The 57,671-nt window shown below is 41.5% G+C and carries 43 protein-coding genes and 4 pseudogenes (1 of these 47 running past the window's edge); 22 read left to right on the forward strand and 25 right to left on the reverse strand.

What is annotated here, in order from left to right; translation table 11 throughout:
• On the forward strand, positions 1-430 hold a 430-nt coding region (locus V7K85_RS27375; protein WP_442940627.1), incomplete at its 5' end, for a WD40 repeat domain-containing protein.
• A 249-nt stretch (positions 431-679) separates the two neighbouring features.
• On the opposite strand, the gene V7K85_RS27380 is transcribed toward V7K85_RS27375, so the two are convergent.
• Positions 680-1,483 carry an Rpn family recombination-promoting nuclease/putative transposase gene (locus V7K85_RS27380; RefSeq protein ID WP_334818429.1) on the reverse strand — a complete coding sequence of 268 codons (804 nt, stop codon included), beginning with the start codon at positions 1,481-1,483 and terminating at the stop codon, positions 680-682.
• Positions 1,484-1,569: 86 nt separating this feature from the next.
• On the opposite strand from V7K85_RS27380, the gene V7K85_RS27385 reads away from it, so the two are divergent.
• The gene (locus V7K85_RS27385) at positions 1,570-1,794 is read left to right on the forward strand and encodes a hypothetical protein (protein WP_334818431.1); all 225 of its coding nucleotides are present in this window, start codon (positions 1,570-1,572) and stop codon (positions 1,792-1,794) included.
• Positions 1,795-1,868: 74 nt separating this feature from the next.
• On the opposite strand, the gene V7K85_RS27390 is transcribed toward V7K85_RS27385, so the two are convergent.
• Complete coding sequence (locus V7K85_RS27390) at positions 1,869-2,741, reverse strand: S-methyl-5'-thioadenosine phosphorylase (protein ID WP_334818433.1); 873 nt, start codon at positions 2,739-2,741, stop codon at positions 1,869-1,871.
• Between the two features lie 429 nt (positions 2,742-3,170).
• On the opposite strand from V7K85_RS27390, the gene V7K85_RS27395 reads away from it, so the two are divergent.
• Together V7K85_RS27395 and V7K85_RS27400 are read left to right on the forward strand one after the other, a co-directional pair.
• Positions 3,171-5,426: a beta strand repeat-containing protein gene (locus V7K85_RS27395; protein ID WP_334818435.1), complete on the forward strand. Its 2,256-nt coding sequence runs from the start codon at positions 3,171-3,173 to the stop codon at positions 5,424-5,426.
• A gap of 345 nt (positions 5,427-5,771) precedes the next feature.
• The gene (locus V7K85_RS27400; RefSeq protein WP_334818437.1) at positions 5,772-6,896 is read left to right on the forward strand and encodes a metallophosphoesterase family protein; all 1,125 of its coding nucleotides are present in this window, start codon (positions 5,772-5,774) and stop codon (positions 6,894-6,896) included.
• A gap of 361 nt (positions 6,897-7,257) precedes the next feature.
• Here V7K85_RS27400 and V7K85_RS27405 read toward each other — a convergent pair whose 3' ends face one another.
• Positions 7,258-7,689, reverse strand: a complete 432-nt coding sequence (locus V7K85_RS27405; RefSeq protein ID WP_334818439.1) for a nucleoside deaminase — start codon at positions 7,687-7,689, stop codon at positions 7,258-7,260.
• 14 nt (positions 7,690-7,703) lie between these two features.
• Between V7K85_RS27405 and V7K85_RS27410 the strand changes: the two genes are divergently transcribed.
• Entirely contained in the window at positions 7,704-8,627 is a 924-nt protein-coding gene (locus V7K85_RS27410; RefSeq protein WP_334818441.1) for a nucleoside hydrolase, read from the forward strand.
• A gap of 236 nt (positions 8,628-8,863) precedes the next feature.
• Here the strand turns inward: V7K85_RS27410 and V7K85_RS27415 are convergent.
• From V7K85_RS27415 to V7K85_RS27435, 5 genes and pseudogenes are all read right to left on the reverse strand, one after another.
• A pseudogene (locus V7K85_RS27415) lies at positions 8,864-9,598 on the reverse strand (PepSY-associated TM helix domain-containing protein).
• Positions 9,599-9,673: 75 nt separating this feature from the next.
• Positions 9,674-9,850 carry a hypothetical protein gene (locus V7K85_RS27420; RefSeq protein WP_334818443.1) on the reverse strand — a complete coding sequence of 59 codons (177 nt, stop codon included), beginning with the start codon at positions 9,848-9,850 and terminating at the stop codon, positions 9,674-9,676.
• 781 nt (positions 9,851-10,631) lie between these two features.
• A pseudogene (locus V7K85_RS27425) lies at positions 10,632-11,069 on the reverse strand (Clp protease N-terminal domain-containing protein); the annotation flags it as partial.
• A 767-nt stretch (positions 11,070-11,836) separates the two neighbouring features.
• Entirely contained in the window at positions 11,837-12,049 is a 213-nt protein-coding gene (locus tag V7K85_RS27430) for a hypothetical protein (RefSeq protein ID WP_334818445.1), read from the reverse strand.
• A gap of 329 nt (positions 12,050-12,378) precedes the next feature.
• Positions 12,379-12,927 carry an NUDIX hydrolase gene (locus V7K85_RS27435; RefSeq protein WP_334818447.1) on the reverse strand — a complete coding sequence of 183 codons (549 nt, stop codon included), beginning with the start codon at positions 12,925-12,927 and terminating at the stop codon, positions 12,379-12,381.
• Positions 12,928-13,066: 139 nt separating this feature from the next.
• Here V7K85_RS27435 and V7K85_RS27440 point away from each other — a divergent pair, with 139 nt between their 5' ends.
• The 3 genes from V7K85_RS27440 to V7K85_RS27450 all read left to right on the forward strand — a co-directional run bounded on the left by V7K85_RS27440 (position 13,067) and on the right by V7K85_RS27450 (position 15,776).
• Positions 13,067-14,119, forward strand: coding sequence for a dipeptide epimerase (locus tag V7K85_RS27440; protein ID WP_334818449.1), 1,053 nt, complete (start codon positions 13,067-13,069; stop codon positions 14,117-14,119).
• Positions 14,103-15,149: a DUF1611 domain-containing protein gene (locus V7K85_RS27445; RefSeq protein ID WP_334818451.1), complete on the forward strand. Its 1,047-nt coding sequence runs from the start codon at positions 14,103-14,105 to the stop codon at positions 15,147-15,149. Before V7K85_RS27440 ends, V7K85_RS27445 begins: the two co-directional genes overlap by 17 nt.
• Positions 15,150-15,371: 222 nt before the next feature.
• On the forward strand, positions 15,372-15,776 hold the full coding sequence (locus V7K85_RS27450; RefSeq protein WP_334818453.1) for a DUF4112 domain-containing protein: 405 nt from the start codon (positions 15,372-15,374) through the stop codon (positions 15,774-15,776).
• 239 nt (positions 15,777-16,015) lie between these two features.
• On the opposite strand, the gene V7K85_RS27455 is transcribed toward V7K85_RS27450, so the two are convergent.
• Positions 16,016-16,501 (reverse strand): DUF4174 domain-containing protein, encoded by a 486-nt coding sequence (locus tag V7K85_RS27455; protein ID WP_334818455.1) that lies wholly within the window; start codon positions 16,499-16,501, stop codon positions 16,016-16,018.
• Positions 16,502-16,922: 421 nt separating this feature from the next.
• Here V7K85_RS27455 and psb34 point away from each other — a divergent pair, with 421 nt between their 5' ends.
• Positions 16,923-17,093 (forward strand): photosystem II assembly protein Psb34, encoded by a 171-nt coding sequence (gene psb34, locus V7K85_RS27460; protein WP_334689110.1) that lies wholly within the window; start codon positions 16,923-16,925, stop codon positions 17,091-17,093.
• 319 nt (positions 17,094-17,412) lie between these two features.
• Here the strand turns inward: psb34 and V7K85_RS27465 are convergent, their stop codons facing one another.
• From V7K85_RS27465 to V7K85_RS27480, 4 genes are all read right to left on the reverse strand, one after another.
• Entirely contained in the window at positions 17,413-17,799 is a 387-nt protein-coding gene (locus V7K85_RS27465) for a hypothetical protein (RefSeq protein WP_334818457.1), read from the reverse strand.
• 77 nt (positions 17,800-17,876) lie between these two features.
• Entirely contained in the window at positions 17,877-18,830 is a 954-nt protein-coding gene (locus tag V7K85_RS27470; protein ID WP_334818459.1) for a hypothetical protein, read from the reverse strand.
• 57 nt (positions 18,831-18,887) lie between these two features.
• Positions 18,888-21,578, reverse strand: coding sequence for a S1 family peptidase (locus V7K85_RS27475; RefSeq protein ID WP_334818461.1), 2,691 nt, complete (start codon positions 21,576-21,578; stop codon positions 18,888-18,890).
• A 4-nt stretch (positions 21,579-21,582) separates the two neighbouring features.
• On the reverse strand, positions 21,583-21,939 hold the full coding sequence (locus tag V7K85_RS27480; RefSeq protein ID WP_334818463.1) for a CU044_2847 family protein: 357 nt from the start codon (positions 21,937-21,939) through the stop codon (positions 21,583-21,585).
• 264 nt (positions 21,940-22,203) lie between these two features.
• Here V7K85_RS27480 and V7K85_RS27485 point away from each other — a divergent pair, with 264 nt between their 5' ends.
• Both V7K85_RS27485 and V7K85_RS27490 read left to right on the forward strand, forming a co-directional pair.
• Entirely contained in the window at positions 22,204-22,929 is a 726-nt protein-coding gene (locus V7K85_RS27485) for a Uma2 family endonuclease (protein WP_334818465.1), read from the forward strand.
• A 420-nt stretch (positions 22,930-23,349) separates the two neighbouring features.
• Positions 23,350-24,132 (forward strand): COP23 domain-containing protein, encoded by a 783-nt coding sequence (locus V7K85_RS27490; protein ID WP_334818467.1) that lies wholly within the window; start codon positions 23,350-23,352, stop codon positions 24,130-24,132.
• A 101-nt stretch (positions 24,133-24,233) separates the two neighbouring features.
• Here the strand turns inward: V7K85_RS27490 and V7K85_RS27495 are convergent, their stop codons facing one another.
• The 4 genes from V7K85_RS27495 to V7K85_RS27510 are packed head-to-tail and all read right to left on the reverse strand — an operon-like array spanning position 24,234 to position 29,062.
• On the reverse strand, positions 24,234-27,578 hold the full coding sequence (locus V7K85_RS27495) for a pentapeptide repeat-containing protein (protein WP_334818469.1): 3,345 nt from the start codon (positions 27,576-27,578) through the stop codon (positions 24,234-24,236).
• The gene (locus tag V7K85_RS27500; RefSeq protein WP_334818471.1) at positions 27,575-28,159 is read right to left on the reverse strand and encodes a hypothetical protein; all 585 of its coding nucleotides are present in this window, start codon (positions 28,157-28,159) and stop codon (positions 27,575-27,577) included. Before V7K85_RS27500 ends, V7K85_RS27495 begins: the two co-directional genes overlap by 4 nt.
• Positions 28,160-28,206: 47 nt before the next feature.
• Positions 28,207-28,587, reverse strand: coding sequence for a hypothetical protein (locus V7K85_RS27505; protein ID WP_334818473.1), 381 nt, complete (start codon positions 28,585-28,587; stop codon positions 28,207-28,209).
• Positions 28,588-28,600: 13 nt separating this feature from the next.
• Positions 28,601-29,062 carry an esterase/lipase family protein gene (locus V7K85_RS27510; protein WP_334818475.1) on the reverse strand — a complete coding sequence of 154 codons (462 nt, stop codon included), beginning with the start codon at positions 29,060-29,062 and terminating at the stop codon, positions 28,601-28,603.
• Positions 29,063-29,598: 536 nt separating this feature from the next.
• On the opposite strand from V7K85_RS27510, the gene V7K85_RS27515 reads away from it, so the two are divergent.
• The 4 genes from V7K85_RS27515 (at position 29,599) to V7K85_RS27530 (ending at position 40,094) form a co-directional block, all read left to right on the forward strand.
• Positions 29,599-29,745 carry a hypothetical protein gene (locus V7K85_RS27515; protein ID WP_334818476.1) on the forward strand — a complete coding sequence of 49 codons (147 nt, stop codon included), beginning with the start codon at positions 29,599-29,601 and terminating at the stop codon, positions 29,743-29,745.
• 80 nt (positions 29,746-29,825) lie between these two features.
• Positions 29,826-35,279 (forward strand): phytase, encoded by a 5,454-nt coding sequence (locus V7K85_RS27520; protein WP_334818478.1) that lies wholly within the window; start codon positions 29,826-29,828, stop codon positions 35,277-35,279.
• 157 nt (positions 35,280-35,436) lie between these two features.
• Positions 35,437-35,781, forward strand: a complete 345-nt coding sequence (locus tag V7K85_RS27525; protein WP_334818479.1) for a hypothetical protein — start codon at positions 35,437-35,439, stop codon at positions 35,779-35,781.
• A gap of 1,211 nt (positions 35,782-36,992) precedes the next feature.
• The gene (locus tag V7K85_RS27530; protein ID WP_334818723.1) at positions 36,993-40,094 is read left to right on the forward strand and encodes an esterase-like activity of phytase family protein; all 3,102 of its coding nucleotides are present in this window, start codon (positions 36,993-36,995) and stop codon (positions 40,092-40,094) included.
• Between the two features lie 274 nt (positions 40,095-40,368).
• Here the strand turns inward: V7K85_RS27530 and V7K85_RS27535 are convergent, their stop codons facing one another.
• From V7K85_RS27535 to V7K85_RS27550, 4 genes are all read right to left on the reverse strand, one after another.
• Positions 40,369-40,758 (reverse strand): DUF1634 domain-containing protein, encoded by a 390-nt coding sequence (locus V7K85_RS27535; RefSeq protein WP_334818481.1) that lies wholly within the window; start codon positions 40,756-40,758, stop codon positions 40,369-40,371.
• A 1-nt stretch (position 40,759) separates the two neighbouring features.
• A complete protein-coding gene (locus V7K85_RS27540) occupies positions 40,760-41,596 on the reverse strand; it encodes a sulfite exporter TauE/SafE family protein (RefSeq protein ID WP_334818483.1) in 837 nt (278 codons plus the stop codon).
• Between the two features lie 40 nt (positions 41,597-41,636).
• Positions 41,637-42,017, reverse strand: a complete 381-nt coding sequence (locus tag V7K85_RS27545; protein ID WP_334818485.1) for a sulfite exporter TauE/SafE family protein — start codon at positions 42,015-42,017, stop codon at positions 41,637-41,639.
• 266 nt (positions 42,018-42,283) lie between these two features.
• Complete coding sequence (locus tag V7K85_RS27550) at positions 42,284-43,294, reverse strand: YeiH family protein (RefSeq protein WP_334818487.1); 1,011 nt, start codon at positions 43,292-43,294, stop codon at positions 42,284-42,286.
• 432 nt (positions 43,295-43,726) lie between these two features.
• Between V7K85_RS27550 and V7K85_RS27555 the strand changes: the two genes are divergently transcribed.
• Both V7K85_RS27555 and V7K85_RS27560 read left to right on the forward strand, forming a co-directional pair.
• On the forward strand, positions 43,727-43,879 hold the full coding sequence (locus V7K85_RS27555) for a hypothetical protein (RefSeq protein WP_334818489.1): 153 nt from the start codon (positions 43,727-43,729) through the stop codon (positions 43,877-43,879).
• Positions 43,880-43,894: 15 nt separating this feature from the next.
• Positions 43,895-44,389: pseudogene (locus tag V7K85_RS27560) on the forward strand (alternative oxidase); the annotation flags it as partial.
• Positions 44,390-44,513: 124 nt separating this feature from the next.
• On the opposite strand, the pseudogene V7K85_RS27565 reads toward V7K85_RS27560, so the two are convergent.
• Positions 44,514-45,260: pseudogene (locus tag V7K85_RS27565) on the reverse strand (LysR substrate-binding domain-containing protein); the annotation flags it as partial.
• 363 nt (positions 45,261-45,623) lie between these two features.
• Here V7K85_RS27565 and V7K85_RS27570 point away from each other — a divergent pair.
• The 4 genes from V7K85_RS27570 (at position 45,624) to V7K85_RS27585 (ending at position 55,084) form a co-directional block, all read left to right on the forward strand.
• Positions 45,624-48,299 carry an alkaline phosphatase family protein gene (locus V7K85_RS27570; protein WP_334818491.1) on the forward strand — a complete coding sequence of 892 codons (2,676 nt, stop codon included), beginning with the start codon at positions 45,624-45,626 and terminating at the stop codon, positions 48,297-48,299.
• Positions 48,300-49,600: 1,301 nt separating this feature from the next.
• Positions 49,601-52,603 (forward strand): peptidase domain-containing ABC transporter, encoded by a 3,003-nt coding sequence (locus tag V7K85_RS27575; protein WP_334818493.1) that lies wholly within the window; start codon positions 49,601-49,603, stop codon positions 52,601-52,603.
• Between the two features lie 198 nt (positions 52,604-52,801).
• Positions 52,802-54,385 (forward strand): HlyD family efflux transporter periplasmic adaptor subunit, encoded by a 1,584-nt coding sequence (locus V7K85_RS27580; RefSeq protein WP_334818495.1) that lies wholly within the window; start codon positions 52,802-52,804, stop codon positions 54,383-54,385.
• Positions 54,386-54,586: 201 nt separating this feature from the next.
• Positions 54,587-55,084 carry a DUF427 domain-containing protein gene (locus tag V7K85_RS27585; protein ID WP_334818497.1) on the forward strand — a complete coding sequence of 166 codons (498 nt, stop codon included), beginning with the start codon at positions 54,587-54,589 and terminating at the stop codon, positions 55,082-55,084.
• Positions 55,085-55,525: 441 nt separating this feature from the next.
• Here V7K85_RS27585 and purQ read toward each other — a convergent pair whose 3' ends face one another.
• Entirely contained in the window at positions 55,526-56,203 is a 678-nt protein-coding gene (gene purQ / locus V7K85_RS27590) for a phosphoribosylformylglycinamidine synthase subunit PurQ (RefSeq protein WP_334818499.1), read from the reverse strand.
• A 125-nt stretch (positions 56,204-56,328) separates the two neighbouring features.
• The gene (gene purS / locus V7K85_RS27595) at positions 56,329-56,607 is read right to left on the reverse strand and encodes a phosphoribosylformylglycinamidine synthase subunit PurS (protein ID WP_334818501.1); all 279 of its coding nucleotides are present in this window, start codon (positions 56,605-56,607) and stop codon (positions 56,329-56,331) included.
• A 144-nt stretch (positions 56,608-56,751) separates the two neighbouring features.
• Here purS and V7K85_RS27600 point away from each other — a divergent pair, with 144 nt between their 5' ends.
• Positions 56,752-57,153 (forward strand): Fur family transcriptional regulator, encoded by a 402-nt coding sequence (locus V7K85_RS27600; RefSeq protein WP_334818503.1) that lies wholly within the window; start codon positions 56,752-56,754, stop codon positions 57,151-57,153.
• Positions 57,154-57,231: 78 nt separating this feature from the next.
• Here V7K85_RS27600 and V7K85_RS27605 read toward each other — a convergent pair whose 3' ends face one another.
• Positions 57,232-57,671: the 3' portion of a Uma2 family endonuclease gene (locus V7K85_RS27605; protein ID WP_334818505.1), read on the reverse strand. The gene runs 130 nt beyond the window's last position; the window shows 440 of its 570 coding nt (coding positions 131-570); its start codon lies beyond the right edge, outside the window; its stop codon occupies positions 57,232-57,234.

A 57,671-nucleotide genomic window follows, 5' to 3' on the forward strand; every position in this document is an offset into this window, starting at 1 on the left:
CCCCGACGGTCAAACCATTGCCTCTGCCAGTCGTGACAAGACGGTGAAACTGTGGAATCGCAACGGGCAACTCCTGCAAACTCTCCAAGGTCATAACGGTTCGGTTTGGGGCGTGGTATTTAGCCCCGACAGTCGAACCATTGCCTCTGCCAGTAATGACAAGACGGTGAAGCTGTGGAATCGCAACGGGCAACTCCTGCAAACTCTCCAAGGTCATAGCGATTCGGTTTTAGGCGTGGCATTTAGCCCCGACGGTAAAACCATTGCCTCTGCCAGTGATGACCAGACGGTGAAACTGTGGAATCTCAATTTGGATGTAGATTATTTAATGGTTAAGGGTTGTGCTTGGGTGCGCGATTATTTGCAAAATAACCCCAATGTGAGTAAGAAGGATAAGCATCTATGTGATGATATTGGCACACGCAGGTGATAAACCTCTCCCTGCCTTGAACTTTAGTTCAAGGCTGTCCCTCTCCGAGTCGGAGAGGGACGGTTTTGCGTAGTAAAACCAGGGAGAGGTCTTTTGATTGGGCTACGCAAAGAGATTTGATGGTGGAATCACTCTTGCTCTAATTTCAGAAACTGCGATCGCCTGTATGATTTTATGATGATGGTGCGATCGCTCTTGCTGTCATCTCAGAAACTATTCTGATTCGGAAAATTCCCCAATTCTGTTGTATTAACCTTGATTTTGCGCCAACCAAGCTTCTAAATCCGTTAAACCCGAAAAATCAAGTAAAGCCTCTGCTAAATCATCCAACTGTGTTGAATCTAAAGCTTGTATTTTCAATAACTGTGCAGGTGGAACAGTTCCAACCTTACGCCGAAGTAGTCGCATAACAATCGATAAAACTCCTTCCTGCAAAATATCCTGATAAATTACAAACTCGCGCATAGGATCACTCCGTAATAATCTTTTAATCAGTTCCTTGTTTAATACTAACCCAGCTAATACTGCCGTTGACGCAGCAATATTACTTTGTGTACGTTGGTCGTTTATTTGCTCAATAGCTTGTGCAACCTGTTGTAATGTTCGCGTTTTATCCTCAGTTTGACTGAGGGTTGCGAACGGTAACAAACCAGGAGTATTCAAAAATATCTCGCTTGGTTGCTCCCAAAGACGAATAACGCCGAACTCATGACAGGTATTTTCTAAGACAAAAGCTGTTTGCTGGACTAATTCGGATGTGGTGGGTTGCAGGTAAATGACAACTTGATGCATCCGCTTTCGGGGAAATCTGCGATATACCCGTAACCGATAATCAGTCATCCGAAAAGGAATTTCGGCTTTTGCTTCGGTTTGAAATTCGATATGCAGAACAATTTCATCTGACTGTAACAGAATTAACGCATCTGCTCGAATCGGTTCGAGGGATAATTCTGATGGACTGAGTTGGGTGAGTGCAATAGATTCACCAAGTAACCAAGTGGCGAAATCGGCTGAATATGACTCTGCTAAAAAGCGACAGACGTTATCAAACATAGACAGGTATTATATCAGCAAGATATTTGCCACACAATTTTAGATTTTGGATTTTGGATTGACCAAAAAGATTTTAGTAATGAGCGATGTCTACGACGGGCTACGCCTACGCCTGTATGATTTGTGATGATGGTGCGATGTCTACGACGGGCTACGCCTACGCACTATCATCAGCTAGACACAACAAACAAGCAAAGCCTCATAACGAAAATCATGATTTTGTTGATGAAAATCATGATTTTGTTAATGAAAACCATGATTTTGGTGATGACAGCTTATATATTCACACGCGTAGGCGTAGCCCGTCGTAGACATCGCTATAGCTGTAATCTGAGAAAGTGCCGCAGCTACGCCCATGATAGACATCGCTCATTGATCACCAACACTACAAATACTTCTGCAACAATAACCCTAACTTTTCCTTCGTCGCTGCTGGTACTTTATCCAACTGAGTCAAAATCGCATGTTGCAACGCCGAATGCGCCTCACTCGGTGGCGGATTTTCACTCAAGCGCCGCACAGTTTCTTGAATCACCCTTTGAGCATTCACCGCATTCCGCAGCAAATTGCTAATCACGATTTCCACCGTCACAGTGTCATGGTCTGGATGCCAACAATCATAATCTGTCACCAGCGCTAAAGTTGCATAGGCAATTTCCGCTTCCCTAGCCAACTTTGCCTCTGGTAAATTCGTCATCCCAATAATTGTTGCACCCCAACTGCGGTAAAGATTCGATTCTGCCTTGGTGGAAAAAGCTGGCCCTTCCATGCACACATAAGTACCGCCGCGATGGAGGGTAACTTCTGGTAAATTGAGAGATGCGATCGCATCTGCCAACACAACAGCCAAATTCTTACATATCGGATCACCAAAAGCAATGTGAGCAACAATTCCTTCACCGAAAAAGGTTGAAATCCGATTTTTCGTTCTGTCAATAAACTGATCTGGCACCACCATATCCAGTGGTTTTGCCTCTTCTTTCAAGGAACCCACAGCACTCGCTGAAATTAAATATTCCACGCCCAATTGCTTCATCGCATAGATATTAGCGCGAAACGGTAACTCAGACGGTAACAGCGTGTGATTGCGACCATGACGCGCCAAAAAAGCTACCCCTGTACCATCCAAAGTCCCCAGAATCAAAGCATCAGATGGTGAACCAAAAGGAGTCTGGACATGCACCTCTTCTACATCTTTTAGCGCGTCCATTTTATACAGACCGCTACCACCAATAATCCCAATACTAGCTTGAGCCATGATTTTGAACCTGTTCCTTGCTGATCTGCTAAGTTATTTTACCGAAAACGGGAGTAGCAGAGAAGCCAACAAACAAAGCGATTACATTTCATGCCGCTAACACTATTGAATTATTACCCATTAATTGTCAGTTTACGCTCATGTGAAGTGCGGAATGTGAGTTATAAGGGCAAGGTTTTGGCTGTTTAATCGGTGCTTTATTTCCGCCGCACTGTACTAGCGATAAACATGGGAACATTCGGGCATTTTTAATGGGTTATTTTTTGATGCAGTGTGAAAACCTGGAATTTAGATTTTATAAGGCGCAGCTTTTCAATTTGACCTCTCACTAAGGTGAGCAGTAGAAAAAATACTTGCATATTCGTAATAATATCAACATGAGTCTTGATATCAATCTTATACAACCGGAAAAAAATTGGAGTAAGAGCAATGTCTACATTTACCGTCACTAATACTAACAACAGTGGTCTAGGTTCACTACGGCAGGCAGTTCTAGATGCCAATGCTCTTTCAGGAAAAGACATCATCAATTTTGGTGGACTGTTTACTGATGGGCTGGCTCATAGTATCAGTTTGACTGGTAGTGGTCTCATTATCACAGATGACCTTAGCATTCAAGGCACAAATCCCAGCTTACTAACCATTAAGGATAATACTGCTGACCGTGTTTTTGACATCGGCAGTCGTGTAACATCTGCAATCAATGGGCTGACTATTACCAATAGCTACAAAAACGCCGGAGGTGGCGGTGCCATCTCCAATAAAGGTGTCCTTACTTTGAACTCCAGTACAATCACTGGCAACAGCGCAAAGGTCAACACAACAGAGGACGGATACCTTCTCGGCGAGGGCGGCGGCATTTACAACACTGGCAGCCTGACAGTGAACTACAGCACCATCGCTGGCAACACAGCAGTGGGTGGCGGCGGCATTTACAACGAGGGCAGCCTAACCGTAAACCACAGCATCATCACTGACAATACTGCAAGTAGAGATGGCGGCGGCATTTTAAGCGGTAGCCGTGTCACCATAATAACCGTGAACTACAGCACCATCGCTGGCAACACAGTAAGTGACGGTGCCGGTGGCGGCATTTACAATACTGGCGGCCTGACCGTGAACCACAGCACCATCACTGAGAACACTGCAAATGGCGGTACTGGAGGTAGTAGCACCTCTTACGGCACTGGTGGCGGCATTTACAACGACGCGAGCAGCCTCACTGTGAACTATAGCACCATCACTAAGAACACTGCAAGTAGCGGTGGCGGCATCGAAAGCAGCACGTACACTACCACTACAACACCTGTAACAACAGTGAACCACAGCATCATCAGTGGCAACACAGCAATTAACGGCGGCGGAATCTTCATCGACCTTTCCAGCTTCATCCAAACTCTATTAGTGAGTAACAGCAGTATTAGTGACAACTCGGCAAGGTCTAACGGCGGCGGTATCTTTGTTACCGGCGACTCCCCCGGCGGCATTACTATGACAGTCAGTAATAGCAGTATTAGTGGCAACTCGGCACTCAAAGGCAGCGGCGGTGGGATCTATGATGGTGCCAATGGCAACGGGGGATATGATGATTTTAACGGTATTACGATAATTCCCGACTTCCTCATTAGCACTATAACTATAACTAAGAGTATCATTAGTGACAATTCGGCAGGGGCAAACGGCGGCGCGATCTATAATTATTCCGACGAAGATTCTTCTGTTCCTAATTTAACCTCCAGCACTATAACTGTAACTAACAGCACCATTAGTAGCAATTCGGCAGGGGCAAACGGCGGCGCGATCTATAATTTGGGTACTATAACTGTAACTAAGAGCACAATTAGTGGCAACACCGCACTCAAAGGCGGCGGCGGGATCTATAATGGCGGCTTTACCTACCCCGGCTATAGAGAAGCTGATAATGCATCTTTAGGCAACCTGACGGTGAGCAATAGCACTATCAATAACAATCATGCATCCACTGGAAGCGGCATTTACAATAATGGCACCCTATTGGTGAGTTACAGCACCATCAGTAATAACTATGCCACGGACTACGGCGGCGGCATCTACAACTCTAGCTTTAATGAGTTCGGCACCTTCTACCCTAACTTTAATGATGTGGGCTACACCTACCCTAACTCTAAGAATTTCACCACCATGTACAAGGGGTTAGGTGTCGTTACCGTGAGTCATAGCACCATTAGTGGGAATACGGCAGGAAGCTCTGGCGGTGGCATCTACAATAGTGCTGATCAAGACTTTGGCAAGATGATACAATTTTCTAAAGGCACTTTATATGATGTTACTATTACATACAATGGCTTAGGCATCGTTACCGTGAGCAATAGCACCATAAGTGGCAATCAGGCACACTTTGGCAGTGGCATCTACAATGATAGCATTCTAACGGTGGGCAACAGCATTATCAGGCATAATAAAGCTTTCGGGATCGAACTCAGTTCTGGTAAAGAAGAGTCTGGCAAGGGTGGTGGCATTTACAACTCTAACTCTAGCTATGCCACGGCCACAGTAGACTACAGCACGATCGCTTGTAACTTTGACACACCAGAAAAGGATTCAAATAAGGTTATCAAGTCTGATGATCTAGTAGGTAAATTCATCGCCAAATACCATGATAACCGGGTTGGCAACCTCAGTGGCAGTACTTTTTCTTATTCTTAATAACTAATCCAGGATTGCTCGCTATGCTGAACAAGCGATAGGCAAGAAAAGCTATCTGCTGCTCAAAAAACAGAAAATTGGTTGAAGCGCGTTTTAGAAATATCAAGTAGAGAATCTGAATCACTGAGCGCTTGACTTTTGGGTTTTAGCAATCAAATTTCTGATAATTTGTGCAGATTAATGGTTATATTCAGCCTGGAAATTAATTGTCAGCATAGCGTTTAATCTATGCTCAATGTATACAAATATTAAGTAAATGCACTCCTGAGCAGCGAAACAAAGCAAGCGTTATACTTTTGGGAAAAGGCTTGTTTTAATCTCTGCTTTTAACATTTTCATAAATCAATGACTCTCAATTTTCGCTTTGCGGTAGTCAGTGACTTACACCTGGCACTTCCCCACACAATCTGGGATCATCCCAATCGGTTCCATCTAGTAGAAGTCAGTATCTCGGCATTTAAAAGTGTACTAGAACATTTAACACAACTCGATTTAGATTTCTTGTTATTGCCAGGAGATTTAACCCAGCACGGGGAACCAGAAAACCACGCCTGGTTGCAACAATTTTTAGCCCAGCTACCTTTTCCCGTCTATGTTGTTCCTGGCAATCATGACGTTCCTGTGCTGTTGGCCGATCAGCAATCAATTGCTTTTGCAGATTTTCCCTACTATTACACGAAGTTTGGCTATGAAGATCCGCAGCAGATTTACTACATTCGTCAGTTAGTGCCTGGAGTTAAGCTGATTGGATTGAATTCTAACTCCTTTAATGACCAGGGTGAGCAGGTGGGGTGTTTGGATGCCAAACAGCTACGGTGGTTAGAAGAGGCGCTGGCGGCATCTGGTGATGAATTAGTTTTGGTGATGGTGCATCATAATGTAGTCGAGCATTTGCCCAATCAATCAAGCCACCCACTGGCAAATCGCTATATGTTGGCGAATTCAGCAGAACTATTGCAGTTGCTGAGGCGCTACGGAGTCAAGCTAGTATTTACCGGGCATTTGCACGTTCAGGATATTGCTTACTCAGATGGAGTATATGATATTACCACTGGCTCTTTAGTGAGCTATCCTCACCCTTATCGGGTGCTAGAGTTTCATCGGGATAACGAAGGTAAAGAATCGTTGCAAATTGTATCGCATCGGATAGAATCAGTGCCTGAGTTCCCCAACTTGCAACAGTCATCGCGGCAGTGGATGGGCGATCGCTCTTTCCCTTTCTTAATCAAGCTACTAACTCACTCTCCATTAAACTTACCATTATCACAGGCAAAAGAATTAGCTCCTGGTTTGCGAGACTTCTGGTCAACTATTGCTGATGGGGATGCAGTATTAGATTACCCTCATTTTCCGCTAGAAGTGCGGCGCTACATTCAGACCTATAGTGCATTGGCGCAGCCCAATCCAGGTATGGCTACTAGTGGAACTCTTACCCTAATTGATAATAACAGCACACTTTTGCTGAGTTAGGAGTGATCAGTAGCCTCTTTGCATCAGCCCCCAAACTATCACGCTGACTGGACTTTGTTTGACAAATCGTTCAAAGATTGTACACAGTATTTACCCTATTATTCTGTATTCCTTTTTAGATTGCGATCGCTCCTGCCATAATTCTCCGATCAAAAGTCACCTTGGCAGGGCTACTCCTAACTCCTAACTCTGTCAATTTTAGATTTTGAATTTTGGATTTTGGTGAAGCAGCGCGGTCTTCTCCCAAAGGGAGAGGCTAGCGCCAAGGGGGTTTCCCCCATGAGTAACTGCACCAAGCCGAAAGGATTTAAGAAAAAATCTAAAATCTAAAATCCAAAATTGAATGACTCCTAACTCCTAACTAATTACCGATATCTTCATTCCAAAGTTCCGAGTTAGTTTCAATAAACTCACTCATCATTTGTTCGCATTCGTCAAGATTAAGATCAATTACTTCCACACCGTGAGATACCATAAATTCTTTAGCACCAGGAAAAGTTCTGGATTCTCCAGCGATGACTTTTTTAATGCCAAATTGTACCACTGCCCCAGCGCAGAGGTAACACGGCATTAAAGTTGAATAGAGTGTTGTACCTCTGTAGCTGCCAACTCTCCCAGCATTGCGGAGACAATCGATTTCGGCGTGAGTGACAGGATCGGCGTCTTGCACACGTTTATTGTGTCCTCTGCCGAGAATTTTGCCATCCTTGACAAGAACCGAACCAATGGGAATTCCACCTTCTTGTCTGCCTTGTTTTGCTTCTTGAATTGCAACTTCCATAAACTCATTCATATTAATTCCCTTTTATGTCAAAACAATTTGTATTAATGGATCACGATGGCGGTGTAGATGATTATCTAGCAACTATGCTGCTGTTGACAATGGATCATATTGAACTCCTTGGTGTTGTCGTCACTCCAGCAGATTGCTACGTTCAACCAGCTGTTAGCGCCACACGTAAAATTATAGATTTGATGGGATTTTCTCATATCTCGGTTGCAGAAAGCACTGTGCGCGGTATCAATCCATTTCCTACTCTCTATCGCCGTGATTCGTTTATCGTTGACCATCTTCCCATTCTCAATCAAAGCGAAACCATCACTACGCCTTTGGTTGCCGAAACAGGTCAAGATTTTATGATCAAGGTGTTGCGGGAGGCATCAGACCCCGTAACGTTGATGCTAACTGGCCCGTTGACCACAGTTGCAGTGGCTTTGGACAAAGCACCAGACATTGAAGCCAAGATTCACAAAATTGTGTGGATGGGGGGTGCGTTGAATGTTGGTGGTAATGTGGAAAAAAGTCTGGAAGCAGGACAAGATGGTTCTGCCGAATGGAATGTTTATTGGGACGCAATTTCAGCAGCGCGGGTATGGCAAACCCAAATTGAAATTATTATGTGTCCTTTGGATTTAACTAACAATGTCCCAGTCACATCGGAGTTAGTATACAAAATGGGACGACAACGCCACTATCCCATCTCTGATTTAGCTGGACAATGTTATGCACTAGTTATCCCCCAAGATTATTATTTTTGGGATGTTTTAGCAACAGCTTATCTGGGACACCCGGAATTCTATCAATTGCGCGAATGGGAAACAGAAATTATCACCATAGGTCTGAGTCAGGGGCGTACTAAAGTAGTTCCTGGTGGTCGGAAAATTTATGCGATGGATAAAGTAGATAAAGAGGCTTTTTATGGTTATATTTTGCAGCAATGGGCAAGGTAAATAATCCAGATTTGAAATTTACAAGTAATTACGTAGCACTTGCGATCGCTTGGCGTTTTGTCTGTATAGCTCAATTTTATCATCGATTGTTAATGATAAATCAGCATCAATTACAACTTTGAGTTCAATATATAAAAATTGTTGAGAGATAAAATTTTGCGTTTCTACTTTTGGGCATTTGCTTGTGTGAGTAAACTAGTCGTAGGTCTTTTGCGTAGACGCAAAGCGGTTTGTCGCTAGACATCGCGCCACATCACAAATCCTGTGATAAATAAAATTAAAGGCGCAAGTCCAACAAAAACATAGAGAATGCGTGTTGGTAAACCTCCAAAAGTGCCATAGTGTAAAGGGGTCATGCCATTAACAATGTGATCGCCTAGAGGTAACTTCAACGCATTCCGCACATTCAGAACTTGACCTGTGTATTGGTCAAAGGTGACAGAACTACCGCCATACTCATCAGTTTCTTGGGGAAGTTTTTTACCGATTTCAAATACCTCTTCTGGTGCTTTGGGTATGCGGATATAAGTTGTTGTCGCTTTGGGCAGTGAGGCATCTGCTTTTGGCAAAATTTCACTGAGCGTTAAAGGAGTTTTACCCGGCAGAGGTTTAGAAACAAAAGTCGGTTGTTGTGGAGTCAGAGTTAGTGCGTAAATTGCGGGAATCGTGTAATCCCAAAAGTTCCAGCAAAAGCCTGTAATGGCACTCAAGAATAGAAACACCGCAGCCACAATGCCAGCGACTTTATGTACATCGTAGTTAACGCGCTTGGGATGAGCATCCCATTTGATTTTGAAGCCTGTAATCAACTTACGCCAGCCTGACCAAAGCAGCGTTCCAGAAATGCTCAAAAGCATCATTAAAAAGGCAATCACCCCGATGAATTACCGACCGGGTTCATCGGCTAAAAGAGAGTAGTGAAAGGTGCGGACGAGATCAAAAAAGCTGTTGCTTTGTTTCTGAAACCCCATCACTTTTCCAGTGTAAGGGTTTACATAGGCATGGGCGCGATCGCTCCCAAGTGCTTCAAAATTGACCGATGACAATTAAAACTCAAATGAGATAGAACCTAAAACGGTCAGTGGTTCTTGCGGCACAATCCAGTATCCACTGGATCTGTAGTACTCAATATTCGTCAGGTTTTTCACATTGAATTGCACCTTCCAGTTGTCCCGTTTGTAGAAAGCGGATGCATCAACGCGGAAGTAGCTGGGAATTTGCAAAGCAGTATTAGATTGAAATTATTATGTATCTTTTGGATTTAACTAATAAGGTAATATTTGAGAGTTATAGATAAAGATTATCAAATATCTAGAGCAATTCTAACAACTTGTATTAAAGGATCGCGATCGCGGTGTAGATGACTATTTAGCAACTATGCTGCTGTTAACGATGGATAATACTGAACTTCTCGGCTGAACGGTATTTCTCTCAAACAAAAAAATGAGCTATGGTTGGTAATATTCGGTTGCAAGCCTCAACTAAATTATTTTTACTATCTAATTCAGCAACTGTTGCTTTCAAAATTTTGAGTGCTGTCTTGGCGAATTTTTGCATTCTTTCTTTTGTAGGCTGTTGCCCAGCTGCTGCTAAAACTAGCACTTGCTCTAATGCTTCATTTTTATCATCACTTGTCAATGATAAATCAGCATCAATTACAGCTTTGAGTTCAATCAATAATTCTTTAATTCCTGGTTGATTATCTTGATTGGAGATTGGTAACTGATTAATTACATTGTCAATATCTTCACTTGAGGCAGATGTTCTCCCTTGAATCAACTTTTCAATCGCTTGAATTAATACTTTCGCCTCTGTCAAAATAGTGGTGAGTCTATCTAAGTTTTGCTCAACTCTTTTCGATGTGATAACGACACCTACTTTCATTCCTGCGTCATCAACTTCAATTGGCTTAAAGTTTTGCTTAACTCTTTTCGATGCGATAACAACACCTTCAATTGGCTCATTCGATGTGATAACGACACCTTCAATTGGCTCAGATGTCCTCTCATGTATTTGTTGGATAATTCGATTGCGAAGCTCTGCTAAATCAACATTTAATACTGACAAAACTTTGACAGCTACGCATTCACTTTCTCTTTCTCTAATTAAACCTAACAGTAGATGTTCTGTACTGATGTAATTGTGTCCTTGTTGGCGCGATTCTTCCAAAGTAAACTCTAAAACTTTTTTGGCACGGGGGGTAAAAGGGATTTCTAAAGTAACAAACCCTGAACCTCTGCCCATAAGTTTTTCCACTTCTATCCGAGTATCTTTGAGATTAACACCCATTGATTTTAAGATCCGAGAAGCAATACCAGTTCCTTCACCAATTAATCCGAGTAACAGTTGTTCTGTTCCTATAAAATTATGACCAAGGCGGCGTGATTCTTCCTGTGCTAGCATTATCACCTTAATGCTTTTTTCTGTAAACCGTTCAAACATAATTTACTCCGATAATTCAACAAAAATCAGTAAAACCATTAATCTAGGAATGATCATAAAAATTCTGGAAATTTCAAACGTGGAAACATAAGTCTTTTTTTGTCATTTGAGCTATTTCAACTTCTAGTTTGTGTATTCTAAATGTCTGCGATCGCATAAAATTACTCCCCTATGAATTGCGATCGCCCTGACTTCAGAATCCGGTTTGGCGATTATGCAAATGGAGTGCGTGTCCGAAGGACTTAAAACTCAGCGCACCAAAAGGGATCGCAGCTTGTAGATGCTGGTTTCTCATTGTTCGTTGTTAGACAGATATATCCCTCCGTATTATCTCGTAATCTTTTTTACAAATAAAATCGGAATTCCTATATCCCTTGCTGATATTCAGAAAAATTCTGGATATCAAATGTATCATAATGCTAACGGAAACCCTCTAGGTTATGATACTTCACCAAGGCACCTTCATGAATAGTGAAGTAAACGGGTGTGCCAGTATGTAGGTAGTCTGGCATTCTTCTTTTATTTCTGTCATACATTACTATCGTTTAAGGTGACAAGCTGAATATTCGCATCCTTGAACCATTCAATAAAGCGTCTGATGCCACGGAAGATTACATATACATTGTCACTATCAGTTTCAGAGGCAACAAACCCAAAGGGAACGTCCTTTTCGGCAAATTAGACATCTCCAGAAACTAAATATGCGTTATCCAGAACCCTTGTAGAGACGCGAAATTTCGCGTCTCTACTCTCTTTTTCGGAGATGTCTATTCAGTGTTTAGCTGGAACAGATTCTCAAGCTGAAATCTTTGTAAGTTCTTTTTAAGAGAGAACAAATTGAACTGCTTATACGCTTCTTGAGTTAACCCTGCCAGCTTTCGAGCCATTTCACCATCAAAACTTTCAGGGTAGGCATCGGTATCCAATTTAGAAATAATTACTCTATCTATTGACTGGTTTGAATCGTCTAAATCGCGCATAACTTCTACCTAGATATTAAGAACGGCTGGTTGGATAGATTTTCTCAATTTAAGAGCTTCAATCTATTGAGCCTAATTATGCTAAAGTATTATATAGTATAGTACCGTATATTTATTTAGACTTTGGCAGATATATAAAATTTTCAGTATGATCCTTTGCTGATATCCAAAATTTTTCTGAATAACAACCGGATCAGGACATTATACGGAAACTTTCTGAATCTCATTCTCTAGAAAAACGCCCAAAAAAGTTGCTGTAAAAGGTTCAGAATGTAATTCGCCTCAAGCATTTTTCTTAAATAACAGGAAAAAGTTACATTGATTATTAATTAAGTGAGAAAATTTAAACCTAACAACAGAGCCGCAACAGTTCCTGCAACAGAAATTTCTCCCTGAAGAATTTTTTCTAAAACTGATTCTATAGGAAGAAATACAACTTCAATTTCTTCTGTAATATCTAGTTGTTGCTCTCCAACTTTGCTCACATTCTCTGCTAGAAATAAATGTATTTGATTGGTATCTTTACTCGGCTTATCGTATAAAATTCCGATTTTTCTAAATTCTTGGGGAATATAACCAGTTTCTTCTGTCAATTCTCTAATTGCTGCTAGTTCTGCACTCTCTTTTGTGGGATCGAAATTTCCTGCTGGCAGTTCTAAGAAAAATTCACCTATTGCATGTCTGTATTGCCGGACAAAAATTATCTCTCTGCTACTAGTAATAGGTAAAACCATCGCAACGTCTGGTTTAATGCTGACAAAATAATCATCGATAATTTTCCCATTGGGCAATTCTATTTCATCTTGCCTTACCTGACACCAGTAATTATCTAAAACCATTTTTGATTTTAAAGTCTTCCATTTTTCTAAGTTGGTCATAAATTAAGTAACAAATAAAATTTTGTATAAAAAGTTTAGTAACTCAACAATGAATGTAAAAAAGTATAACAGATGCATCCGATAATCTAAACTTTGAACTTACACTGGCTTTTGATATAACATAATATGTAGAATAAGTATGCAAATAAATGTAAATTTATTTACAGTCAATAAGAGATTTCCGTTGACGATTAGTCGAGGTACAACGGCACAGACAACGAATATATGGGTGAGGATTTCAGATGATGGGATCGAAGGCTGGGGGGAAGCATCGCCATTCGGTGTGGGCAATCATCGGCAATCAACTGATGCAATCAAAGACGCTTTAGAGCAAGTTGTATCACTGTTGCAAACATTCAGTCCCTTACAGCGGCAGCAAATTGAGCAAGTTTTAACACAAAACCAGGTTCCTTCTGCTGCTAGAGCAGCCTTGGATATGGCAATGCACGACTGGTTAGGTAAGCGCGTAGGATTACCCTTGTGGCAAATTTGGGGACTTGATCGCAATATCATAGTCCCGACTTCAGTCACAATTGGGATTAATTTGCCAGAAGGTGCCAGGGCTAGAGCGCGAGACTGGTTACAATTTACTGATGTCCGCCTTTTCAAGGTGAAGCTAGGTAATCCAGATGGCATAGATGCAGATAAAAAAATGCTATTAGCAGTGCGAGAAGAAGCACCATTACCAGAATTATTTGTTGATGCTAACGGGGGTTGGAGTTTATCAGATGCGATCGCAATGTGCAATTGGCTGGCTAATTTAGGTATAAAGTATGTAGAACAGCCATTGCCACGGGGGCAGGAAGAAAGTTTAGCAAAACTCAAACAACACTCTCCCTTGCCCATTTTTGTGGATGAAAGTTGTTTCACAAGCTCCGATATTCCCCATTTGGCAAACTACGTGGATGGCATTAATATCAAACTGATGAAATCAGGGGGACTAACAGAAGCAATGCGAATGGTACATACAGCACGAGCCTATGGGTTGCAAGTAATGTTCGGTTGCTATTCTGACAGTTCGCTAGCTAATACAGCAGCACTACAGCTAGCGCCACTAGCTGATTATTTAGATTTAGACAGTCACCTTAACTTAATTGATGACCCCTTTACGGGTGCATTGCTAAAAGAAGGGAGAGTTTTGCCAAACGATTTACCAGGTTTGGGGGTACAAAACAGTGCGTCTGCCACTTAATCAACGAGTAGCTATCTTACTTCATGAGGGAATTAGTGGGCCTCACGGCAAAACAGGGCTAGCAATTTTACGCTATAGTGAAGCCCCAATCGTAGCCGTAATCGATCGCGAGTCTGCTGGCAAATCCCTACCAGAATTAACAGGTATCAAGCGTGATGTGCCAATTGTAGCATCGGTAGCCGCAGCCCTTGAGTACAAGCCAGAAGTCTTGGTAATAGGCATTGCCCCAGGAGGTGGTGCTGTACCAGATGATTACTGGCTGGAAATCAAAGACGCTCTACAAGCTGGAATGTCGCTGGTGAATGGTTTACATACACCAATGGCAAACATCCCAGAGTTAAATGCACTGCTCAAACCAGGACAATTAATTTGGGATGTACGGAAAGAGCCGGCTAATATAAGTGTTGCTAGTGGGATAGCACGCACCCTTCCCTGTCGGCGGGTGTTGACAGTGGGAACCGACATGGCGATCGGTAAAATGTCAACTAGCCTAGAGTTACATTGGGCATCAAAACTACAGGGCTGGCGTTCTAAATTCCTCGCCACAGGTCAAACTGGGGTAATGTTAGAAGGGGACGGCGTGGCTTTAGATGCCGTGCGGGTAGACTTTGCCGCTGGTGCTGTAGAACAGATAGTCATGCGCTATGGCAAAAACTACGACATCCTGCACATTGAAGGACAAGGTTCACTGCTACACCCTGGTTCAACGGCAACTCTACCCCTGATTCGTGGTTCGCAACCAACTCAACTGGTGTTAGTACATCGGGCGGGACAAGTTCATGTACGTAATCATCCCCATGTACTAATTCCACCTTTACCAGAGGTGATTCGGCTTTATGAAGCTGTCGCTAGTGCTGGTGGTGCCTTTGCAAGTGTTCGTGTAGTGGGTATAGCGCTTAACACTGCCCATCTAGATAAGTCTGCGGCTGAGGAAAGCATCACTCAAACAATAGCAGAAACCGGGCTACCTTGCACCGATGTCGTCCGCTTTGATGCCAATGTACTTTTAGGTGCAGTGATGAACAATTAGGTTCTGGGTAAGAGCAATATATAGTACAAAAATACTATATTCAATTCCCTAGTATTAATTCATAAGGGTTTTTAGCAAGCAGAGGAGGTAAATTATGGCTTATACAGTAGCAGCGATCGCTGATTACTTCATCTGGCTAGCTAACGAAACTGTTATTTCTAACGATACAAGACGAGTAACTAAAAATGGTGCAACTTAAGAGTAGTGTAAATATCGTGAACTATGGACGCTGCTAAACGCCTTGCTACTCTCAACCGCATCCGCAAACTCAGCCGTTTGATGGATACATCAATACGCATCCCTTTAACAGGTTTTCACATTGGAATAGACCCAATCATTGGTTTAGTTCCGGGTGCTGGTGATTTAATCAGTACAGCGTTTTCAGCTTACATCATATTTTTAGCTACCCGCTTCGGCATCCCACGTCAAGACTTGGCCAAAATGATTTTTAATGTTGGTTTAGAAACAGTTGTGGGTACTGTGCCTTTTGTAGGTGATTTGTTTGATGCTTTTTATAAGTCAAATATTCGTAATTTGGCAATTTTAGAGCAACATTTGACAGTGGTTGAACCAGAACTTAAAGAAGTGTCTGATGAACTTTACTCTGATAAGTTCAGCCAAGTTTGAGCAGGCATTTTTAAAGAAATTGCCCTAGATAATATTATCTATCCAGCCCCACTCACAATCCCAATGCACCCGTGCTGTATAATCCCAGTCAAACTTAGCACTGCACTGGGACATCTACTTGTAAGCGTAGGCAAGTATTTACCGCAGGCATCCCCTGTTTACCGATTTCCTCTCTACCAGACGCTGAAGGCGAACACTTGTATGGCTGGCATTTAATGTTGTACTCTGTTTTTAGAGAATTACTTTCTGCCTCGTTGCATTTCTTGCTGGCGCATAGGCATAGCGTCAATTTGCTCAAAAATTGCTGTTGCTTGGACTGGTGTAGTGTTTTGGCGCTTAACACCACCATCTTTGCCCACCAGAATAACGCGAAAATTTTCTTTATTAACCCCAAAACGATTTCGCAAATTGGCAGCAGAAGACTCATCTATTAACTGTCCATTGGCATAGCTTTTATTTGTTGCCAAAACCTGAACGATAACTAAATCCCGGTCTGTAAAACCGCTTTTTTGCTCTTGTAATAACTGCATCTGCTGCTGATAGCTATGGTTATCAACAGACGGGGCAAAGACTAGTAACACGCGATTTTTCCATTTTTTGGAAGTGATGTTAAATAAAGACATTTTGCTCGCATGGGTTGAACCTTGGACAGTACCAGCAATGCTGACTGGTGACAGGACTATAGACGCGGTGAGGGTCAGGGCGATTAATACTGAGTTATTCACTTCGGGGGTTGTTAGGAGCTTTCCATCATCTCAAACTATCATAGCCCCGAATTCAAACGAGTTAACTCCAAGCGATCGCTCAAACAATAGCAGAAACCGGACTGCCTTGCACCGATATCGTCCGCTATAAAGCGCTAAATGCGATTACCAGTAGAGACGCGAAATCGCTGTGCTAACGTGTCTCTACTCTTTTATACTATGTTGGATTTTAGATTTTGCAATTTAAAAAATTGCGTAAAGGTATAGCGGTGAGTCAAGAGATATGGCGCTTTCGCCGACTAGGGCAGCTTGGCTTAGATCCCCCATCCCTGATAAGTAAATTTTATGAGTATCATTAACATCTTTTTGTCAAGTCACATTGACGTATTGTAACAATATTGTTAAATTTAGTTACATAAGTAAACAAAAACGAGAAAAAACTATGTACACTACCACTAACGAAGACGGCATTCTCAATAACTACGCAGCTGAACCCCAGATTTACTATGCCGAATACCCAGCAATTTGGGAACAACGTAAATACGTTTTACAGGGTCTTTTTGCGACTTTAATTGTCACTACTTTAGTTTTGGTTGGTTTTAGCGTTAGCTAAGATTTTTCGATTTCAGTATCGCTGTATCTCATTGTCATTCGTACTTCTCTCTCTTACCTTGGCTAGTTTCGCCGGGGTTTTTTTTGTTCGCATCCTCAACGGCGAGTAGTATATTGCGTTGTAAAATAACAGCGTAGGCGTAGCCCAACCCAAGCATCGCTCAAATAACAGCAGAAACAGGTCTACCTTGCACCGATGTAGTTCGTTTCAATATTAATGTGCTTTTAGGTACATTAATACAGAGTTATATGTAAGTGTTGCTTACACCTAAATTAGTTGACGAACTCGCTGATAATAGCAAGTTTATATTCTGTCTTCTCTATGACTCTTTGTGGCACTGTAACCCGAAAGGAATACCTTCCCAATATGTATATCCACTAGCGTAACTACGATCCCACGTATGCATCATTAGTATCCATTTAACTTTTCCGTCGTAGAGTAAGGGAAGCATGTGATCTCGACGAGAGCTAGGTAAGTCAGACTTATTTAGCTTTCTTTCACCGAAAGCTTTCCTCTCTCCACCACTATCACTGATATATCCATAAACTCTGTTTTCAGTTGATTCATAACTAAACTCTACTTCTGCTGTCCGACCGTCCAAATTACACTTCCATTTTCCATCCCAGTCAGATTTAAGAACTTCTTGAGCGAATTGTCGCTCAGGAGTTTCAGCATAAACACCTTGTTCAAATAGGAGACCATACATCAATATACCTATTCCAATCAAGAAACATAAAAGCAGAATTGGAATTTTTTTCATGGCTTTTCTTTTTTATATAAATATTACCTGGGTACTTCTCTCGGAGGATTTGGAGGAAGGACTGGATCTCCGTCATCTATTTCTTCTTGGTTTAAAAACTTTTGTAGAGATGGCTGTTGTTGAAGAGTCGATATTTGAGGAACGACAGATTCAGTCCAGTTGTTAGGGTCTATAAATACTGCGATCGCCCAACGAGTTTCTTGAGTAATCTTAATCGGTTTAATAGTGTCTGATTGACTGCTATCGTAGCTGAAACCTTCTCTTAAAGATATCCCTTCTGGCTCACTATCAGTAGTAATTCTGGCATTGCCAACTAAGGCATCAATTATTACTCTTTCCGCAGAAGAATCAACTTGAACTATGGTTATGCCACTACCTTCTGGGGAAACATTAATCTTCTCAGAAGAGTCTGCTTGGCTGCTAAGAAAGTTAGACAAAGCTTTAGTTTTTAGCAAACTACTACCAAACTGAGTAATATCAGGAACTTTAGAGAGAAAGAAAGGAAAGGTTTGACTCATACTTACCCTCCCTAAACCTTTGTATACTATTATTCCGCCACAGGAGGGATCTCTATTAGTGTTAAGACCCCAAGCAAACATAAATTTACCATTTAGAGGGGTACAAGGAAACCTGTATGTAGTTTTCTGGGTATTAGGACCGACTTGTACTAATGGATCTATAGCACCAGAACGGGTAAAAAACCTCAAATGACCAAAGGGTTTCCCCTTGGGGCCAGATGGAACTAATAAAAACCGATTCTTAGCTGTGATTACTTTAGGTTCATCGGCTACAGGGACTAATCCACGATCCTTTTTTTCCAGTACTTGCAGTACTTGTCCTTGATCTCCTATATTTTTAATTTCCGCCTTAACAGGCTCTTGTGCAGGACTCTTAACATCAATCGCCAACGAGTCAAAAGGTATCAGTGCAGTAGTTAATGCAGAAATCAGTAATATTTGGGAATGAATTAACTTCACAAAACTCTCCTCCAAAGCAATAATTGAATCTGAAAACACCTACTTACTATCTATATGTCAGTCAGAGGAACAGCGATCGCCCAGAACCGATTTGAAGCGATCATCAACAAAGCTAGTCACAGAAAAAAATAATATTTGTTTGATGCTATAAGTTTTTCCTAATTGGTGTGGATCTGAACCCATACCTGAACTTATACATGGATTGCACCAACCACAATAATTTTCCGTTTTCTTTAGCCATACTTTTTCAATTTCCAATATAGTTTTACTAGGTATTAGGTTTGCTTCCTCTTTTGTATTTATTGTTTGATCACTATTCAAGTCTGCTCCAGTTTTAAACATAATCTTATAAGTTTCTTGTAAAGCACTTTCTTTTGTATATAAGTTTTCACCCGGACCATCTTCATTAGAAGATAAATAAATTCCATAATTTTTTGCATCTAAACGTTGAATAAGTACCGGATATAAGTGATCATGAATTATTTCTACTCTCTTTTTTTCAGCTTTAGCCGTAATACTTTTAATTTTCTCTAAATCACTTTTTTTAATTTTAATCTGATTTTTACTAGTTTCATTAAGCATCCGATTGGCTGTTGACTGGATGGTCACATAGTAACTAAAAGCTCGCATTAAATCCTCATCTTTATCCCATTTTGTATTTATCTGATTCTGGCTTTTTTTATCTGCTACCTTCTTGTATTTATCTGCTTCCTCAAAAAGTTTCTGTAATGTTTCAATATTATTGTCAATTTGACTGACACTAGCCCAAGCAGCAAGAAGATCCAACTGTTTCTGATTTTGTTGATTAATAAAAATAACAACACCTGTTGTGATGAGTGAAACTACAGAGCCAATTCCTGCCCACAATCTAAATTGCTCTCTTTGCCGTAGTTTACTACTGTCTTTAACGAAAGCTTGTTCATCTAAATTCAGGTCAACTTCAGGTTTTTGCAACCATTTTTCTGCCTCTAGTAAAGAAAGACCCCGTAAAAGAAGTCCTTGATCCTTTTTGTTGTTGATCCATTCAGTGCGTCTTTCATCTAACCTCTGACGCCACAGCAGAAAACTTCTTTGCTCTCTAATCCATATTCCTAAATCAGACCATTCACGCAGTAAGGCTTCATGGATAATGTCTACAGTCTCCGCATCGGTTACAAGCAGACGCTGATTAGCAAGTGTTTTTATGACTTGACGAGTAAGTTTTTCATCATTGGTAGTTAGCAATTGAGAGATTAGTAAACGACGACGAGTATCGGGTATTGTGCCTTCGCCATAGTGGATTAGACGAGTGAAAATCCGTTTAGCTATGAGTTGCTCTTTTTCATTAAGATTCCTATATGTTTCATTTGCCCACTGCCCGATCGCACCAGTTACTTTACCAATTTTTTCGTAATCTACATGAGTTAATCTACCGTGAGAATGTTCGTTTTTACAAAGTTGTTCGAGAGTAAATTCTAGTAATGGAAGCGGGTTTTGCGTAGCCCCAATATCCTCAATAATTCGTTCATCTAAACCAGACTCAATTTCTAAACCAACTTGTGCAGCTGGTTTAGCGATCGCTTCTCTTAATTCAGTTTCCTTCAGAGGAGTAATATTAACCTGACCAACTCCAAGGAAATGTCCTAGAGGAGAACTGAGTAATGGATCATAGAAATCTGCTCGTACAGCTATAATCAGTGTAATTTTATTATTCCGAAATAATTTTTGATCTACTAATTCAGTTAAAAACCTCAGAAAATTTGACTTTTCTGGCTCAGGACAGAGTGCAAATATTTCTTCAAATTGGTCAATAAAAATAATTATTCGACTATTTGTATCTTCAACATTGAAAATTCCAGATTTTTGTAAATAACTCTGAAAATCGTCAGATGGATCAGTAATATAAGCAGTATAACGATAGCTAACTGTGTAGATTTTATTAAATCCTGGTAGCTTAACTTGTTCAAGGTAAGGCAATAGACCTGCTTGCACAACAGAAGATTTTCCGCTTCCTGAAGACCCAACTATAGCTAGAAAACGAGGATTGTTTTTTAAGTGATTAGCTAATTCTGTAACTAATACCTCACGACCAAAAAAGAAATCAGCTTTATCTTTAGTAAATGCTTCTAAGCCTACATAAGGGCAGATATTGGTAATTTGTAGTGCAGGAAAAATTTCTTGCAAGAATTCGCTAGGAGTTATGAAAGCAGTCTCTGCCAGTCGTTGATATTTATCAACTGGTGTAATGGCTGTTACCATTCCCACTACACGATGAGTACGTTCATCTACGACTGGCGCACCACTAAAACCTGGTGTTACTTCTGTAGCGTTAGTCAGTTGAACTAAAGGTAGACCATTCTCGCCACTCATCAAGTCACCTATAGTGCCATAACCATACATTCCTTCTAAAGACTTGGCTTTAGGAAAGCCAAAGGTTTTAAATGCATGACCTGACGAACCCGAAGAAGTACCTAATTGCAAAGGTTTTACTTCATTTGGTAAATTTCCCTCTAGATGCAGTATCGCAATGTCACCCACTGTAGATGCAGACCAGTACTTCTCATCTACACGTCCTATATAAGTCTGCTGCCTAGCGTAAAAGACAAGACTTACAGTACCTCCTGGCCCTGATTTGGCATACTCTACAACATGAGCACATGTTACAATTAATCCATCTTTAGTGACAATAAAGCCAGTACCAGCTGTTTTTCCGTCTGGTTTCAAGATCCGAACTATACCTAGAGTTAAGTTATCCTGTTGTGTAGCCATTTCACTATTTAGCTTTTGAAAGTTGCTTCCACACCAGCTTTACACCGTAATTTACTTCACCACTTCCTTTGCATACAGCAACATTCCCTGCCTCGCCAGTCATTTTTAATCCAAAAGTTACTTCCATTTCAGTCGGTAGTTCAGATAAACTCTGTACTGACTCAATAAATGCATTGACATTATGCTTTATAGTTGTATTTATGGCTTCTGCAAAGGTATTTTGTGCTACACCAACAGTCTGTTTTACTTTGTCTTGCAAGCCAGCCTTTACTAATCCTGGAGGTGGTGACACTTCTTCTTCTTCCACTTCCACAAGGATAGTGCCACCGTCTTCAGTGGTAAACTGAATGTATTGCGTCATTTAGCTTCTCTTTTGACTATACCGTCAACTAAGTATGATTAAATCTAGGCAATTTTGAGTCTTCACTATATTTATCAGCCAATTTGAGAGAGTTTACACAATTTTTCTGTAAAAAATTGTGAATGAAATCAAGAACTTTGCAACTATGTCCCATGATGAAAGTTCTACAGCTAATTGCGTAGGCGTAGCTCGCCGCAGGCATCGCCTAACAACAAGCCACTGGTCAGCCATAAAATAAAGACAAATCAATAAAAGGGGGTGTTTATGGCAACCCAACTCGGTGAAGCTAAATCTTTAACAGAACTGGTAATATCTTGGGAAGCATTGCCCGCAGATTTTCACTTAGAGGATGAACCAGTGGAAAATACAGGTCAGCCACTATTGGCTGGTGCTTTACGCGAAAGCCTTGAGATAAGTGGTTTCATCCAACCGCAGATGTTGATAGCCTCAAATTTTGGACTTTGTGCGACGATAAACGGGCAATTTGTTGCGAAAGCACCCGACTGGGTTTATGTGCCATCGGTAAATCAGGTTTTAGGAGAACGCAAAAGCTATACACCCAATTTAGATGGAGATATTCCAGCAATTGTGATGGAATTTCTATCTGACACTGAGGGTGGAGAATACTCTTTTAAACGAACCTATCCACCAGGAAAATGGTTTTTTTACGAGCAGATTCTTCAAGTTCCAATTTACGTGATTTTTGACCAAAATGGGGGTTTGTTAGAATTTTACCAACTCGAAAACAGGCGCTACGAGTTAAAACAACCTGATGAAAATGGTCGTCATTGGATTGATTCAATGGGTTTATTTCTAGGAACTTGGCAAGGAACAAAAGAAGCCAGAACTGGTTATTGGTTGCGCTGGTGGGATGAAGTAGGTAATTTGTTACTTTGGGCAGTGGAACAAATTGAACAGGAACGTCAGCAAAAAGAACGGCTAATTGCCTATTTACAATCTCAAGGTATTGATCCAAATAATTTGCCATAGTATATATACACAAAAAAAGCCAGAGTCGCCACAGAAAGCTACACTTAGTCTTGAATAAGTCGTCCGTCAGCTAAAATTTATAGAAGCGGATAGACTTTAGAAAGCCGGACAAATCCCAGAGGCACAAAAAATTTACCGCGAGGTGAAAGAACCTTTTGCCAAAACAAGCATACCTGAAGAACGTAAAGCAGCAATCATGACCCCACGCAACTATCCTCAGGAGGTTAAGTATACTGGCGAGAATCAGAAGCGGGCATAGCAAAAAAATCGTCATGGAGAAATTCAAGCACGGGTGAAAAAGTTACTCCAAGAGAAAAAAGCAAGAGAGGAAAAAAAATAGCGTTTTTAATGAATCAAAAAACAGAATTATTCGTCATTTAAACTATCAATTCCCTACCTATTTCTAGTGGAGGATGATTTATGTCATCAAAACTGCTACGATTGATATCTTTGGGCAGTATTGGCTTATCTTTGTGTCTGGGCAATTCGGCAGCAATGGCGCAATATGATTCTAGTGGCGAGGGTGTAGTAGTACCAACAGTACCATCAGATGGTACATCAGCACCAATACCAATAGACACATCGACAGGTATACCACCTTCACGCTCATCTGACGGTACAACTCGGTTTAGCTGTCAGACTTACAATGGACAGTACACTGTCATGTATCAGCCACAAAGTCAATCCGGACAATTCTTTCCTTGGGCAGCACCTGCGGCTTTGGGCGGTGGTTGGGATGCACAAAGGCGTTGTACAGCAATTGCCAGTCGTTTAGAACTTTATCGCCCAGATGGCTTACAAGAACTCCAGACAGCTGTAGAAAATAACGAAAATATTGTCTGCGTCACAACTGAAGCTAACCCAAGCTGTAGAATTGTGCTGACAGTACCGCCTGGGAAAGACCCCTATGTTATCCGCAATAGCGTTTTCCAAAACTTAACTACTGCTGACAGTGGACAGCAGACTATAGCTGTTAACACTTATGGCGATCGCAGTAGTGGAGGCAACGAATTATATAATTTAGGACGCACACTTTTGGGTAGTGGTAATAATCGGGTTAGTTCATCTAGAAGTGGGATTAATCTCAAACCTTTCCTCGATCGCCAAGATGGCGGTACTGGAAACAATTTGCGGAGTGGAGTGGTAATTCGTCGTCAGTCTCAACCTAACGGTGCTCGTCTAAACCCTGGTAATTTTCGCTAAATGATGGTTATTTTTTAAGGCTAAGACGCTGTTAATACCAAATCGGACTCAAACTAAATTGTGTCTGTCAACTAAAGGTAATTTTGCAGCGTCTGTAAAACCTAAGAAATATACGATATTAATGTAACTGTAAACTGTGAACCCTGACCAAGTGAACTATCGTGTTTTAATACTCCGCCCAAACTCTCAACTTGGCCTTTGGTCAGCCACAGTCCCAAACCTGTATTTCCTTGATCACCTTTAGTAGTGAATCCAAGCTGGAAAATCTCGTCGAATTTTTCTCGTGTAATACCTACTCCAGTGTCACAAACTTCAACTTCGACCCCAAGTTTCTCATCTCCTTCTACAGTTCTAGCATTAATGGACAATGTGCCACCATTTGGCATTGCATCTACAGCATTCTGTATGAGGTGATAGAAAATCCCAGTCAATTGCTGTTCCCCACCTAACACTTTAGGTAAGTTTTGTGCCACATTGATATTGGTGTGAATCATAGAAGGCAAAGAAACCTCATTCAAAGCATTGTTTATTATCGAGTGAATGCATAGAGGTTGAGGTTCTTCGTTATGCCCAATCTTCATACCTGTTAAACTTTGGCTGACTTCATCTAGCAGAAGTAGAGCTGTATCTCCTTTTTGTTTACTAATCTCAATATTATTTTGATCTGGCTTACTGAAAATCTCTTGTAAAAATTCTTTGACTGTACTAACTTTATTATTTAATTGATGGAAAAACTTTCCAGATACATCTCCAACAGTAGTTAATATCTCTCTTTCAGCATTCTGTGCATTCTGAATAGCAATAACTGCCAAGCCTGCAAGCAATTCTAATCTCCGCAAGTCTCTTTGCTTAAATTTTGCTCTTTGACGGCTTTCTACATTCAGCACACCGCGTATACGACAATCTTTATCCAGAAGAGGTACACAAAGCTCTGAGCGGCTATGGGCAAAATAGTGTTTGTAGCGATGGTCTGTTTCAACATCATCCACCAATGCAGCTTTGCGATACATTGCAACCCAACCAGTTATTCCTTCACCCATCTTTAAATGTGTAGAGATGCTTTCAATTGGCTCATTAACAGGATACTTAGCCTGGGCAACAAGTTCTTGACTAATAGGTTCAAGGATACTGATCACTCCTATATCAGCTCCTGTATTTTGCACTGCTTTTTGTACAATTAGATCCAAAAGTTTTTCTCGATCCAGAGTTGTGATAATTTCGCGCTCAATATTGTCTAATGTCTGCAACCACCGTTGATTTTTGATGGCACTTGCTGCTGAAGACGCGATAGAGTTAATAATTTCTTGTTCTTCATTTGAAAAACTATGATAACGTCGATAGTTAATCAACATAACTCCGACAATATCTTTATCTACTTTCAACAAAATACTTGCTACCGATTTGATTCTTTCTCTTTGTGTAAAATATGAATTTTTAAATGTATGTTCATTATCAATATCTGTAACATAGACATTGGTTTCACGATTAATTAGTACAAATGGTACATTATTTTCATTAATCTCGAATTCCATTGCCTCTTCTTCCATCAAGATTCCCGCAATCATGTGTGGAGTTAAAAATTGTCTTTCTGTTTGAATATATTCATAAATAGCAACAACGTCTGCTGCTAGAACATTCAGTGTATTCCAAGCAATATGACTTAATAGATTACTATCTATTTGATTAAGAGATTGGGTAATACATTGAAGAGTATATAGCTGACGTGCTTCATGACGTATTTTTTGATATGTGATCACGTGCCAAATAGCATCAACAGCCCGATTAGCAAAGTACTGTCCTTGGCGTTCTAGCTCTTCAATAAATTCATGTTCATACCTAAAGTGGACATATAGTACTCCTACAAGATCAAAATTTTGTTCTCGTTCCATGTTATAGCCTTGCTTAGTAGGAGTCGCAATCATCCGTGGAATAACTTTATATTGATCCTTAATTAGTAATGGAAAGGCTGCGTATGTTCTAGATCCTCTTGCTAATACTCCCTGATTTAACTCTATTTCGGAATTTTCCTTTATTGGAGATGTATATGTAATGTATTTAGGTTTTTTTTCAGAGATACTTTGCCATCCTAACCCTTGCTTACGAGGTGAAAATTTATCTAATGGGATATTACCGAGGTCTCCGGCAAAAACTTCGTATATATAGCGTTCTTGATGTGGTTCCCATAAAAAATGCAACGTAGTTGAGTCGGCTTGGAAAATATGTTTAGCATTCTCCGCAATAGTTTCTAAAACATAAGTTAACCTTCCACGACGAATATCTAATGCCCGCCGAGCAATTAGTTTAGCTAGTAAGGTTGCTTGTTCATATGTAATTGATTTTCTAGAATTTTCATAGCCTGCTTCTACTGTTCCAATAACTTCAGGTAGGGAAGCAGTAGGTAATGTCTCCATATGGATAACCATATTGTTCCCTTCTTGTTTAGCTATTCTAAAATTCTCATCCCATTTATAGTGTTCAAACCAATCTTCTACTACTTTTACTTGGTCGTCATGAACTAAGAAAATGGGCGTAAAAACACGATTAAGTCGGTCATGGTTGAACCTTTCATAAACCCAGCGATTAAATCGCTTGTCCCACCCAGAGATAATTTCAGTATCAAATGTTTTAATGATATGTGCTTGGATATCTCTTAAATCTGGATCTGCATTCACGTAATGCCTTACTTGATCAACCCATCTGCTTGCAATCCCAGTACCATATACTGCTTCAATAGTGTCATGTTCTGGCATTACCAATGATATGCCAACAAAGTCAAAGCCTAATGAGTCTTGGATTTCTCTACAAACATCATCTAAGATAGTTTCTAGACCTACTAAGTCTGAAGTTGCTTGGGCGATTTTTTTATCCGTTTCCAAAAGTAGTTCAAATGCCTTTTCTTTTGGCTCTTTGCTCTCAACACTTATCTTGATTGATTCTTGAGTATCTATAGACTTTGTAGTAACTCCGTTAATACCATTAACTGGATTTTGTAAACTAGTACCACTGAGGTTGGCATCAGTTAGATTTGCATTTTCCAGGTTAGCATCAGCCAAGTTGGCGTTTCTGAGGTTGGCACCATTGAGATTGGCGTCACTGAGGATAGCACCTTTTAAATTAACACCACTCAGGTTGGCATCAGTTAGATTTGCATCGCTCAAGTTAGCATCACTAAGGTTAGCATTTCTTAAGTTAGCCCCACTTAAGTTAGCCCCACTTAAGTTAGCCCCACTTAAGTTAGTAAATAATAAGTTTGTATTGCTTAAGTCAGCAAAACTGAGATTGGCCGCGCTCAAATTATCATCGCTTAAGTCTTCACCACTAAGGTCAATACCAATAAAATCTTCAGTTAAGTTCAGACCAGCTATTTGAACTATTTCAGAAAATTTATTTGTTTGGTTTTGGGCTAATTCTTGTAATAAATCTGGTAAAGATATTTCGTTTTTCATACATCAAACTCCGCCTGAAGTATGCAAGGCTCAAATAGTTTTTTTATTAAATCTTCCTTAAGAATTTTTTTCTCTAATACTGCTTTATTTTTTTTGTTTTTATTTAATAATCCTGCAACAACCTCTTTTGGTAAATTAGGTTGCTCATACTCAATCTCAGTTATACAAATATCTGTGATGGATACAATTTCAAAAGTCGCTTCTACGGAACATATTACGTTATTATCCATATTGACATCCTGAGTGTTTAATTGCTGTATATCTTTGAATACAGTTCCTAGTCTAGTTTTTTTGAGTAAACCTTTTAAAACATTAGATTTCTTAGCCTTTAGTTTAAAAACCCAACTTATATTATTCTCTGATCCTGCTATTAAATCAACCTGGAAATTAATGAATTGAGACGTATCTATAGACTCAATGGGAATGTTTCCATTTTGCAAACGCAGCCTCAGTGTTCCCCGTTTTAACCCAAACTGAATTGTAACACCATCTTTAGTGAGTCTCTGTTCACTAAAATTTGCAATCACATAAAGCTTAACCTGTTGTCTATCAACAGGTTCTGTGTGAATTTTAATAAACACAAAATTAATATTAGTGTTTATCCCCTCCGAATCGTTAACAACGGTATTCAGAGGGGATAATGAGGGTTTTCGGTTTTCACAAACTTGGGTCTTTGTAAAACAATTGTGTCGTTAGAAGGCAGTTGTAGTCGCGGTCTTATATGTTTTTCCACAAACTGCTTGACACTTAGATAGACTAAATCTTCTTTTGAACTGGGCTTGGCAATCTGATTATGGTCTTTGGCGATCGCTACTGGGTTAACATCTATAATGCCTGGGTTTGCACTATCCTCGTCTACAACTAAAATTCCCGCTGTAGGCTGGGTTTCATAAAATACCTTTGTATCAATTGCCAAACTCTCAACATTCTGGCGATACCACTCGTTGAGGCTGCGTAACGCTGGTGCATGTTCCCTGAGTTCGTTGACGTTAACTGTAGGTCGCGCCAAGATGCTGATATGCTCAATTAATTTTGCTAAATGAGAACCTGTGTGGTGTGGATAAAAAAACAATACCCTTAGTCTGGTCGATTATAGCTTGCCTTCGGAAATTTTGCGCTGTACGAAGCACTTCTTTCACCAATAGCCCACCCATGCTATGAGTAACAAAAATTACTGGACGTTCGCCAATTTCTCGTACTTGCAAAAATTCTAGTAAGTTGCTGGCTTGGTCAAATCTTGGCATTGCTGAACCGTTAAATTGAAAACGTGCTGCCTCGTATCCAAAAGTCCAGACTCCAACATCAATTCCTTTCTGTGTTAAGTCTTCTTGCAACCAAGTAAGCCAAAAATCACGATCCCTGCGATCGCTTTGGTCTTGGGAATGCCAAGTTCCCCATGCATCGCCTGCTAAACCATGAATAAAAATCACGTCGCCGTTCCGATGAGGATTTTCGCACCCTAAAACAGAAAATAATTCGGACATAATATTTTACTTGCAATGAACCAGACTATTAAGCAATAGCCTGAGTAGTTTTACTGCCAACACTAAATTATTAAATTTTACCAAAATGCTGATTTTATAACTGTTTTACGGGCAATTCACTAAGAAAATTAAACTGAGATAAGCCAAATCAGCATTGTACGCTTACGACCAATTTGCACTTCCAGGTTTCATCTGAGTACAACTCAATGCCAAATATTTGTTTTTTTAACCTTTTGCTAGCTATTTCTTAATTTTACTGAGATAGGTTGAGGTTTATGAATAAGAATTAATACTGGTAAAATATGTAGTTTTTTCTGCTACATGCTCAATTTTTCATACTGAACTTATCTTGCAAGCGTCCAAACTGTGAAGTACATCTTTGCAGTCAAGGTTTTGTCCTGTTAGTAAAAATGCGATGGTGCAAAGCGATCGCCCCAGCAAAAATTCTAGAAAATGAATATTCAGTAGATGTTTGAAAATCATACAAATAACCTTAAAATTTCAAGTTTTACGATTACTAACATAACTCCAGCATTTTGCAGAAAGTTGGTGGCTTCACTAGTACTAATGGAGCCGAAATATCGGCCTTTGATTCTGGAAGCGATCGCCCTTTGGGAAACTTGAGGGCGATCGTTTGCTTTACGCAGAAGCGCCTAGACGCAGAGAGTAAGAGTTTGAAATGAAGGCTTTTGCAAAAAACGCCCATTCCCTACTCCTAATTTTCAAAGCAATCTCATATCTGAAATCTATCTCAGAATTAAACATGGTAACTACTAATACAATCCGCTTTTCCGAATTCAACGCTTCCCTAAACCGCAACGCTGAAGGTCAATTAGTGACCGATTTGTCAACCCCCGATAATGCTCAGGCAAAAGCTGTTGCGGAAATAATCCAGCGTAATAACCCGGATGTGCTGCTAATTAATGAGTTTGACTACTCCCAAAAGGCAGTTCAACTATTCAAGCAAAATTATTTAGCCATCAGCCAAAACGGTGCGACTCCCGTTGACTACCCCTACTTCTACATTGCTCCCTCCAACACAGGTATTGCCTCTGGGTTTGACTTGAATAACAACGGCACAGTGGTTACAACCCCAGGCAAACTGGGATATGGCGATGATGCTTTCGGATTCGGGAATTTCCCAGGTCAATATGGGATGTTGCTGCTATCCAAATATCCCATCGACACTGCCAACATCCGCACCTTCCAAAACTTCCTCTGGAAGGATATGCCCAATGCCTTGCTTCCTGATGATCCTACAACACCACAGCCAAATGATTGGTATTCTGACAAGGAACTCAAAGTTCTACGCCTCTCTTCCAAAAGTCATTGGGATGTACCTATCAAGGTGAATGGGGAGACAATTCACGTCCTCACTAGCCATCCCACACCCCCAACCTTTGATGGTGCGGAAGACCGCAACGGTAAGCGCAATCACGACGAGATCCGCTTTTGGGCAGATTATATTACCCCTGGTAAAGGTAATTACATCTACGATGATCGGGGTAAAACGGGCGGTATTGCTGCTGGTTCACGCTTTGTGATTATGGGTGATCAAAATGCAGACCCGTTGGATGGTGACAGTTTTGACAATGCCATTCGCCAACTGTTGCAAAATCCTAATATCAATACTAATGTCATCCCCACTAGTCCCGGTGGAACCCAACAAGCAGGCTTACAGGGTGGTGCAAATACTAGCCAAAAGGGTAATTCGGCTTTTGATACCGCAGACTTTGCTGATCCGACTCCAGGAAACCTACGGACAGATTATGTACTACCCTCTGCTGACTTAACAATTACAAACTCAGGAGTATTTTGGCCCCTGAATACTGACCCGACGTTTTCTTTGGTAGGCACTTTTCCTTTCCCTAGTTCTGACCATCGCTTGGTATTCGCAGATGTGCAAACTGGTTCAACAGAGGCAGGTAAAACCATTCCTAATGCGGGATTTCAGGGGCAGACTACCTTCGTGACTGGCTTTATTCCCTCTGGTGCGGCGGGAACGGTAAATGGGGTACAGACTCCATTGGGTGGACTTTCTGGTGTCACATATGATGCTGCCAATAACCGCTACTATGCGATCTCAGACGATCGCTCCCAAGTTGCCCCCGCCCGCTTTTATACCTTCACCACTGACCCAGGTACTATTTCTACGACGGGAGTGACTTTTACCAATGTTACACCCTTAAAAGATACTAGTGGCAACTTCTTTGCGCTTAACAGTCTCGACCCAGAGGGCATTGCTTTAACCAATAATGGGACAGTCTTCATATCTTCAGAGGGCGAAGTTAATCCTAGTGCAGGTCGCGTTACCAATCCCTTTATTAAGGAGTTTTCGCTAACTACAGGGCAAGAAGTGCGATCGCTATTTGTACCCAGCAAATTTCTGCCAGTAGTTCAGGATACCAACGGCAATGGTGTTGTAGATATAGGTGATACGCAGACATCAGGCGTTTACAATAACTTAGCATTTGAAAGCCTCACCATTACACCCGACCAGAAAACCTTATTCACAGCTACTGAAAACGCGCTGTCCCAAGATGGATTAAAGGCTTCACTCACCAGTGGCAGCCGTTCCCGAATTCTGCAATACAATCTGGTTACTGGACAGCCAGAAAAGGAATACCTCTATATCACCGATGCGATCGCCCAAGCGCCCAAGCCTAGCACAGGCTCAAGTGACAATGGTTTGGCAGATTTACTAGCGATCGACAACCGGGGAACCTTGCTGGCCTTGGAGCGCTCTTTTTCTGCTGGTGTAGGCGACACCATCAAAATCTACGAAGTTTCTTTGCAAGGTGCAACTGATATTAGTTTCTATGATTCTCTCAATAATTTGAGTGCTGAACAACTAGCAGCGATCAAACCCGCTCAAAAGCGTCTGCTGTTGAATTTAAATAGCCTGAATCTGCCTACTGACGCCAATCATCCCACTGGAGTAGATAACATTGAGGGTATTACCTTCGGCCCCAAACTAGCAGATGGTCGTCAGTCGATTGTGCTAGTGAGTGATAATAACTTTGGTAGCACCCAATATACCCAAATCCTCACCTTGGGTGCAGACTTGGTTCCCACTGCTGCACCCAGATTAGAAACTCGTCCCGATCTGTTTGATGATCCGGCACTGCCCACATCTCAACGTGCCGATGCTGATGATCCTGCTATCTATGTTAATGCCACAAATTCTGCCGATAGTTTAGTATTAACCTCAGTTAAAAATGCCGGACTGCGGGTTTATGACTTGTCTGGTAATTTATTGCAAACAGTTAATCCTGGTGGTATTCGCTACAACAATATTGACCTGCAATACGGTTTTAAATTAGGCAATCAATCTGTTGATATTGCCGTGGCTAGCGATCGCGGCAATGATAAACTAGCAATCTTCAAAATTAACCCCAACCCTACCACTCCCGGACAATACTTGGAAGATATCACTGATAGCAATATTGGTACTATCTTCCAAGCATCACCTTTTCAACCTCCCTATTCGGCATCAACTCGCAGTTCTTACGGAGTTACCTTATACCGTAGCCCTGTAACTAATGATTACTATGTCTTTACCAGTCGCCGACAAACTGGAGATATAGCTCAGTTCAAATTGATTGATAAAGGTAATGGCAAAATTGGAGCTGAACTGGTGCGGGAGTTCACCATCCCCTCGCCCACGACAGCAGGGCGTTCTCCCCAAACAGAGGGTATGGTGGTTGACCAAGAAACCGGCTTTCTTTACATAGCCCAAGAAGATGTGGGCATCTGGAAATTCCAGGCAGAACCGGACGGTGACACAACAGGCAAGCTGATTGATCGCGTCCGTTTTGAGGGTGGTTCTCACCTCACCGATGACGCAGAAGGGTTGACCATCTACTACGGCAAAAACGGCACAGGTTACCTGCTAGCATCCAGCCAAGGCGATAGTACCTTTGTTGCCTACACTCGTGAAGGTAACAACGAATACGTAGGTAACTTTGCCATTGGTAACAATGGGTCAATTGACAGTGTACAAGAGTCAGACGGTGCAGATGTCATTAACGTACCACTAGGGACTAACTTCCCATTTGGTTTATTTGTCACCCAAGATGGCTCCAATGAACCTGCCAAGACAATTGATGGCGAAAACGTCAACTCTAACTTTAAGCTAGTGCCTTGGGAGAATATAGCCAATGCCTTCCCCAAGTCTCTAAATATCGATACCACTAGTTACGATCCCCGTAATCCTGTTGCCCAACCCAAGCTGACTATCTACGACTTTAAAAACCTACCGAAGTTAGGAACAACCTCTAAAGGTGAAGATATTTCCTTGGGTGGTTTCTCCGGGTTGTATTTTCAAGGGTTTGCAGCAAATGGCAACCTGAAATTTGTCACCAACACAGACCGTGGCCCCAATGGAGAATCTAATGGTTCAAATAGACCATTTTTCTTACCCAACTTCCAGCCAGAAATAGTCAGCTTTGAACTCAACCGCACCACAGGTGAAATCAGTATTACCAACAGAACAGGGCTATTTCGCCAAGATGGGACGACGCCATTAACAGGACTACCTAATTTGCAAGCAGGGGCAAATGGCACAGCCTATACCGATGAAATTGGCGTTAACCTAGACAACCAACCCCTAGCGAACGATCCTTTGGGTGCAGACTTGGAAGGGATTGTAGTTGCGAAAAATGGAGATTACTGGATGGTAGATGAATACCGTCCGGCAATTTACCACTTTGATGTTAATGGTAAACTGATTGACCGCTTTATTCCAAAAGGAACTGCTACTGCACCCAACCCAGATCAACCCGCTGGAACTTTTGGCACTGAGGTATTGCCAGCGGTTTATGCCCAACGCCGCAATAACCGGGGATTTGAAGGTGTAGCACTGGAAGGTAATAAATTATATGCCTTTATTCAGAGTGCGATCGATAATCCCGATGTCGCTAATGATGCGACTTCCAAAAATTCTCTCAACCTGCGAATTCTGGAGTTTGATATTGTCACCAAGCAGGTAACAGGAGAGTATTTATATCGCCTAGAAGGTTTACCGGGAACCGATAAGATTGGCGATGCAGTCTCCTTGGGTAACGGCAAATTTGCGGTAGTTGAGCGAGACGACAATGCTACATCTGCTGGCAATAAACTAATTTACCAAATTGATTTAGCCGGGGCAACCAACATCAACAACCCTGCTAACTTTACCTTGCCAGCGAATAAAACCATTGAACAACTTACCCCTACCGAGTTAGCTGCTGCCAATATTATCCCTGTCACCAAAAGCTTAATCGCTAATGCTGCTCAGTTGGGTTACACCGGGGTGGAAAAATTAGAAGGTTTGGCACTGGTAGCACCCAACACTCTAGCCTTGATTAACGACAACGACTTCAACGTTACAGGCAATACGGCTGCTGAGAAACTCGGCATTCTCGAACTACCCAATAACCTGACAGTTGTACAGCCTACTTTCCCGAACGGTTTTGGTTCTAGCAACAGCGATACTGTCAATCTTCAGCCAGGACAATTATTTTCCGCAGGTGACGGAGCAGATTTTGTCGAAGCTACTAAAGGTAACACAATCCTAGCTGGCAACGGTGATGACACAGTGCTTGCAGGCAGTGACTCTTCAGTATCCGGGAATGACGGTAACGATCAGATATTTATTGGTCAAAATGGGCCAGCTCAAAATACCAGTGCCGATGGTGGCAATGGTGATGATCTAATTGTCGTGGTGGAAGCCAGTGGTAGTAATAATTTATTTGGGGCGGCAGGTGATGATATTCTCCGAGTAATTGAAGGTTCTCGTCAATCATTATTCGGTGGCTCAGGCAATGATACTCTTAGCAGTGGCAGTGACAATAACCATCTCTACGGTGGTTCTGGAGATGACAAACTCTTCTCTAATGTCAATGATTCGCTATTTGGTGGCGATGGTGATGATGTGCTATTTGCTGGTCACCAGGGTAGTAATCGCCTGAGTGGTGGTGCTGGTGCTGACCAATTTTGGATTGCCAATGGTAGTCTGCCAGCTAGCAAGAACATTATTACTGATTTTACAGTCGGGATTGATAAAATTGGGCTTGGCGGTGTTGGCGTAACTCAATTTAGTGGATTAACACTGTTGCAACAGGGTAGTAGTACTCTTGTGAAAACCGGAAATACAGAGTTGGCTTCATTGCTAGGAATTACCTCAACTAGCCTGACTGCAAATGACTTCGTTTTCTCTGCTAGCGTCGTGGCTTAGTCTATAAAGGTCTTTCGTAAGGGTTTACAGATGTACATTGGTGTCAACTTAACGTGAAAGTTAGTAAGCAAGAATGCTTTGAGACATTACCTCGTTTCCAGTTGGAGACTTACGGTGTACACACAAGTATGACCAGTATAGGTTTCAACTCTTCTAGTTGTTTCGTAGGGTTCGTTATGGAGACGCCGAAATAACAAATGAGTTCGCCAAAATAACAAATGAGTTCGCCAAAATAACAAATGAGTTCGCCAAAATAACAAATGAGTTCGCCGAAATAACAAATGCGATCGCCGAAATAACAAATGAGTTCGCCAAAATAACAAATGAGTTCGCCGAAATAACAAATGAGTTTGCCGAAATAACAAATGAGTTCGCCAAAATAACAAATGCGATCGCCGAAATAACAAATGCGTTGGCTAGCAAGAACCGCAGGCATCGCCATAATTGCAACAATTTAGCTTTGACGCGGGAGCGTAACGCACCGCAAATCTTTGGTGGATGAAGTTTTTCCGACTTGTGTGTACATCGTAGGTCGGAGACTGGGAACAAGGTTTATTCCATTCGTCGATACTTACAGCAGTTTTCGTTTGTATGAGGTACAAAGCTGCTGGTTTTGAGGCAGGAGGCAGTAGGTAGAAAAATAATTTAATTTTTGAATCCTCGGTTTTGTACCTCACTTAGTTGCAAACTGCTGTAAGTTGACACCAATGACAAATGCACCCTCTTTCCAGCTGATTCATTTGTTGTCAAGATTGGGGAAAATGGTATAAATCCTTATGCAGAAAAGTTGATGCGTAGGCGTAGCCAGCCGTAGGCATCGCTAGCAACTTCAAACTGAAAAAATCAAATTTTATCTCTTGATAATTCTCAAGAATAGTTCGGTAACAAAAGTAAAAAAAATTAATCTACTGTTGATTAATTTACTTTCTACAAAATTTAATAAATATAGCAAATTGCAGGTAAATGAAGTACACAGGGAGGGGCACAGCACTGCTGTGCCCTTAGAGGATGTTTTAAAAGTCCTATTGTCGGTATCAAAACGTTCTAGATCCTCCTAAATCCCCCTTCAAAAGGGGGACTTTGATTCCGGTTCCCCCCTTAAAAAGGGGGGTTAGGGGGGATCAATAAGTGCCTAAAATCACAGCCAAACACTTTTAAAACATCCTCTTAAAATCATCTGTACCTCATCTTGGCGTAGCCTCTCGTAGAGAAGTTGCAATCTGCTGTATTATTTTTTTGCTTAATCGGATTTTAATTCTTCTTTCTATTTAACTTATTCTTCTCTTAATCTTTTAATGAAAATATTTTTAGTGTTAGCTAAATTATCTCATAACTCCTATCGAGAGATTTAAATTCGTCATCTGAGTGTTCTACACTCATTACTCACTAACACAGATTAGTAGTTTTGACTTTTCACATTATGTGGAAAAGCCACGAAACACCTAACCTCCTAACCCCCCTCCCACTTCGGGAAGGGGGAAAATTCAAAGTATCTCTCCTAAGAGGAGAGAGATTTAGAGAGAGGTTTCCCAGATACCGTGAAAAGTCAGATTAGTAGTTGAGATTCCATTATCATTTCTCAAGCTTTCGATAACTCTGAGAAATACTTTTTTTGTAAATGTATTCTCGGTGTTCATGGCGAAATCGGACTTAGAGGATGTTTGTGTTGTAGTAAGGATTCCACTTAAATTCAAATACCCAAAAAAAATTCTAATTATGGCAATCAAATTAGTAGGCTTTGCCTCTTTACCTGCTGATACCTTTGGTGATGGCCCAGTTTCTGGTAAAGAAATTTCAGCCAATGGCAGAACGGGGCCTTTCCCAGGACAGCCAATTCAAGGTTTTAGTGGTGTACAATTCGCTAACAATAACTCTTTTTACTTCCTGTCAGACAATGGTTACGGGAGCAAAGATAATAGTAAAGACTTTTTACTGCGGATCAATCGTCTAGACCCGAATTTTAAGGGAACAGAAAATGGAGATGGCAGTGTTAAAGTTTTAGACTACATCCAACTGTCTGATCCTAATAACAAAGTTCCTTTTGAAATAGTTAATCAGGGAACTACTGGAAGATTACTGACTGGTGCAGACTTTGATGTAGAGTCATTCGTCTTTGATAAAGACGGTACAATCTGGGTTGGAGACGAGTTTGGCCCCTATCTGCTGCATTTTGATGCCACTGGCAAGTTGTTAGAGGCTCCCATTGCTACACCCGACCAATTCAAGACTCTAAATGGAGAAGCACCTAAAGTTATTGGTCACAGAGGTGCAGCTGGCTATCGTCCAGAACATACTTTAGAGTCTTATAAGCAAGGAATTGAGAGAGGCGCTGACTTCATTGAGCCTGACTTGGTAGTTACAAAAGATGGTGTATTAATTGCTCGCCATGAGCCTGCTTTAGCAGTTTTGAACGCTGATGGCACCGTCAATTTCAGCAACACAACCACAAATGTTTACAAACATCCAGAGTTTGCCGATCGCAAGAAAACAGTAAGTTTAGATGGAAACACAATTACAGGTTGGTTTGCTGAAGACTTCACTTTAGCTGAAATCAAGACTTTACGTGCAGAAGAGCGTCTACCTTTCCGGGATCACTCCTTCGATGATCAATTTGAGATTCCTACCTTCACGGAAATCATCAATCTGGTTAAGGATGTAGAAGCCAAGACAGGTAAAAAGATTGGCATTTACCCTGAAACTAAGCACCCGACATACTTGGCTCAAGAAGCTACCTATGTAGGTACTACTGACAAAATTCATCGAAACATTAGTCAGCTACTAATCGATACACTCAAGGCAAATAACTTCACTGATCCTAGCCGGATTTTCATTCAGTCCTTTGAAGTATCTAACCTCAAACAACTGCATGATGTGATCATGCCTAACGCAGGGGTAGATATCCCACTTATCCAGCTTCTAGATGCAAGTGACATTGACATCAACGGTAAGATCATAGAAAGTCAGCCCTATGACCTCAAGGTTAGTGGCGACTCTCGCACCTATGGCGACTTACGAACTCCAAAAGGCTTGGCTGAAATTGCCACTTATGCTGATGGTATTGGCCCTTGGAAGCGGATGATTGTTAGCGTTAAAGGTACTGATGCCAATGGTGATGGCAAAGCAGATGATGTGAATGGGGATGGGGTAGTAAATGAGGCTGATGAGACAACGTTACCTCCAACTACCTTAATTCAAGATGCTCACAACGCAGGTTTGCAGGTTCACCCCTACACCTTCCGTGCAGAAGATCAATATTTAGCAGCAGATTATAAAGGCAAGCTAGCACTAGAAATTCAGCAGTTCTATCAATTAGGGGTAGATGCGCTATTTACAGACTTTCCTGATATTGGGGATAAAGTACGGGATAAACTCAGAGATAATCCTCAGTATAATGTAGTGCGATCGCCACAAAATCCCGATGTTCTTTCAGGAGATGCCTTTGCTAACTTGGGTAGTTCTAAAGGTTTTGAGGGTGGAGCAATCAACGCCAGCAAAACTAAGCTCTACCTACTGCTAGAGGGGACTGTTCAAGGTGATACTCCTGGCGCTTTGCGGATTAACGAATTTGACATTGCTAGCCACAAATACAGTGATCAACCACGCTACTACAAACTGGAAAATCCCTCAAATTCGATTGGGGATTTAGCAGTTATTAATGATAATGAGTACCTAGTCATTGAACGGGATAACAATCAAGGGGCTGCGGCTAAATTCAAGAAAATCTACAAAGTAGACCTGTCTAAAAGAGATTCGAATGGCTACGTAGCTAAAGAAGAAGTTGCAGACTTGTTAAACATCCAAGACCCCAACGATCTGAATGGGGATGGTAAGACCACCTTCAACTTCCCATTCCAAACCATTGAAAATGTTCTGGTTGTTGACAAAAACACCATTTTGGTAGCTAATGACAACAATTATCCTTTTTCTACAGGTCGTCCTGGCAATGATCCTCAGCATCCAGTAATAGACAACGATGAAATTCTACTGCTGAAGTTGGAAAAGCCCCTTAACCTTGCTCCTGGTTTAGGTCAACCTCAAGCTGAAAAAATTAATTTTGGCTCCAATAGCAGCAATGATATTACCGTTCAGCCAAATCAAACCTTACTCACAGGTGACGGAGCAGACTTTGTAGAGGGTACTAAAGGTAACACAATTGTGACTGGCAAAGGTGATGACACAGTGGTGGTCGGTGGTGACTCCTCAGTGTCCACGGGAGACGGTAACGATCAAGTCTTGATTGGCGCAAATAGCCCTGCTAACAAAACTAGTGCTAATGGTGGTGCTGGTAATGACCAAGTTACCGTAGTGGAAGCCAATGGTAGTAATAATCTATTTGGGGCAGCAGGTAATGATACTTTGACAGTAGTTGAAGGTACTGGTCAACTGTCCTTTGGGGGCTCAGGTAACGACACCCTCAAGAGTCAAGGTAGCAATAACCGTCTATATGGTGGTTCTGGGGATGATAAACTCTTCTCTAGTGTCAATGACTCCCTATTTGGTGGCGATGGTGATGATGTGCTATTTGCTGGTCAAGGGGGTAGCGATCGCCTAAGTGGTGGTGCTGGTGCTGACCAATTCTGGATTGCTAACGCCAGTCTGCCAACTAGCAAGAACATTGTGACTGATTTTGCGATCGGCATTGATAAAATCGGGCTGGGTGGTGTCGGCGTAACTCAGTTTAGTGCTTTAACACTGTTGCAACAGGGTAGTAACACTATCGTGAAAACCGGAAATACCGAGTTGGCTTCATTGCTGGGAATTACATCAACTAACCTCACAGCAAATGATTTCGTTTTTTCTCCTAGTGTTGTTTAGCCAATAGAATAGATGATTACAGCTTAGATTCAACATTCATTCATTAGTTAAGCTGTAGCGATTTTGTCATGCGAGGGAGTAATATTCCCTCGCTTTTTATCTCATATTTCCTACCCAATAAGGATTATGAACAATTTGCATCAAATGAGCGATGCTGCTGTATCGGTTTTCAATTCAAACCTTAATTCCAGATAGATAATAAAAAACTTAAGTAGTGCTGTACAACACTTCCTATAATCAAAAGCATAGACTACCAATACAACGCCATCTTTTTTTAGGATTTTTCCCATACAAGACTATAAATTAACTCAATTAATACAATTGAAGTCACAATTATATAAGTCAAATCTCTTTGTCGTACAAAGGCAAACAGGGAAAATATAACTCGTGCAATTGGTGTAGCAATTAATAGTAGTAATCCAAATTGGATGATGCCACGACGACGACCTGATAAAACTGCTGTTTCTACTCCCTCTAAAGAGTTAAAATCTGCGGGTTCTCCTCGGAAAAATTGGTAATTGACAGGACTAGTACCATAGTGAATCAAATACAAAACTCCACCTACCAAAACTACACTAGTAGCAACAAGTACTCCAAATCTTAACAAGTTGCCAATGAACTGTTCAACTTGATGTTCGCTCCATCTACGTTTGGGTTGAGACATTCTAAATCCCTCCTGTTAAACCTTTGTAGATCATTTCAATTGCCAGCGCTAGAATAACGAGACTGAAGATATTTCGCAACAACTCAATCCTTGCTCTTACTAATACTTTTGCGCCTAACAAAGCACCAAGTAGTACACCCAACATTACTGGCATTGCCAATCCTGGATCGATGTAACCCCGTTTTAAGTACACTCCAGCGCTAGCTGCGGCGGTCACGCCAATCATAAAATTGCTAGTGGTGGTAGAAACCTTAAATGGAATACGCATCGCTCGATCCATTGCCAGCACTTTCACAGCTCCTGAACCAATGCCGAGTAATCCTGAAAGTATCCCAGCAATAAACATCAATCCAAATCCAACTGGTACTGCACGGACATTGTAAGATTGCAGTCCGGTTTGAGTTGGGTAACTACCGTTGAGTTGGAGAGAAGTTGCTAAAGGATCTGGGGGTTCGCCGTCAACGTGTTCAACGCGGGGTTGACGCGACAGGTAGGCACTATAAATTAGAACTATACCAAGGATGATCGCGATCGCTCTAGTAGAAACCATCCCCGCCACAATTGCCCCGACTAATGCCCCTGCTGTCGTCGCTATTTCCAAAAACATCCCCAACCGCAGATTAGTGAAACCTTGCTTAACATAAGCAGATGCAGCCCCGCTAGAAGTAGCAATCACAGATACCAGTGAAGCGCCAACAGCATAGCGAATATCAACCCCAAACGCCAAAGTTAACATTGGCACAATTACTACTCCACCCCCTAACCCAGTTAGTGAACCGAGAAAACCTGCGGTTAAGGAACTAAGCCATACTAGTAAGGAAAATTCTAAAATATTCACGTCAGTTTTATATTACTTGAGTTGCTATTGAGGTACTGAGTTATAAAGCGGAATCGCCTGTGTTTGCAAAAATCACTCTCATAGCACTAACAAGTAGTAAAACACCAAATATTCTAGATAGAACCACGTTAGATAATCCAATTCCTATTTTGGCTCCCAACCATCCACCTAATACAAAACCTAAACAAAGCAGTACGGCTATTTTTAAGTCTACATAACCTTGTTTATAGTAAGTCCATGCAGCCAAGGCATCAATGGGAGAAACTAGCAAGGTTAACGTTGTGCCTTGAGCTTGATGTTGAGAGAATCCAAACACAAAAATTAAAGCAGGTAAAATAATTATTCCGCCGCCAATTCCAGTGATTCCGCTTACTATTCCTGCAATCAATCCTAAACTTAGACAAAGTAAAATGTTATCCATAACTTTCACCTGATGCTTGTTTTTTACCGAATTTTTAACAATTTGGCTGGTTAGAGAGTACTTAATTTGACTTTAGATAAGCAAAGGAATATTAACAATCATTCTTTTGTGTCAAATTAATAAATCGAGTTGATGGATTCCCCAAAATATTTTGAGCATACAAAGATGTACTATCCTTGACCTTGTGAAGGCGAACCGCCTGAATCCAAATAAAACTTCTGTACGATGCTATGGATGAAAGACTTAGCTTTCAGGCATATTTGTGCCTAACGCACCATTAAGAGAATCACACCAAGCGAAGTAGCGCTAATAAATATCCACAGCAGCACTCCCTGAAGCATCGGTTTCCAACCAACTGCTTTCAACATCCTCTGCGATAGCCCTGCACCAATCAGAAACAGCGTTAACGTCAAACCCGCTTCTGAAACGTGTGTTACCACTGGCGACCAAGAAGCAACTTCTGGTATAAAAGTCCGCGCTACCGAAGCTAGAAGAAACAAACCAATAAACCAGGGTACTTGGGGTTTATGTTGCACAGTCTCCCCTGATTTTGCCTGTTGACGCTGAAATATATAGCTGGCTGCCGCTGAAATCGGTACAATCCACAAAGCGCGGGAAAGTTTGACAGCTGTAGCAGTGTATAGCGCACTTTGACCATAATGTGATGCTGCACCAACCACACTAGAAATGTCGTGAATTGCTACACCCGACCACGTTCCAAATTGTGCTTGGGTCAAGTGCAGTACGTGTCCCAGCGGTGGAAATACGAATAAAGCAACGGCGTTGAGGACAAAAACTGTTCCCATTGCTACGGAAATCTCACTTTCGGCTGCGTTAATTACTGAACTAACAGCAGCGATCGCACTTCCGCCACAAATTGCTGTTCCAGCTGAAATTAAGGCAGAGGCTTTAATGGGAATCTTCAAACACTTTCCTAGAAAATAGCCAAGAATGAAGGTTGCACTGATGCTACCAACAGCAAACAAAGCACCGCTTGCACCTGCCTTTAACACAACTGCTAAATTCATCCCAAAGCCCAGCATAATTACGGATGCTTCTAGTAAATATTTAGCGGCTGGACGGCTAATGCGATGAAATGGGTTCTCGTGAGTCAGTGCTAAAAGAATCCCTAACATCAATGCTATTGGTGGTGAAGCCCAAGGAGTCAGACAAAATCCAGCCGCTAAGAGAAACACAATTTTTCGATACAGCAGCTTTTGTTCTGAATTGAATTGCGGTATCCGCACTTTCTTGTTGTTTCTAATATCTTGTTTCATATCAACCTCGAATTTAGGGTTGGTATAACTTTAAGCTCTTATAATCATAGGAGCAAACGTTCCTTCCTATATAAACAATAGTTTTAAACTATTAAATCTGGACATGAAAGTTATTTAAAACTTGAAGGTGAAAAAAACTAAACTACAGTTATTGCAAATATGCCTAATTTCTGTATCACCCTTAAATGCATCTAGAATTCTTCTCAATGTACGAGAAGCTATATCAATAGTTTTAATCTATTGTTTACATAGTTAAGAACGTTTGCTTCTATTGATATATTTATCTAAGCTGAAATAGTGAAAGGAAAAAGTTGATTGCAATCACAGCCAATCTCTGCATCGTTAGGCATTAATTTGCAGAGTTTGAAATCAATTGACTCAAGCAGCCTAATTTTACCTTTATCTGAATGCAACTAAAAGCAGGAGAAGAAAATGATTCGATTACTAGTTGATTTTTTAGAATTTGTTTTGAATGTTTTTTACCGCAAGCGTTTGTATGCACGATTTTATGTGCTGGAAACAGTAGCGAGAGTTCCCTACTTTGCTTTTTTGTCAGCCCTTCACTTTTATGAAAGCCTCGGCTAGTGGCGAAAATCTGACTGGCTGAAAGTTCATTTTGCTGAATCTTGGAATGAGTTACATCACCTACTCATTGCTGAGTCACTAGGAGGTAATCAATATTGGATTGATCGCTTTGTTGCAGGTAGTGGGGTCATAATTTATTACTGGATTTTGATATTCGTGTACATTATTTCTCCCTCTGATGCTTATTACTTTACACAGCTAATAGAAGAACACGCATACCATACTTACGATACATTTTTAAAAGAGCATGAGGCGGAACTTAAAACTCAGCCAGCACCACAAATAGCGATTAATTACTACCGTGATGGCGACCTTTATATGTTTGATGAATTTCAAACTTCTCATCCAATAGCAGAACGTCGTCCAAAAATTGAAAATCTCTACGATGTCTATGTAGCAATTCGAGATGATGAAGGCGAACACATCAAAACAATGGTTGCTTGTCAGCAATCTGACGCACAGTTAACTTTCAAAAGTCCCCATAGTCCTGAAGCTAAATTTTTACCTTAAGAGACTATTCAGTCCATAAATCAGACGGCTGAATCAATCATTGAAGATACTGATGCAGATGAAGTTTTGATGTCATAGTGAAGTTTTCAGTACAGTGTTTGCTGAACTTGCGACTAATTTATTTCATTTTAGAAATCGCCGCAGCACCTACCCCACTCTCAACAGCTGCTTTAACCATATCACCGCTTTTCATCTCTAAAATTACATTTAACTGTGTTGGTTCAATACCCCACTGTCTTAGCACTTGCTCAAACTGTTGACGGGTTCCTGAGCCTTTCTCGCGCATTACCCAAGCAGTATTTGTTAATTCTGTTACCTCAACTGCCATTTTTTCAAACCAAGGATGAGATTGACCTACAACAATTTGCAAATAATCTCCGCCGACAATTTGTTGTTCCAGAGAAGCCAAAACCGATGGTTCAACTTCCCCTTCTACTAAGCTAAGGTCAAACAATCCTGTAACCGTTCCTGAGCTAATTTCAGTAGTGTTACCTAATGTACAATCCACAGAGATATTAGGATACTCTTGCTTAAATAAACTAATCAAGTGGGGAAGCCAATAATTACCTATGGTTTGGCTTGCACCTAACTTGAGTTCACCCCGTTTCAAGTCATTTAATTCTCGCAATCCTCGCTCGGTCAACTCGACTTGAGTTAAAATTTTTTGTGCTTCTACTTGTAGCATTTTGCCTGCAAGGGTTAATTCAATACGACGACCAACTCGATTAAACACTTTCACTCCATACTGTTCCTCAAGGCTTTGGATGGCAGCACTCACAGAAGGTTGAGTAATGTAAAGCTCCTCAGCGGCGCGAGTAAAGTGCAGATGCTGCGCCACCGCCAGGAAAATCTGTAGCTGGTCAATGGTCATCCTTGCCATTTATAAAAGCGTTAAATTCTTCAGGTGATAAATGTCCTTATATAAAACTATATGGGATTGCGATGGCTACGCCCGCCGCAGGCATCGCAATCAAATGCAGCGTTGACTCCCAAATCTTAACTTGTTTATAACTTTCCTTAAACATTGAACAACTATCTTTTGAGACAGTGACCATTACATTCATTTAATTGTCTGCACTAATTTGTGTGAACACTAAGCATTTTGTTGCCAAATACTACTTAGGTTTCTGTAGCCAACAATTTTTGCTTGGGTTGAGTGTAATTAATCCCTCAGTCTATATACACACAATTGCTGCGATTAATCATAGCTCACAATACTTAAGGAATAGTCGGTATGGCTGATACAAACGGCAACGGTAGAAATGTCATTATTTTTGTTGCGGATGGATTGCGTAACGGTTCTGTAAACGCTACTGATACTCCAACTTTATATAGCATCCGTCAACAGGGAGTTAATTTCACCAATAGTCATTCGCTATTTCCGACATTTACCACCCCGAATGCTTCTGCGATCGCAACGGGGCATTATCTTGGTGATACAGGTGACTTTAGTAACACTGTCTACACTGGTTTTCCTAGTCCTAATGCCAATGGTAGTGTGACGCCATTCATTGAAAATGATGCGGTTCTGGGCGATATCGATGAAAAGTTTCCTGGTAACAACTTTTTAGATGAGGAGTCACTCCTAGCTTATGCGCGATCGCAGGGTTTCAACACAGCAGCAGTTGGTAAATTAGGGCCCGTTGCGCTCCAAGATGTTACACAAGTTAATCGAGAAGGTGGTACCACCGGTACTATTCCTACTCCCAAAACAATTATTATTGATGACAGTACGAATGGTGCAACACCACCTATTACAGCCGCTGGTTCACCTTCTGCTGTTCCACTTGATCGAGATATTGTCAATCGCTTACAAGCTGCTGGTCTAGCCGTAAAACCGACATTGCGAGTCCAGCCAGCTGGTAACAACACAACTCCTGGCACCCTGAATGCCAATGTGGCTCAACAACAGTACTTTGCAGATGCTACTACCAAAGTAATTTTACCCAAGTTTCAAGAAGAGGGTAAACCATTCGCATTGGTCTACTGGTCAAGAGATCCCGATGGTACTCAACACAATCAGGGTGATAGCTTAAACAGCTTGACACCAGGTATCAATGGTCCTACTTCAAAAGCTGGGGTCAAAAATGCTGATGATAATTTAAAGCAACTTCTTAACTATCTCAAGAGTACAGGCTTGGACAAGACTACTGATGTCTTTATTACTTCCGACCACGGTTTTTCTACCATCAGCAAACAAGTTATTGATAGCCAAGGCACAAAAACTACAAGTTATGCTGCCACCCAAACATACGCGGGTGTAAATCCGGGATTTCTACCAGCAGGCTTTGTTGCGATTGATTTGGCTCATGATCTAGGTCTACCCCTATACGATCCTAACCCTACGAGCCTCCCCCCAGACCTTAAGCACATCCAATATACAACTGTTGATGCCACACAAGGTCAACGTCCTATTTCTGGGAATGGTGTAATTGGTGGTACAGGTCAGGTAATTAATGGCCAACTCGACTCAGGTACAAAGATAGTTGTAGCTGCGAATGGTGGTTCTGACTTAATTTATTTACCTAATGGCAATGCTGACCTAGCTAAACAGGTAGTGAATTTGCTCTCGCAAAAAGATTACATCAGTGGTATTTTCGTAGACGATGCCTATGGAACCATTCCAGGTGCTTTACCACTGAGTGCGATCGGGCTAAAAGGTGATGCTAAAACACCAGTTCCATCTATTGTGATCAATTTCAAAACCTTTAGCACCGACCCAAACAACCCAAACAACCCTCAAGCTCAGGTAGAGATTGCTGATACAACTTTGCAGCAAGGGCAGGGGATGCATGGCAGCTTTGGTCGAGGTGATACCTTCAATAACATGGAGGCTATTGGCCCTGACTTTAAACAAGGCTATGTGGACTATGCGCCCGTCAGTAATGCTGATGTAACGCCTACACTTGCTCGTATTCTGGGGTTAGAAATTCCCAGTAATGGCGATTTGAAAGGTCGTGCCATTACAGAAGCACTGGTGGAAGGCCCTGATTCAGTCTCCTTCACAAAAGGAACTTTGACCTCAGAAGAAACTAATAATGGTCAAACAACAATTCTAAATGCTCAGAGTGTAGGTAATACTCAGTACTTTACAGCAGCAGGGTTTCCTGGTCGCACCGATGGACTAACAACATTAGATGTCGAATTTGGTTCTAAAAATAGTGATGATATCACCCTGAAGTCAAACCAAACCTTATTCACCGGTGACGGAGCAGATTTTGTAGAAGGTAATAAAGGTAACACAATCCTAGCTGGGAAAGGTGATGACACAGTGGTGGTCGGCAGTGACTCCTCAGTGTCCACAGGAGACGGTAATGATCAAGTCTTGATTGGCACAAATGGCCCTGCTAACAACACTAGTGCTGATGGTGGTGCTGGTGATGACCAAATTACCGTAGTTGAAGCCAATGGTAGTAATAATTTGTTTGGGGCAGCAGGTAATGATACTTTGACAGTAGTTGAAGGAACTCGTCAACTCTCCTTCGGTGGCTCAGGTAACGACACCCTCAAGAGTCAAGGTAGCAATAACCGTCTCTACGGTGGCTCTGGGGATGACAAACTCTTCTCCAATGTCAATGATTCGCTGTTTGGTGGTGATAGTGATGATGTGCTATTTGCTGGTCAACAGGGCGGTAATCGCCTGAATGGTGGTGCTGGTGCTGACCAGTTCTGGATTGCTAATGCCAGTCTGCCAGCTAGCAAGAACATTATCACTGACTTTACAATCGGGATTGATAAAATCGGGCTAGGCGGTATTGGTGTGACTCAGTTTAGTGGGCTAACACTATTGCAGCAGGGTAGTGACACGATAGTGAAAACCGGAAATACACAGTTGGCTTCATTGCTGGGAATTACATCAACTAGCCTCACAGCAAATGATTTCGTTTTTTCTGCTAGTGTCGTGGCTTAGTCTGTTCGCCTAGTGCAGCGTGCCCCAAATAACTATCCAGTTGAAACAGCGGTTTTCAATTGTGTAGACTATAGCAAATAGTTCGTTATTGTGGGCTGGGCATTGCAATGCCCAGCCTACAGTCGTTTCGGTGGTCATACCCTGAAGTCCAACCTACCTCTAAAGTCCAGAGTTTTTCTAGAGTTGGTTTATAAAGCCTACACCCCAAAACAGTAATTATATGGCTTGTCGTCCCTTTGATGCCAGCGCTCAGGGCATTAATGTTCAATCACACATTCCGCACCCGAAAGTGTCACACAGCATAATCACTTATTTTTTTCTAGTTTGTCAGCTATAAATTATGCTAATAAAACTTTTGACCTGCGTTAAAACAAGGAAAGTAAGTATATAAACTAGCTCTACCCTCTTTTAAAAATCAATAAAAACCGATTGTGACAGTAAAGGGTGCGGAATATAGGTTTAATAATGGTGCAGGACTGGTCGTTGAGTATCAATGCTGCATAATATTAAATTCAGGCAATTAGTTAGCAAAATGGAACAACTTCACCCCGCAAGCGGGATGAGGTTATTTTATACATATCGATTAGATAAACTCGATATTAATTAAACTAGTAAATTTACTGAAGGCAGTTATTGTCTTTACTTCATAAATTTAGTAGTTGATTCCTTTATGGTGACAAAAAATCTTCACCTTTACTTTTCCAGTTAATTTTTATTAAAATGAGCTAGCAAAAAAGTGATGGATAATTCTTTGCCAAATCGGGCATGACGCTGTTTACCAAGGAAAGTTCACTGTCTTTCGCCATCAGTGATACTGTCAATCCCTATATTAAGAATTTGTAAAAAATCATTCAGAAATTTAAAGTTTTCTTCTTACATAATTCTTAACTAGGGTATTTACTTAGGAAAGCATTTGTGATATTTTCATGTTGATTATCATAAATTAAAATACGCGATGTGTCTTGGTTTGATGATGAGTACCCAGATTGCATACTTGCAATGCTAACTATTGATTTTCAACTGGTATAAATTATGTAAGGTTAACCAAGTGATAACTTGTTCTCGATCTATTTACACTATCTTCGTTTTGAACAACGCATAACAGTTGTAATTCTCTGCTCAGAATGCAGGTATGGAATTAGACGAAGCGAGCCTCTGTGCTTTTACATATTTAGGCACACTAAATGGCACAGAAGTCTTGCCGCTGCTGGCATAAAACTAAACACTGCTACTGTTAGTAAAAGAGTGACTCCCTAATATTTTCGGCTTTATTTCTGACTTTTACCAACGACAAGTTTTATATGACTTATATTAAGAACACTTTTGCGGAATTTATCACCACCCTAGAAGGGTTTGATCAGTTACCAGATGGAGCGATCGCCAATCTATCAGAACAGCTGCAAGCTTGGCGCTATCGCATAGGTCAGAAAATTATCGGTAAAGAAAGTCTCCCGGAACACATCACCATAATTTATGAGGGACAAGTGCGCCTGTTGGGATACGACCCCCAGACGCAAATGCCAATCACCCTAAAATTACTGCAACCGGGGGAAATTATTGGCGAAATTGGTTTGTTGCGCGATATCGCCTGTGAGACAGCGATCGCCTCCACCGAAGTCGTATGTTTAACCTTGAATGCATCGGCATATTTTAGTTTTCTGGCTTTATACCCAGCTTTTGCGAATGCTCGCAAGAACCGCAGTTATTTGATGGAAGTTTTTGATATTCTCAGTTCTTATTGGCAAAAGCAAGCGATCGCTACTTTAAATCTCAGAGAACTGAGCGAAAACGCCTTACCACAGGCGAAAATACATTACCTCCCTCTCGGAAAAACTCCATTCAACCAACTGGATAGCGAAAGGGTCTGGTTTGTGAGTGGAGGTGGGACAGTAACGAATTTATCACCTGGCGATCGCCTAGAATCGGACGATGACACGGACAATATCCAGGTCATAGGTCAAAACCCTGCACGGTTGCTGGGTATACATCCGTCAGATTTGACTTTGGAAGATAGTCATCAGATAGTACTTGCGGTAAGTGACACCAAATCAGATAGCGCCCAGGAACTAGATATTCCCTATGCAGCGGACGAAATAGTTCCACAGACAGCCCCCCAGATCTCAAACATTTCCTCAAAACAGAAATACCCGTTTTTTAGTGGTAAGGGAGAATTAAATACAGCCTTCGCTTGCTTCCAAATGGTCGCGAAGCACCTAGAAATGCCGTTTCGTCGAGAGGTGGTTCGCCGCATCTTAACTGAGCAAGTCAAACGTCAGGGTACTATATCATTTCAAGTTACTGCTTACCTGGCAGAGTTAATCGGACTTAAGGCGCAGTTGATAGAACTACCAGTCGCCTCTGTGACACGCATTCCTACACCGGCGCTGATTCGCTATGATGATAGTTTTGCCGTTTTATATGCAGCAGACGCAAATAGTGTGGTTGTGGGTGTGCCATCCCAAGGAATTGTACGCTGCAAACCCGCCCAATTGGTTGAACAATTAGATGTTGATCCAACTGACTTTCCGCCCAAAGTTAGGGTATTACTGCTCAGTGCTACTAAAGAAACACCCCAAGAGCGCTTTAGTTTACGGTGGTTTCTGCCCTATTTATCACGCTACCGTCGAGTCCTGATAGAGGTCTTTGTCGCTTCCTTTTTTGTGCAGTTGGCAGCGTTGGCAAATCCTCTGGTAGTCCAGTTAATTATCGACAAAGTTATCACTCAAAATAGTATTGGTACTTTACATATTTTGGGGGTTTTGCTATTAGTAGTCGGGATATTTGAAGCAGTGTTGACTACCTTACGAACCTACCTATTTGTCGATACCACCAATCGGATCGATATGGGTTTAGGGTCGGAAATCATCGACCACTTACTACGTTTACCGCTGCGCTACTTTGAACGCCGACCGGTGGGTGAACTTTCCACTCGCATCAACGAATTAGAAAATATCCGTCAATTCTTGACTGGTACTGCCTTAACAGTGGGATTAGATGCTCTCTTCTCGCTGGTTTATATCGGTGTGATGCTGATTTACAGTTGGCAACTCACCTTGGTAGGCTTAAGCACGATTCCAGTGTTTGTGATTGTCATCTTAATTGCTTCTCCCACCATTAGCCGACAGTTACGTGGCAAAGCCGAACGCAACGCCGAAACTCAATCTTATTTAGTGGAGGTGATGTCAGGAATTCAAACAGTAAAAGCGCAAAATATTGAATTGCGATCGCGCTTTTCCTGGCAAGAGCGTTACGCTCGGTTTGTCGCTGCTGGTTTTAAAACAGTTGTAACTTCCACCCTCGCCAATTCTACCAGCAACTTTCTCAACAAACTCAGCAGCTTACTAGTTTTGTGGGTAGGAGCTTATTTGGTACTCCAAGGAGATTTAACTTTAGGCGAATTAATTGCCTTTAGAATTATATCGGGTTACGTCACCAGCCCAATATTGCGCTTGGCTCAACTCTGGCAAAGCTTCCAAGAAACTGCCTTGTCTTTAGAGCGTTTAAGCGATATTGTCGATACACCACAAGAAGGAGAAACAGACCGCTACAATATACCCTTACCTACGATTAAGGGAGCAGTAAAATACGAAAATGTTTCCTTCCGCTTTGGCACAAGTGGCCCTCTGCAACTTTCTAATGTCAACCTCGAATTTGCGCCAGGTAAATTTGTCGGCATTGTCGGACAAAGTGGGTCTGGTAAAAGTACGATGATGAAATTACTGCTCAGACTTTATGAAACTGAGTCCGGCAGAATTTTGATTGATGGTTATGATATTGCCAAAGTCGAACTTTATTCACTGCGACGACAAATTGGCGTAGTTCCCCAAGAGACATTATTGTTTGACGGCAGTGTTCAGGAAAATATTGCTTTGACGAATCCCGATGCGACAACCGAAGAAATTATCGAAGCGGCTCAGGTTGCGTGCGCCCACGAGTTTGTAATGAGCTTGCCCAACGGTTACAACACGCGGGTGGGAGAACGGGGTTCTGCACTTTCAGGGGGACAACGACAAAGAATTGCGATCGCCCGCTCTGTTTTACAACGACCAAAATTATTAGTTTTAGATGAAGCAACTAGCGCATTAGATTATCCCACAGAACGGCAAATATGTCTCAATTTAGCTAAAGCATTCAAGGGTGATACAGTATTTTTTATTACCCACCGCCTGAACACCGTGAGTAATGCAGATATGATCGTCGTCATGGATAATAGCAGGGTTATAGAACAAGGTAGCCATCAAGAATTAATGGCTACTAAAGGTCATTATTATTACCTGTATCAGCAACAAGATGTGAACTTGTAATTAGTCATTGCTGGGGGCATGGCATCAGAAAATTCTCTGTTTGACCAACATTCCATAGATGTAGCAATCAGCAAAGAGTAGGCACCTTCACAAATGTCAAAATCCAGGTTTTCGGGATCGATAAATAGTGCCCACCCTACAAAAAATCCAAAATCGTTCGACTGAATGCTCACGACAAGTCCAAAATCCAAAATCGTTATGACTCAACTTAATGGGAATCACCTCAACGGCAATCAAAAAAACGGCAATCATAAAAACGGAGTCAAGCAAGATTCACGGGTACTTACAAAACAACAGAAAGCTGCTCAAAAGCCTTTAATTAACTCAAACACTCAGGAATTTGAGCAATCCATTGTCTTGCGCCAATCTCCAATTTGGTCGCGGACAATCATGGTGACCCTAATGGGGCTAGCCTGTTTTGCAATTGCTTGGGCTTATTTTGCCAAAATTGAGCAAGTAGTACCAGCAACAGGGCAATTAAAACCGCAAGGAACAGTCAAAGATGTTCAAGCTCCTGTTAGTGGAGTCGTGAAAACGGTTAATGTTAAAGATGGACAAGAAGTAAAGCCAGGAGATTTGTTGCTGACTTTTGATTCCATCGCTTCTGTTGCTGAATTAAATTCTTTGAATAAAATTCGCCTTGCATTAATTAAAGAAAATCAGATTTATCGCCGATTGTTGGGTGCAAGTACCGCCCCTGGGTCTGAACTGTCATATTTGCGTGGTAATTTGCCACCAGAAACTGCTTTTTTGCTGAAAAGTCGGGCAGCTTTAGTAGGAGAAAATGAATTATTACGGACTCAATTAAAAAATTCCGGTCAAGATTCTCAAGTGGGGATTGATGAACAGCAACGTCTAAAAGTTGCCAAAAGAGAATTAGATTCTCGGTCTGCTGCGGCAGAATTAGAAGTAGAAAAAACCAAAAAACAACTTAGTCAAAATCATTTTAAGCTGGAAGATAGTAAAGCAAGTTTAGCTATTCAACAGCAGGTTTTAGATAAGCTGAAGATATTAGCAGAAGAAGGTGGTATTTCTCAACTTCAGTATCTTAACCAGAAACAAGAAGTACAAAACCGCACAGCAGAAGTAGCACAATTGGGTGAGGAACAGAAACGCCTCCAGTTTGATATAGAAAAAGGACGACAAGAGTTAAGCAATACGGTGGCTGTTTCTGATAAAAACATTTTGGACAAGATAGGTGACAACAAACAGCGCATTGCCGAAATCGATAGCCAATTCATGAAAGTTGTGCTGGAGAATGAGCAGCGTTTAGCAGATGTCAATAGTAAAATCTCTCAATCACAGTTAAATGTTAGATATGAAGAACTCCATGCGCCTGTAGCTGGAACAGTTTTTGATTTACAAGCAAAAAACCCTGGATTTGTCGCGACTCCGACTACAAAACTGCTGCAAATTGTCCCAAATGAAAACTATATAGCTGAAGTTTTCATCACTAACAAAGATATTGGTTTTGTGCGAAAAGGCATGAAGGTAGATGTCAGAATTGACTCCTTTCCTTACAGCGAGTTTGGCGATATCAAAGGAGAAGTGCTTGGGGTAGGATCAGACGCATTACCGCCAGATCAAACACATCAGTTTTATAGATTTCCGGCAAAAATCTCATTGAATAAACAATCCTTAGTGATTAAAGGTAAAAATGTCACCTTGCAATCAGGTATGTCCATCAGTGCCAATATAAAAGTGCGCGAAGAACGGACTGTGCTTAGTTTATTCACTGAGATGTTTACCAAGCAAATTGATACTCTTAAAGAGGTACGTTAATTTGTTAATTTGTAAAAGTGATGTCTACAACGGGCTATGACGCTCTCTACGAGACGTGCAAGGGACGCTATCAGTAACGCCAATTCATCGCTGCTTGCACCTCTTGATGTGATAGAGCCGCAGCTGCGCCTGTCGTAGATATCGCTTGCTCATAAAACTTGAGAGCAAATCATTAAAAGCCGATCGCATCAAAATTTTACAATGGTTAATTCTCAACGCATCGAACCCGCTCCCGGACAAGAATCAGTTTGGGATTACCCCCGTCCTCCTCGTCTGGAGGACACAAGTAAACATATCCAAATAATCTTTAATGGAGTAATAATCGCAGATACCCACAACGCCAAACGTGTTTTAGAAACTAGTCATCCTCCTTCTTACTACATTCCTCCTGCGGATATCAAAATGGAATATTTGCAGCTGACATCGCAGTCTAGCTTTTGCGAGTGGAAGGGAAGTGCTAGTTACTACACAATCCGAGTTGGTGAAAAAGAAGTCCATAATGCTGGCTGGTTCTACCCTAACCCTACACCAGCGTTTGAATCTCTCAAGGATTATGTAGCTTTTTACGCTCATGTAATGGATAAATGCTACGTGAATGGCGAAGAGGTGCAACCACAACCAGGTAACTTCTACGGCGGTTGGATCACCAGTGATATTGTTGGGCCTTTCAAAGGCGCTCCTGGTAGTTGGGGATGGTGACAATACGCTTGAGTTAAGGAAATTTCTCTGTTAAAGCAGGCAGGGGGGCAGAGGAGGCTCTTCAAGCAGGGGGAGAGAAAAAAGCTTAACCCAAGCCTATTGCCCACGCTCCTATTTTTTGGAATCATTGAGGATTTATTGACAAAGTTAGATGGCTGAAATGCTTATGGTGTCTATGTTTCAGTCATTTGCCTAACGCTCTGCTATATATGTAAATTCACTTCCCATGTAAATAAGTCGGCACAATAAAACCAAACTGTGTGAAGAAAAGTAAACAAAGCTCAAACCCTTTTTCCCCCTGCTTATTGCCCCCAGCAAGAACTGCCTTATCCCAACGATAATTATTTACGCCGACCTACTTAGAGGCGCGTGGGGCAATTTTGCGGCGAGGGTTTGTTTAGCGATCGCTATCTGGCCCAACATCCTCGCTCGATATTTGCTCTACGCTAATGCCGCTATTTTCTCTAGCAAGCCCTGAAACAACCTCAAGCCATCGCTACCCCCTAGCATCGCGTCTGACGCCCTTTCTGGGTGCGGCATCATCCCCAACACATTGCCCTGACGATCGCAAATCCCGGCAATGTTGTTCAGTGAACCGTTGGGATTCTCCCCTTCATAGCGAAACACGACTTGCCCGTGATCTTCAATTTCTGCGAGAGTAGCTTGATCAGCGTAGAATCGTCCCTCTCCGTGGGCAATGGGCAAAGTGATAACTTCACTATTGGTATAAGCTTGCGTCCATAAGAGATTAGTCCGCTCAACTTTCAAGGGGACGCGATCGCAGATAAAATGCAAATCCCGATTTCTAGTCAACACCCCTGGCAAAAGTCCAGCTTCAGTTAATACCTGAAACCCGTTGCAAATACCGAGGACAAATTTACCCTTTTGAGCGTGTTCGACAACCTGTTGCATCACGGGTGAAAAACGCGCGATCGCACCGCAGCGTAAATAATCACCGTAACTAAAGCCACCAGGTATGATCACGACATCCAAATCAGCAATGTCTGTTTCTTGATGCCAAACCATGCGAGTCGGTTGTAAGAGCAAGTCTCTGGTTACATAAGCAACATCGCGATCGCAATTAGAACCTGGAAAAACAACAACACCGAATTTAGTCATTAGTCATTAGTCATTGGTCATTAGTCATGGGGCGTTGGAAAGAGGCTTCAGGGGCACAGGGGAAAGATTTACTGGATATTATCCCTTCTGCTCCCCTGCTCCTCTGCTCCCTTACTCCTTAGTCCCTAAAATACCCCCGTTTGGGTTTCGACCTCAATCAAATCAAAGCGGTAATTTTCAATTACCGGATTTGATAGCATTTGGTCACAAATGCGATCGAGGTCTTGACGCGCTTTCTTCTCATCAGTCGAGGTGATGGTGAGTTCAATGTACTTGCCAATCCGCACCTGGTCAACGTTCTCGTATCCCAGTTGCTTAAGACCGGATTGTACAGCCACACCAGCAGGGTCTAAAACTGAAGCACGAAGCGTAACGAAAATTTTGGCTAGATACTTGGTTTGCACGGGCTTTTGCTGAATGCTGCGATCGCTATACTATAACTTTCTGTTCCAACTGAGTGAAAATAAGATTACGAAGCGGTTAAAGTTAATTGATCAATTAACCCATCTAACAGCTTCAACTACAGTGGCATATTTAAATAATTGTCTATGAGAGCCATACGCACCCGCAGTCAAGAGCGTATTTTCAACCTACTGAAAACCGTCAAAAAAGGCATTTCAGCCCAGGATATTTACGTAGAACTACGTAACAGCAATCAGAGCATGGGTTTAGCAACAGTTTACCGTTCTCTAGAAGCCTTAAAACTCGAAGGCATGGTACAAGTGCGGAATTTGGCTAACGGTGAAGCCCTCTATAGTCTAGCGCAGCAAGACAAACACCACCTTACTTGCTTGCAATGCGGTGTCTCAATTCCGATTAATCAATGCCCCGTTCATGACCTAGAAGACCAGTTAGAGTCCAGCCATAAATTTAAAGTTTTTTACCACACCCTTGAGTTTTTTGGGTTGTGCAGCCAATGCCAGGAAAATCAAGCTACTGGGATTGGTTAATAGTTATACCAATTCTCAGAGAGGAATAAAGCCTATTTTACTTCTGAATTCTGAATTCTGCTGTAATCAATGCTTTATTCAAATAAAACTCAACCAACTAAATACGTCTGCAACTGTTAATTGCCAATTTTCAATAACACTCAAAATCGGTAAAATATCTTGATTTTCTTTTAATTCTGGTAATTTATTTGGTTCAAAAATCATGATTGACTCATCAGCAGAATCGAGCAACCAACCTAGCTTTGCTCCATTTTGAATAGAAAATGTAATTTTGCGGATAACTCGGTTGGCTGATTGTTCCGGTGAGAGAATTTCGATTATCCAATCTGGGGGAATCTCAAATTTATTCGCAATACTACCTTTTGCATCAAGGGGAATTCTTGGCCATTCAAACACAGCAATATCTGGTACTATCGAAAATCCGCTAAACGTGCAGCGTAGTTCAGTAAAGGCATAAGCTAACTTTTTGGATTTTGCAACTTGATTGATGGCAGAAGCTAATTCAATTTGTAACGTAC

The organism is Nostoc sp. (genome assembly GCF_036917615.1).
Classification (GTDB): domain Bacteria; phylum Cyanobacteriota; class Cyanobacteriia; order Cyanobacteriales; family Nostocaceae; genus Nostoc.

Coding starts and splice junctions, on each gene's coding strand:
- V7K85_RS27380 (WP_334818429.1), bottom strand. CDS start 1,483: ATGTTTGATAACGTCTGTCGCTTTTTAGCAGAGTCATATTCAGCCGAT.
- V7K85_RS27385 (WP_334818431.1), top strand. CDS start 1,570: ATGTCTACGACGGGCTACGCCTACGCCTGTATGATTTGTGATGATGGT.
- V7K85_RS27390 (WP_334818433.1), bottom strand. CDS start 2,741: ATGGCTCAAGCTAGTATTGGGATTATTGGTGGTAGCGGTCTGTATAAA.
- V7K85_RS27395 (WP_334818435.1), top strand. CDS start 3,171: ATGTCTACATTTACCGTCACTAATACTAACAACAGTGGTCTAGGTTCA.
- V7K85_RS27400 (WP_334818437.1), top strand. CDS start 5,772: ATGACTCTCAATTTTCGCTTTGCGGTAGTCAGTGACTTACACCTGGCA.
- V7K85_RS27405 (WP_334818439.1), bottom strand. CDS start 7,689: ATGAATGAGTTTATGGAAGTTGCAATTCAAGAAGCAAAACAAGGCAGA.
- V7K85_RS27410 (WP_334818441.1), top strand. CDS start 7,704: ATGTCAAAACAATTTGTATTAATGGATCACGATGGCGGTGTAGATGAT.
- V7K85_RS27430 (WP_334818445.1), bottom strand. CDS start 12,049: ATGCGCGATTTAGACGATTCAAACCAGTCAATAGATAGAGTAATTATT.
- V7K85_RS27435 (WP_334818447.1), bottom strand. CDS start 12,927: ATGACCAACTTAGAAAAATGGAAGACTTTAAAATCAAAAATGGTTTTA.
- V7K85_RS27440 (WP_334818449.1), top strand. CDS start 13,067: ATGCAAATAAATGTAAATTTATTTACAGTCAATAAGAGATTTCCGTTG.
- V7K85_RS27450 (WP_334818453.1), top strand. CDS start 15,372: ATGGACGCTGCTAAACGCCTTGCTACTCTCAACCGCATCCGCAAACTC.
- psb34 (WP_334689110.1), top strand. CDS start 16,923: ATGTACACTACCACTAACGAAGACGGCATTCTCAATAACTACGCAGCT.
- V7K85_RS27465 (WP_334818457.1), bottom strand. CDS start 17,799: ATGTATGGTCTCCTATTTGAACAAGGTGTTTATGCTGAAACTCCTGAG.
- V7K85_RS27475 (WP_334818461.1), bottom strand. CDS start 21,578: ATGGCTACACAACAGGATAACTTAACTCTAGGTATAGTTCGGATCTTG.
- V7K85_RS27480 (WP_334818463.1), bottom strand. CDS start 21,939: ATGACGCAATACATTCAGTTTACCACTGAAGACGGTGGCACTATCCTT.
- V7K85_RS27485 (WP_334818465.1), top strand. CDS start 22,204: ATGGCAACCCAACTCGGTGAAGCTAAATCTTTAACAGAACTGGTAATA.
- V7K85_RS27490 (WP_334818467.1), top strand. CDS start 23,350: ATGTCATCAAAACTGCTACGATTGATATCTTTGGGCAGTATTGGCTTA.
- V7K85_RS27495 (WP_334818469.1), bottom strand. CDS start 27,578: ATGAAAAACGAAATATCTTTACCAGATTTATTACAAGAATTAGCCCAA.
- V7K85_RS27510 (WP_334818475.1), bottom strand. CDS start 29,062: ATGTCCGAATTATTTTCTGTTTTAGGGTGCGAAAATCCTCATCGGAAC.
- V7K85_RS27520 (WP_334818478.1), top strand. CDS start 29,826: ATGGTAACTACTAATACAATCCGCTTTTCCGAATTCAACGCTTCCCTA.
- V7K85_RS27535 (WP_334818481.1), bottom strand. CDS start 40,758: ATGTCTCAACCCAAACGTAGATGGAGCGAACATCAAGTTGAACAGTTC.
- V7K85_RS27545 (WP_334818485.1), bottom strand. CDS start 42,017: ATGGATAACATTTTACTTTGTCTAAGTTTAGGATTGATTGCAGGAATA.
- V7K85_RS27550 (WP_334818487.1), bottom strand. CDS start 43,294: ATGAAACAAGATATTAGAAACAACAAGAAAGTGCGGATACCGCAATTC.
- V7K85_RS27555 (WP_334818489.1), top strand. CDS start 43,727: ATGATTCGATTACTAGTTGATTTTTTAGAATTTGTTTTGAATGTTTTT.
- V7K85_RS27570 (WP_334818491.1), top strand. CDS start 45,624: ATGGCTGATACAAACGGCAACGGTAGAAATGTCATTATTTTTGTTGCG.
- V7K85_RS27575 (WP_334818493.1), top strand. CDS start 49,601: ATGACTTATATTAAGAACACTTTTGCGGAATTTATCACCACCCTAGAA.
- V7K85_RS27580 (WP_334818495.1), top strand. CDS start 52,802: ATGACTCAACTTAATGGGAATCACCTCAACGGCAATCAAAAAAACGGC.
- V7K85_RS27585 (WP_334818497.1), top strand. CDS start 54,587: ATGGTTAATTCTCAACGCATCGAACCCGCTCCCGGACAAGAATCAGTT.
- purQ (WP_334818499.1), bottom strand. CDS start 56,203: ATGACTAAATTCGGTGTTGTTGTTTTTCCAGGTTCTAATTGCGATCGC.
- V7K85_RS27600 (WP_334818503.1), top strand. CDS start 56,752: ATGAGAGCCATACGCACCCGCAGTCAAGAGCGTATTTTCAACCTACTG.